At 63.8% G+C, this 55,548-nt stretch carries 57 protein-coding genes (2 of these 57 only partly in view); 13 read left to right on the forward strand and 44 right to left on the reverse strand.

Annotation, left to right across the window (positions count from 1 at the left end; translation table 11 throughout):
* A protein-coding gene (hflX, locus tag BLQ01_RS05730; protein WP_026541577.1) for a GTPase HflX crosses the window boundary here: on the reverse strand, window positions 1–1,091 show its 5' portion. 472 nt of this gene lie to the left of the window's left edge; only the first 1,091 of its 1,563 coding nucleotides appear in the window; it begins with the start codon at window positions 1,089–1,091; the stop codon falls past the left edge of the window.
* A gap of 525 nt (window positions 1,092–1,616) precedes the next feature.
* On the opposite strand from hflX, the gene BLQ01_RS05735 reads away from it, so the two are divergent.
* Window positions 1,617–2,231, forward strand: coding sequence for a class I SAM-dependent methyltransferase (locus tag BLQ01_RS05735; RefSeq protein ID WP_026547335.1), 615 nt, complete (start codon window positions 1,617–1,619; stop codon window positions 2,229–2,231).
* On the opposite strand, the gene dapF is transcribed toward BLQ01_RS05735, so the two are convergent.
* The 6 genes from dapF to BLQ01_RS05765 form a co-directional block, all read right to left on the reverse strand.
* On the reverse strand, window positions 2,212–3,180 hold the full coding sequence (dapF, locus tag BLQ01_RS05740; protein ID WP_091550562.1) for a diaminopimelate epimerase: 969 nt from the start codon (window positions 3,178–3,180) through the stop codon (window positions 2,212–2,214). The genes BLQ01_RS05735 and dapF overlap by 20 nt on opposite strands.
* 37 nt (window positions 3,181–3,217) lie before the next feature.
* On the reverse strand, window positions 3,218–4,144 hold the full coding sequence (gene miaA, locus BLQ01_RS05745; protein ID WP_091550564.1) for a tRNA (adenosine(37)-N6)-dimethylallyltransferase MiaA: 927 nt from the start codon (window positions 4,142–4,144) through the stop codon (window positions 3,218–3,220).
* A 17-nt stretch (window positions 4,145–4,161) separates the two neighbouring features.
* A complete protein-coding gene (gene miaB, locus BLQ01_RS05750; RefSeq protein WP_091550566.1) occupies window positions 4,162–5,688 on the reverse strand; it encodes a tRNA (N6-isopentenyl adenosine(37)-C2)-methylthiotransferase MiaB in 1,527 nt (508 codons plus the stop codon).
* A complete protein-coding gene (locus BLQ01_RS05755) occupies window positions 5,688–6,128 on the reverse strand; it encodes a regulatory protein RecX (protein WP_245232887.1) in 441 nt (146 codons plus the stop codon). Before BLQ01_RS05755 ends, miaB begins: the two co-directional genes overlap by 1 nt.
* A 91-nt stretch (window positions 6,129–6,219) precedes the next feature.
* Entirely contained in the window at window positions 6,220–7,260 is a 1,041-nt protein-coding gene (gene recA / locus BLQ01_RS05760; protein WP_026541571.1) for a recombinase RecA, read from the reverse strand.
* A 268-nt stretch (window positions 7,261–7,528) separates the two neighbouring features.
* Entirely contained in the window at window positions 7,529–7,726 is a 198-nt protein-coding gene (locus BLQ01_RS05765; RefSeq protein ID WP_035760968.1) for a DUF3046 domain-containing protein, read from the reverse strand.
* Between the two features lie 68 nt (window positions 7,727–7,794).
* Here BLQ01_RS05765 and BLQ01_RS05770 point away from each other — a divergent pair, with 68 nt between their 5' ends.
* A complete protein-coding gene (locus BLQ01_RS05770) occupies window positions 7,795–8,346 on the forward strand; it encodes a MarR family winged helix-turn-helix transcriptional regulator (RefSeq protein ID WP_223945076.1) in 552 nt (183 codons plus the stop codon).
* A 115-nt stretch (window positions 8,347–8,461) separates the two neighbouring features.
* Here the strand turns inward: BLQ01_RS05770 and BLQ01_RS05775 are convergent, their stop codons facing one another.
* From BLQ01_RS05775 to BLQ01_RS05810, 8 genes are all read right to left on the reverse strand, one after another.
* Window positions 8,462–8,896, reverse strand: coding sequence for a helix-turn-helix domain-containing protein (locus BLQ01_RS05775; RefSeq protein ID WP_014921288.1), 435 nt, complete (start codon window positions 8,894–8,896; stop codon window positions 8,462–8,464).
* Between the two features lie 138 nt (window positions 8,897–9,034).
* Window positions 9,035–9,547: a CinA family protein gene (locus BLQ01_RS05780; protein WP_091550569.1), complete on the reverse strand. Its 513-nt coding sequence runs from the start codon at window positions 9,545–9,547 to the stop codon at window positions 9,035–9,037.
* On the reverse strand, window positions 9,544–10,146 hold the full coding sequence (pgsA, locus tag BLQ01_RS05785; protein WP_026541567.1) for a CDP-diacylglycerol--glycerol-3-phosphate 3-phosphatidyltransferase: 603 nt from the start codon (window positions 10,144–10,146) through the stop codon (window positions 9,544–9,546). Before pgsA ends, BLQ01_RS05780 begins: the two co-directional genes overlap by 4 nt.
* A gap of 40 nt (window positions 10,147–10,186) precedes the next feature.
* Window positions 10,187–13,051, reverse strand: a complete 2,865-nt coding sequence (locus BLQ01_RS05790; RefSeq protein ID WP_091550570.1) for an FtsK/SpoIIIE family DNA translocase — start codon at window positions 13,049–13,051, stop codon at window positions 10,187–10,189.
* Window positions 13,052–13,126: 75 nt separating this feature from the next.
* Window positions 13,127–14,818, reverse strand: coding sequence for a ribonuclease J (locus tag BLQ01_RS05795; RefSeq protein ID WP_026541565.1), 1,692 nt, complete (start codon window positions 14,816–14,818; stop codon window positions 13,127–13,129).
* Window positions 14,819–14,845: 27 nt separating this feature from the next.
* A complete protein-coding gene (dapA, locus tag BLQ01_RS05800; RefSeq protein ID WP_026547329.1) occupies window positions 14,846–15,757 on the reverse strand; it encodes a 4-hydroxy-tetrahydrodipicolinate synthase in 912 nt (303 codons plus the stop codon).
* 147 nt (window positions 15,758–15,904) lie between these two features.
* Window positions 15,905–16,240: a hypothetical protein gene (locus BLQ01_RS05805; protein ID WP_091550572.1), complete on the reverse strand. Its 336-nt coding sequence runs from the start codon at window positions 16,238–16,240 to the stop codon at window positions 15,905–15,907.
* Between the two features lie 85 nt (window positions 16,241–16,325).
* Window positions 16,326–17,315, reverse strand: coding sequence for a GDSL-type esterase/lipase family protein (locus tag BLQ01_RS05810; RefSeq protein WP_091550573.1), 990 nt, complete (start codon window positions 17,313–17,315; stop codon window positions 16,326–16,328).
* A gap of 55 nt (window positions 17,316–17,370) precedes the next feature.
* Between BLQ01_RS05810 and BLQ01_RS05815 the strand changes: the two genes are divergently transcribed.
* On the forward strand, window positions 17,371–18,606 hold the full coding sequence (locus tag BLQ01_RS05815) for a heparan-alpha-glucosaminide N-acetyltransferase domain-containing protein (protein ID WP_091550575.1): 1,236 nt from the start codon (window positions 17,371–17,373) through the stop codon (window positions 18,604–18,606).
* On the opposite strand, the gene BLQ01_RS05820 is transcribed toward BLQ01_RS05815, so the two are convergent.
* From BLQ01_RS05820 to BLQ01_RS05860, 9 genes are read right to left on the reverse strand one after another with little or no spacing between them, the layout of a single operon-like run.
* Window positions 18,582–19,070: a hypothetical protein gene (locus BLQ01_RS05820; protein WP_026547326.1), complete on the reverse strand. Its 489-nt coding sequence runs from the start codon at window positions 19,068–19,070 to the stop codon at window positions 18,582–18,584. The two genes, BLQ01_RS05815 and BLQ01_RS05820, sit on opposite strands and share 25 nt — an antisense overlap.
* Before the next feature lie 4 nt (window positions 19,071–19,074).
* On the reverse strand, window positions 19,075–19,833 hold the full coding sequence (dapB, locus tag BLQ01_RS05825) for a 4-hydroxy-tetrahydrodipicolinate reductase (protein WP_026547325.1): 759 nt from the start codon (window positions 19,831–19,833) through the stop codon (window positions 19,075–19,077).
* Between the two features lie 51 nt (window positions 19,834–19,884).
* Window positions 19,885–20,340 carry a molybdenum cofactor biosynthesis protein MoaE gene (locus BLQ01_RS05830; RefSeq protein ID WP_026541559.1) on the reverse strand — a complete coding sequence of 152 codons (456 nt, stop codon included), beginning with the start codon at window positions 20,338–20,340 and terminating at the stop codon, window positions 19,885–19,887.
* On the reverse strand, window positions 20,330–20,827 hold the full coding sequence (locus tag BLQ01_RS05835; protein ID WP_091550577.1) for a MogA/MoaB family molybdenum cofactor biosynthesis protein: 498 nt from the start codon (window positions 20,825–20,827) through the stop codon (window positions 20,330–20,332). Before BLQ01_RS05835 ends, BLQ01_RS05830 begins: the two co-directional genes overlap by 11 nt.
* Window positions 20,824–21,363: a cyclic pyranopterin monophosphate synthase MoaC gene (moaC, locus tag BLQ01_RS05840; protein WP_091550578.1), complete on the reverse strand. Its 540-nt coding sequence runs from the start codon at window positions 21,361–21,363 to the stop codon at window positions 20,824–20,826. Before moaC ends, BLQ01_RS05835 begins: the two co-directional genes overlap by 4 nt.
* Window positions 21,351–22,577, reverse strand: a complete 1,227-nt coding sequence (gene glp / locus BLQ01_RS05845; RefSeq protein ID WP_091550580.1) for a molybdopterin molybdotransferase MoeA — start codon at window positions 22,575–22,577, stop codon at window positions 21,351–21,353. The genes moaC and glp overlap by 13 nt, the downstream gene beginning before the upstream one ends.
* Window positions 22,578–22,635: 58 nt before the next feature.
* Entirely contained in the window at window positions 22,636–24,372 is a 1,737-nt protein-coding gene (locus tag BLQ01_RS05850) for a molybdopterin-dependent oxidoreductase (RefSeq protein ID WP_254779248.1), read from the reverse strand.
* Window positions 24,369–25,868: a sensor histidine kinase gene (locus tag BLQ01_RS05855; RefSeq protein ID WP_254779250.1), complete on the reverse strand. Its 1,500-nt coding sequence runs from the start codon at window positions 25,866–25,868 to the stop codon at window positions 24,369–24,371. The genes BLQ01_RS05850 and BLQ01_RS05855 overlap by 4 nt, the downstream gene beginning before the upstream one ends.
* Entirely contained in the window at window positions 25,855–26,643 is a 789-nt protein-coding gene (locus tag BLQ01_RS05860; protein WP_254779252.1) for a response regulator transcription factor, read from the reverse strand. The genes BLQ01_RS05855 and BLQ01_RS05860 overlap by 14 nt, the downstream gene beginning before the upstream one ends.
* A 134-nt stretch (window positions 26,644–26,777) precedes the next feature.
* Here BLQ01_RS05860 and moaA point away from each other — a divergent pair, with 134 nt between their 5' ends.
* On the forward strand, window positions 26,778–27,917 hold the full coding sequence (gene moaA, locus BLQ01_RS05865; RefSeq protein ID WP_026547320.1) for a GTP 3',8-cyclase MoaA: 1,140 nt from the start codon (window positions 26,778–26,780) through the stop codon (window positions 27,915–27,917).
* Between the two features lie 4 nt (window positions 27,918–27,921).
* On the forward strand, window positions 27,922–28,188 hold the full coding sequence (locus BLQ01_RS05870; protein ID WP_026541553.1) for a MoaD/ThiS family protein: 267 nt from the start codon (window positions 27,922–27,924) through the stop codon (window positions 28,186–28,188).
* Between the two features lie 3 nt (window positions 28,189–28,191).
* On the opposite strand, the gene BLQ01_RS05875 is transcribed toward BLQ01_RS05870, so the two are convergent.
* From BLQ01_RS05875 to truB, 8 genes are all read right to left on the reverse strand, one after another.
* Complete coding sequence (locus tag BLQ01_RS05875; RefSeq protein WP_091550582.1) at window positions 28,192–28,653, reverse strand: DUF1579 family protein; 462 nt, start codon at window positions 28,651–28,653, stop codon at window positions 28,192–28,194.
* 78 nt (window positions 28,654–28,731) lie between these two features.
* Entirely contained in the window at window positions 28,732–30,075 is a 1,344-nt protein-coding gene (locus tag BLQ01_RS05880) for a M16 family metallopeptidase (RefSeq protein WP_026541551.1), read from the reverse strand.
* A gap of 89 nt (window positions 30,076–30,164) precedes the next feature.
* Window positions 30,165–32,417, reverse strand: a complete 2,253-nt coding sequence (locus BLQ01_RS05885; protein ID WP_091550584.1) for a polyribonucleotide nucleotidyltransferase — start codon at window positions 32,415–32,417, stop codon at window positions 30,165–30,167.
* Between the two features lie 238 nt (window positions 32,418–32,655).
* Entirely contained in the window at window positions 32,656–32,925 is a 270-nt protein-coding gene (gene rpsO, locus BLQ01_RS05890) for a 30S ribosomal protein S15 (protein ID WP_026541549.1), read from the reverse strand.
* Window positions 32,926–33,084: 159 nt separating this feature from the next.
* Window positions 33,085–34,068 carry a bifunctional riboflavin kinase/FAD synthetase gene (locus tag BLQ01_RS05895; RefSeq protein WP_026541548.1) on the reverse strand — a complete coding sequence of 328 codons (984 nt, stop codon included), beginning with the start codon at window positions 34,066–34,068 and terminating at the stop codon, window positions 33,085–33,087.
* Between the two features lie 88 nt (window positions 34,069–34,156).
* Window positions 34,157–34,603, reverse strand: coding sequence for a hypothetical protein (locus tag BLQ01_RS05900; RefSeq protein WP_091550585.1), 447 nt, complete (start codon window positions 34,601–34,603; stop codon window positions 34,157–34,159).
* Between the two features lie 2 nt (window positions 34,604–34,605).
* Entirely contained in the window at window positions 34,606–34,959 is a 354-nt protein-coding gene (locus tag BLQ01_RS05905) for a hypothetical protein (RefSeq protein ID WP_091550587.1), read from the reverse strand.
* 2 nt (window positions 34,960–34,961) lie between these two features.
* Window positions 34,962–35,891, reverse strand: coding sequence for a tRNA pseudouridine(55) synthase TruB (gene truB, locus BLQ01_RS05910; protein WP_217638352.1), 930 nt, complete (start codon window positions 35,889–35,891; stop codon window positions 34,962–34,964).
* Window positions 35,892–35,925: 34 nt separating this feature from the next.
* Here truB and BLQ01_RS05915 point away from each other — a divergent pair, with 34 nt between their 5' ends.
* Window positions 35,926–37,080 (forward strand): pyridoxal phosphate-dependent aminotransferase, encoded by a 1,155-nt coding sequence (locus BLQ01_RS05915; protein ID WP_175493359.1) that lies wholly within the window; start codon window positions 35,926–35,928, stop codon window positions 37,078–37,080.
* Between the two features lie 27 nt (window positions 37,081–37,107).
* Here BLQ01_RS05915 and BLQ01_RS05920 read toward each other — a convergent pair whose 3' ends face one another.
* The 6 genes from BLQ01_RS05920 to rimP all read right to left on the reverse strand — a co-directional run bounded on the left by BLQ01_RS05920 (window position 37,108) and on the right by rimP (window position 43,415).
* A complete protein-coding gene (locus tag BLQ01_RS05920) occupies window positions 37,108–37,590 on the reverse strand; it encodes a nucleoside deaminase (protein WP_091550593.1) in 483 nt (160 codons plus the stop codon).
* A gap of 84 nt (window positions 37,591–37,674) precedes the next feature.
* Window positions 37,675–38,178 (reverse strand): 30S ribosome-binding factor RbfA, encoded by a 504-nt coding sequence (rbfA, locus tag BLQ01_RS05925; RefSeq protein WP_091550594.1) that lies wholly within the window; start codon window positions 38,176–38,178, stop codon window positions 37,675–37,677.
* Between the two features lie 77 nt (window positions 38,179–38,255).
* A complete protein-coding gene (gene infB, locus BLQ01_RS05930) occupies window positions 38,256–41,132 on the reverse strand; it encodes a translation initiation factor IF-2 (protein WP_026541541.1) in 2,877 nt (958 codons plus the stop codon).
* Between the two features lie 152 nt (window positions 41,133–41,284).
* A complete protein-coding gene (locus BLQ01_RS05935; RefSeq protein ID WP_223945063.1) occupies window positions 41,285–41,626 on the reverse strand; it encodes a YlxR family protein in 342 nt (113 codons plus the stop codon).
* A gap of 197 nt (window positions 41,627–41,823) precedes the next feature.
* The gene (nusA, locus tag BLQ01_RS05940; protein ID WP_026541539.1) at window positions 41,824–42,804 is read right to left on the reverse strand and encodes a transcription termination factor NusA; all 981 of its coding nucleotides are present in this window, start codon (window positions 42,802–42,804) and stop codon (window positions 41,824–41,826) included.
* Complete coding sequence (gene rimP, locus BLQ01_RS05945) at window positions 42,804–43,415, reverse strand: ribosome maturation factor RimP (RefSeq protein WP_026541538.1); 612 nt, start codon at window positions 43,413–43,415, stop codon at window positions 42,804–42,806. Before rimP ends, nusA begins: the two co-directional genes overlap by 1 nt.
* Window positions 43,416–43,445: 30 nt before the next feature.
* Here rimP and BLQ01_RS05950 point away from each other — a divergent pair, with 30 nt between their 5' ends.
* From BLQ01_RS05950 to BLQ01_RS05965, 4 genes are read left to right on the forward strand one after another with little or no spacing between them, the layout of a single operon-like run.
* Window positions 43,446–44,750, forward strand: a complete 1,305-nt coding sequence (locus BLQ01_RS05950; RefSeq protein WP_091550596.1) for a ferritin-like domain-containing protein — start codon at window positions 43,446–43,448, stop codon at window positions 44,748–44,750.
* Window positions 44,751–44,801: 51 nt separating this feature from the next.
* A complete protein-coding gene (locus BLQ01_RS05955) occupies window positions 44,802–45,530 on the forward strand; it encodes a VIT1/CCC1 transporter family protein (protein ID WP_026541537.1) in 729 nt (242 codons plus the stop codon).
* A gap of 35 nt (window positions 45,531–45,565) precedes the next feature.
* The gene (locus BLQ01_RS05960; protein ID WP_091550597.1) at window positions 45,566–46,588 is read left to right on the forward strand and encodes an aminoglycoside phosphotransferase family protein; all 1,023 of its coding nucleotides are present in this window, start codon (window positions 45,566–45,568) and stop codon (window positions 46,586–46,588) included.
* Window positions 46,589–46,591: 3 nt separating this feature from the next.
* The gene (locus BLQ01_RS05965; protein ID WP_091550599.1) at window positions 46,592–47,368 is read left to right on the forward strand and encodes an aspartate dehydrogenase domain-containing protein; all 777 of its coding nucleotides are present in this window, start codon (window positions 46,592–46,594) and stop codon (window positions 47,366–47,368) included.
* 8 nt (window positions 47,369–47,376) lie between these two features.
* Here BLQ01_RS05965 and BLQ01_RS05970 read toward each other — a convergent pair whose 3' ends face one another.
* On the reverse strand, window positions 47,377–48,174 hold the full coding sequence (locus BLQ01_RS05970; RefSeq protein WP_091550601.1) for a sulfite exporter TauE/SafE family protein: 798 nt from the start codon (window positions 48,172–48,174) through the stop codon (window positions 47,377–47,379).
* Window positions 48,171–49,982 (reverse strand): proline--tRNA ligase, encoded by a 1,812-nt coding sequence (locus BLQ01_RS05975; RefSeq protein WP_091550602.1) that lies wholly within the window; start codon window positions 49,980–49,982, stop codon window positions 48,171–48,173. The genes BLQ01_RS05970 and BLQ01_RS05975 overlap by 4 nt, the downstream gene beginning before the upstream one ends.
* A gap of 464 nt (window positions 49,983–50,446) precedes the next feature.
* Between BLQ01_RS05975 and BLQ01_RS05980 the strand changes: the two genes are divergently transcribed.
* The 3 genes from BLQ01_RS05980 to BLQ01_RS05990 are packed head-to-tail and all read left to right on the forward strand — an operon-like array spanning window position 50,447 to window position 52,580.
* A complete protein-coding gene (locus tag BLQ01_RS05980) occupies window positions 50,447–51,196 on the forward strand; it encodes an ABC transporter ATP-binding protein (protein ID WP_091550604.1) in 750 nt (249 codons plus the stop codon).
* On the forward strand, window positions 51,193–51,948 hold the full coding sequence (locus BLQ01_RS05985; RefSeq protein WP_175493360.1) for an ABC transporter permease: 756 nt from the start codon (window positions 51,193–51,195) through the stop codon (window positions 51,946–51,948). The genes BLQ01_RS05980 and BLQ01_RS05985 overlap by 4 nt, the downstream gene beginning before the upstream one ends.
* The gene (locus tag BLQ01_RS05990; RefSeq protein WP_091550606.1) at window positions 51,945–52,580 is read left to right on the forward strand and encodes a TetR/AcrR family transcriptional regulator; all 636 of its coding nucleotides are present in this window, start codon (window positions 51,945–51,947) and stop codon (window positions 52,578–52,580) included. The genes BLQ01_RS05985 and BLQ01_RS05990 overlap by 4 nt, the downstream gene beginning before the upstream one ends.
* A gap of 25 nt (window positions 52,581–52,605) precedes the next feature.
* Here the strand turns inward: BLQ01_RS05990 and BLQ01_RS05995 are convergent, their stop codons facing one another.
* From BLQ01_RS05995 to BLQ01_RS06010, 4 genes are all read right to left on the reverse strand, one after another.
* Window positions 52,606–53,484, reverse strand: a complete 879-nt coding sequence (locus BLQ01_RS05995) for a GNAT family N-acetyltransferase (RefSeq protein ID WP_026547305.1) — start codon at window positions 53,482–53,484, stop codon at window positions 52,606–52,608.
* Window positions 53,447–54,613 (reverse strand): flavodoxin-dependent (E)-4-hydroxy-3-methylbut-2-enyl-diphosphate synthase, encoded by a 1,167-nt coding sequence (gene ispG / locus BLQ01_RS06000; RefSeq protein WP_011774258.1) that lies wholly within the window; start codon window positions 54,611–54,613, stop codon window positions 53,447–53,449. The genes BLQ01_RS05995 and ispG overlap by 38 nt, the downstream gene beginning before the upstream one ends.
* Window positions 54,614–54,659: 46 nt before the next feature.
* On the reverse strand, window positions 54,660–54,953 hold the full coding sequence (locus tag BLQ01_RS06005) for a YciI family protein (RefSeq protein ID WP_026541528.1): 294 nt from the start codon (window positions 54,951–54,953) through the stop codon (window positions 54,660–54,662).
* 85 nt (window positions 54,954–55,038) lie between these two features.
* On the reverse strand, window positions 55,039–55,548 hold the end of the coding sequence (locus BLQ01_RS06010; RefSeq protein WP_091550607.1) for a M50 family metallopeptidase. It continues 822 nt past the right edge of the window; only the last 510 of its 1,332 coding nucleotides appear in the window; the start codon falls outside the window, past its right edge; it ends in the stop codon at window positions 55,039–55,041.

Below are 55,548 nucleotides of genomic sequence, written 5' to 3' on the forward strand. Positions count from 1 at the left end.
AGCTGCGTGGGCAGTGAACGGACAAACCCCACGGTGTCAGCAAGCGTGTAGCCGATGCCATCCGGAGTCTGGGCCTTACGAACAGTGGGATCCAAGGTGGCGAACAGGGCGTTCTCCACCAGGACACCGGCATCAGTGAGGCGGTTCAGGAGCGAGGACTTTCCAGCGTTCGTGTAACCGGCGATCGCGACAGAAGGAACGGCATTACGACGGCGGTTGGCCCGCTTGGTCTCACGCGCCGGCTTCATGGCAGCGATTTCACGGCGAAGCTTGGCCATGCGCGTCCGGATCCTGCGGCGATCCAGTTCGATCTTGGTTTCGCCCGGACCACGTGAACCCATTCCGGCGCCGGCTCCGCCCACCTGGCCACCGGCCTGGCGGGACATCGAGTCGCCCCAACCACGCAGGCGCGGCAGGAGGTACTCGAGCTGCGCAAGCTCAACTTGGGCCTTGCCCTCACGGCTCTTGGCATGCTGGGCGAAGATGTCCAGGATCAGAGTGGTCCGGTCGACAACCTTGACTTTGACAATGTCCTCAAGCCCACGGCGCTGGGAAGGCGCCAGTTCGGTGTCAACCACGACGGTATCGGCGCCTGTGGCGGCAACGATGTCCTTCAGTTCCTGGGCCTTGCCTGACCCCAGGAAGGTGCCCGGGTCCGGCTTCATGCGCCGCTGCACCAAACCATCGAGGACTTCCGAACCGGCCGTCTCAGCCAGGGCAGCCAACTCCCGCAGGGAGTTCTCGGCATCTGCAAGAGTGCCCTCGGTCCACAAGCCGGCAAGGACAACGCGTTCCAGGCGCAACTGCCGGTATTCGACCTCGGTGACATCTTCGAGTTCCGTTGAAAGTCCCGCAGTACGGCGCAGGGCCCGGCGCTCTGCCAGGTCTTCCTGGTCACCGTCGTAGATGCTGTGTTCCTGGTCAAGGGTGGAGATGGCTTGCGCCTTGCCGAAAACCCCGCTGGCATCGTTGTCATCGGATGCCTGCGCAGGTACATCCTTGGAAAGAATCCGGTCGATCACGGCCTGGATTTGTTCAGGACTCATGTCCTGGGCGTCGGAATCGGATCCGGAGTGCTTCTGGGTGGTCATGGTCTCCTTAGACTGTTCGGCAATTCCAGAATAGTGCTGTTTGTTGTTTGATGGGGCGCTATTCGCGCTGGGCTGACGGGCTTGGGCCAAAGAGGGCCTCCTGTGCTGGCCTGCTGCCTGTGAAAGGGCAGCAGCTGCTGTGATCTGGCATGGTGGGATCCGCTCGGAGGTTCCTGGCCATCTCAAGATTGCACTGGTCAGCTGACCTGTCGAACTACCAAGAGCCGGCGGTTCAGTGGCCTGACGGAAGGGTGTGATCTTCGATGCGTCCATGGCCCCGATGGGCCAACAGACTGTGCCGTAGGAGCTGCCTGGCGGGAAGACCGTGGCTTGGCTCAATGCCAAGGACCGGCCTGCATCGCGGGCTGTGCCGTACAACGCCTGAAAATTCAGACGGGTTTCGGCCTACTGATCGAAATTACTCGAAGATCAAGAACATGCATTCAACATTATCATCCGATGTCAAATCATCCGTTGGGAGCCGCAGTTTCCCATGGCGCCGCCGGCCAACTAATCTGGCAAATTATGGAGTCTGCACACTATTTCACCGCCCAGCCAGCCGGACCGTTCACCAGGAAGCCTTTGACTGTTGAACTCGCTGGGGCCACGCGCCACCTGCAGACCTCCTCGGGCATCTTCAGCCCGGACGGAGTGGACAAGGGCACAGCGATCCTCTTCTCGGAAGTTCCGCCGCCGTCGCCGCAGGGAAACCTGTTGGACATAGGTTGCGGCTGGGGTCCCATCGCACTGACACTGGGGCTGATGGCACCGCATGCCAAAGTACATGCCGTGGACGTCAACGAACGCTGCGTCACCTTGACCAACGAGAACGCGGCAGCCCTTGGCTTGGCCAACGTAAAGGCCAGCCTGCCGCACGAGGTGGACCCCGCCGTCGAGTTCGACACCATCTGGTCCAACCCGCCCATCCGCATCGGCAAAGACGAACTCCACACCCTGCTGCTGACATGGTTGCCCCGGCTGGCCCCGGGAGGAAATGCCTGGCTGGTGGTCCAAAAGAACCTTGGCTCGGACTCCCTCCAACGATGGCTGGCCGGCGAACTGGATGCGGGCTACACAGTGACCCGCGAGAGCACGTCCAAGTCGTTCCGGATCATACGTGTCAGGAAAGCGTCCCAGTAGCCACAATGACTGCCGGACCGCTGAGCTCCACGTGCTCGCGCCCGCCGGCGCCGGGGAAGAACTTGACGTCCACGACGCCGCCGGGCACCATCACGTGCCAATCGTTTGGCGCGGTGTTACCGGCCCAGTGACGGATCGCGACGGCCGCGGCACAAGCGCCGGTACCGCAGGATTGCGTCTCCCCTACGCCGCGTTCATGGACGCGCATGGTGATGGTACCGACCCCATCCTCAACCAAGGGATCGGCCGGAACCACGAATTCAACGTTGGTACCGTTGGCAGGCTTGGGATCCACCACCGGGGCCTTGAACAATTGCGTTGCCGACAATTCTTTGAGTTCTGCCAAGGCAACCACGGTATGGGGATTGCCCATGCTGACCGAGAGGCCGGGACGTGCCACTTCCAGGCCGTCCGCGCTGACCAAGGCGTCCATGGCCTTGCTGGTGGCCTCCTGGGGGAAGATAAACTCCCATGGACCCATGTCTACGGCGTATCCGTTGGCCGTACGGACCACTTTCTTAATTCCTCCCCTGGTGCCGATGGTCACGGTTTCACCCGGACCAAGGTCAACCAGTTTCTCGGCAATGAGGAAGTGGACGAACACGCGCACGCCATTTCCGCACATCTCCGAGAGGGAACCGTCGCCGTTGCGGTAGTCCATGAACCACTCGGCGTCCGGATCCTGTTCCAGGAGGTTCCTGCCCTCGGGGAGGAACCGTGACGGCACGGCACGGATGAGGCCGTCACCACCGATGCCAATATGCCGGTCGCACAACTGCGCAACCTGTTCCGGAGTGATCTCGTGGGCGTCGCCGGGGTCGGCAATAAGGACGAAGTCGTTGCCGGTTCCGTGCCCCTTGGAAAACGGCAGCCCCGCAAGGCTGGAGGCGGTCACTGAGCCAAAGGCAGTTGCAGGCTGCGAGGCGGGAACTGCGGAGGTTTCGTCCATGGCACTAGGCTACCTGCCGCGCAGGTAGGGCCTGAAATTACGCGGGCTGCTCCCCGGCCGCAGCCACCGCCTTGCTGAGAAGTTCAGGGTCGTGCCAGTCGAACCAGGTGATGCGGGGGTCAGCCCTGAACCAGGTGAGCTGGCGCCGGGCAAACTGCCTCGTGGCAACAATGGTCTCCTCCGCAGCTGTGGCAACGTCGGCCCGGTTGTCCAAAACATTCAGGAACTGTGAGTACCCCAGTGCGCGGGAGGCTGTCTTGCCTTTCCTGAGGCCGGCAGCATCGAGCCGTTCAACCTCCTCCAGAAGACCAACCTCCACCATCCGGTGGACCCGCAACGCCAACCGCTCCCTCAGCACCTCCCTGTCCACGGACAACCCGATCTGCAGGGCCGGCTGGAAGTACTGACGCTGGGGCATGAATGAACTGAAAGGCCGTCCGGTGAGCTGGTGTACTTCAAGGGCACGGATCACACGGCGCGCATCCCCGAGACGGGCAGCCGAGACGGGATCTACGTGCTCGAGCCGGGCACGCAGCGGTGCGAGGCCGTCCGCGTCAAATTCTTCTTCCAGGGCCTTACGGACAGCGGAGTCTGTACCTGGGAACTCCAGGACGTCCAGCGCGGCCCGGACATAAAGACCCGATCCTCCCACCAGGATGGGGCGCTTTCCCCGCGAGCGGATTTCAGCGATGGCCCTCCGGCAATCCGCTTGGAAGTCCGCGACGCTTGCCTCCTGGGTTACGTCCATGATGTCCAGCAGGTGGTGGGGCACTCCCCTGCGCTCGTCCACGCTGATTTTGGCTGTCCCTATGTCCATGCCTCGGTAGAACTGTAAGGCGTCTGCGTTGATGACCTCGCCGTCCAAGGCGAGGGCAAGACCGACGCCCAGGTCCGACTTACCGGAACCAGTAGGGCCGACCACTGCTATGACGGGCAGGGAAGCATCCTCTGAGGAAACAGGCACGTGATCCGGATCCTGCGTCAGGCGCGACGGGCAGGCAACGACGGCATTCCCAATGACACGCCGGCCTTACCGGCTGCGCCGGGGGCCGGGACGCCGCAGGAGTCAGCTTGGGAACGATCCCAAGCATCACCGGCACGGGAGCGGCGCAACACGTAGTCCCCTGCCGTGGCGGGATCAGCCACGAGGTGGAAGGAAGCGGCCTCCGTAATGGTGACAGTGACGAAGTCGCCGGGACGCGGAGATTCTGCGCCGGCCGGCACGGAGAAGTGCACCAGGCGCTGGTCCTTGGAACGGCCGGACAAGCGGTGGGTTTCCCCGGCCTTGCGCCCGGACTGTGCCGTCACCAGGACCTCGACCGTCTGGCCCAACTGCTTGGCATTCTCCTCCGCGGCAATGCGGTCCTGAAGGGCCGTCAGCCTTTCGAAGCGTTCCTGGACCACGGCTTTGGGAAGCTGATCCGGCAAGTCCGCGGCCGGGGTCCCGGGCCGCTTGGAGTATTGGAAGGTGAAAGCGGAGGCGAAGCGGGATTTCTCCACAACGTCCAGGGTGGCCTGGAAGTCGTCCTCTGTTTCACCCGGGAATCCAACAATGATGTCCGTGGTGATGGCCGCATTGGGGATCAGCTCACGGACTTTGTCAAGAATGCCCAGGAACCTGCTGGAGCGGTAGGACCGGCGCATGTCCTTGAGTACTTTGTCAGAGCCGGACTGCAGCGGCATGTGCAGCTGGGGCATCACATTGGGCGTCTCGGCCATGGCTTCGATGACGTCATCGGTGAAGGCTGCCGGGTGGGGGCTGGTGAAGCGGACACGCTCCAGACCTTCGATTTCGCCGCACGCCCGCAGGAGCTTTGAAAAAGCCTGGCGGTCCCCGAACTCCACGCCGTACGAGTTCACGTTTTGGCCCAGGAGGGTCACTTCCACCGCGCCGTCGTCCACAAGGGCCTGGATCTCTGCGAGGATCTCACCCGGCCGGCGGTCCTTTTCCTTGCCGCGGAGCGAAGGCACAATGCAGAAGGTGCAGGTGTTGTTGCATCCCACAGAGATGGAAACCCAGCCTGAATACACCGAATCCCGCTTGGTGGGAAGGGTGGACGGGAAGACATCCAGGGACTCGAGGATCTCAAGTTGCGCTTCATTATTGTGCCTGGCACGGTCCAACAGTGCGGGCAGGGCCCCGACGTTGTGGGTACCGAACACGGCGTCGACCCACGGCGCCTTCTTCACGATGGTTTCGCGGTCCTTCTGTGCCAGGCAACCACCAACTGCAATCTGCATGCCGGGGTTTTCCGCCTTGACCTGCCGGAGCTGGCCGAGGTTTCCGTAGAGCTTGTTGTCCGCATTTTCCCGCACGGCACAGGTGTTGAAGACCACCACGTCGGCCAGTTCGCCCTCGGCGGGGACATAGCCTGCGTCCTCCAGGAGTCCCGCCATGCGTTCTGAATCATGAACGTTCATCTGGCAGCCGAACGTCCGGACCTGGTAGGTCCTGGGCTCAGCCGAAGGAATGGTGGCAGCTGTTGGGGAAGGAATGGTCAAACTCACTACTCAAGGGTACCGGCTTCTGCCAGCACCTCACCGACGATCCTGAATGCCATGGAGGGCGCGTAGCCCTTCCGTGCCAGCATCGACGCCAGACGGCGCGTGTACTTGTCCCGCTCCGCCCTATCGTTCAGGTCCACACCGGGCCGAAGTTTGCGTTGAACCAGTTCCCGCGCAGCCAGTTCCTCGTCCTGGTCACTGAGCTGGGACAAGGCTTCTTCAGCCGCATCCAGTTCGATTCCCTTGTCCGCCAGTTCCCGTCGAATGGCGCCCTTGGCGAGCTTCTTGCTCTGGGAACGACTGCGAACCCACATCCGGGCGAACTCAGCATCGTCAATGAGTTGGACTTCTTCGAACCGGTCCAGAACCGCCTCTGCCACATCCTCGGGCACATTGCGTTCCGCGAGCTTGCGCGAAAGCTGAAGCCGGCTCCGCGGCGCCATCGTCAACTGTCTCAAGACGATGGCGCGCGCCACGGATTCGGGATCAGGCTCGGGATCGGCGGATACGGACGATTCCGGATCCGGCCCTCTTCTAACCGTCAACGGCCTTCAGCTTTGGGGAGTCTTCTTCCGGCTTGACGCCCACGCCAAGCTTTTCCTTGATCAGGCGCTCCAGCTCCTGGGCGAGCTCCGGGTTGTCCCGCAGGAAGCGACGCGAGTTCTCCATGCCCTGGCCAAGCTGGTCGCCATCATAGGTAAACCACGAGCCGGACTTCTTGATGATTCCGTGCTCGACTCCCATGTCAATGATGCCGCCCTCACGGGAAATGCCCTGGCCGTAGATGATGTCGAACTCAGCGATCTTGAACGGCGGCGCCATCTTGTTCTTGACGATCTTTGCCTTGGTCCGGTTGCCGACGGAATCCGCACCCTCCTTCAGGGTCTGGATACGGCGAACGTCGATGCGCACGGATGCATAGAACTTCAGGGCTTTACCACCGGTGGTGGTTTCCGGGGAGCCGAAGAAGACGCCGATCTTTTCGCGAAGCTGGTTGATGAAGATGGCGGTGGTCTTGGTCTGGCTGAGCCGACCGGTGATCTTTCGCAGTGCCTGGCTCATCAGTCGTGCCTGGAGACCCACGTGGGAGTCACCCATCTCGCCTTCGATTTCCGCACGGGGCACCAGGGCTGCCACGGAGTCAATGACGATGATGTCCAGCGAGCCGGAGCCCACCAGCATGTCCATGATCTCCAAGGCCTGCTCACCGGTATCCGGCTGCGAGACCAGCAGCGCGTCCGTGTCAACACCGAGCTTGGCCGCATAATCGGGGTCCAGGGCGTGTTCGGCGTCAATGAAGGCCGCGATGCCGCCGGCACGCTGCGCATTGGCAACTGCGTGCAGGGCAACAGTGGTCTTACCCGAGGATTCAGGACCGTAGATTTCAACGACGCGGCCGCGGGGCAGGCCGCCAATGCCAAGGGCGACATCCAAGGCGATGGAGCCGGTGGGAATGATCTCGATCGGAGCGCGGGTGTCATCACCCAGGCGCATGATGGAGCCTTTGCCGAACTGCTTGTCGATCTGGGCAAGCGCTGCTTCGAGCGCCTTTTCACGATCCGGGGTTGCCGCCATGGTTCACACCTCTGATGCTTTCTCGCTGTGGAGTGGCCCGAAAGGCCGCTTTCCTGTCATGTCAGACGCTATTACGGAGCACTGACATTTTTATGAGCCGAATCCGGCTATGTGGACAACCGGGCAATCCGGAAGCTCGGAAACACGGCCTTCGGGACCAATTTTCCTCTCAAAGGAGCATATCCCCATCCGAACAGATATTCGAACAACGGTCCGGCGTGTCACCGCGTCCCGCAGCCGGATCGGCGATCCCCCGGCCCGTAAGACGTCAGCTGGAGGCAGGCTTGATGTCCCGCCCAAGCCGGCGTTCCGGGGGAACATCCTGGACTTCGCATACGGCCAACCACACCTCACGGGGGTGGTATCCGGAGGCCAACGCCTCAACTGCAGTCCTGCCACCCACACCTGCAAGTACCAAGGAACCGGCCAGGACCCGGGAATAACCGGGCCCGAATTCGTCGTCCATCAATCGCCAAAAGTCACTTGCCCTCACGGATAGAGTCTCTCACGGAGCCGGACTCTAGAATGGTTGCCATGAGCAATCCTCTCCAGAGCACGCCCGGTCAGGCCGTGTCAGGCGACGCCGTGGACGACGCCCTCCAGCAGGTGGAACACCAGCTGAGCCTGCTCTGGCGCCGCGCCCGGTCCATCTCCCACCAGCTCTCACGCCAGGTCCACCCGGACATGGAACCGGCCGCCTACGGGCTGCTGACCGTCATCCGGAGGGAAGGACCCATCAGGCTGACGGACCTGGCGACGTGCATTGGCGTTGGAAAGCCATCGGTGAGCCGCCAGATCGCCTTCCTCGAAAGCGTCGGGCTGGTCTACAAGGAAGCGGATCCCCAGGATGGGAGGGCACAATCCATCCGGCTGACCGAGAAGGGCGAGGACAAGATGCACCAGGTCCAGGATGCGCGCCGCCAAGTGTTCAGGGAACGCCTGGGCGAATGGCCGCTGGAGGATGTCCAGACACTTGCGGACTACATGGGCCGCCTCAACGCCATCTACGGCGACGGCGTGCTCAAGGACGTCACCTTGCGGGAAGCGGACAGCGCCCCGGAACCCACCGGACCTGCTGACGCCTGATCCGCATTTGTGCCGGTACCGGTAGAGAGCACCCACCGGCAAAGCCGCTTCCGGAAACAAAAAGAAGGTCCCCAGCCGTTGGCTGGAGACCTTCTCGTCAATTCTGGTGGAACGGTTACCGGGCTCCGGAGAGCATTCCCTGCGGGAAGTCGTCCGTGAGGTCAAGATCGCGGCCGTAGCGCTGGGAGAACTCCTGCGGAACGGTGTCCGGTACGGCAACTCCCTCAGCAACAGCCACACGGTCGCTGACTTCGCGGAGCATGTGGGACAACGGAACATCCAGGGCTGTGCAGATAGAGGACAGGAGCTCGGAAGAAGCCTCCTTCTGGCCGCGTTCAACTTCACTCAAGTAACCAAGTGAGACGCGTGCGCTGTGCGAAACCTCGCGGAGGGTACGGCCCTGACGCTGGCGGACATCGCGCAGTACATCACCGATCTCGTGGCGTAGTACAACCATTTTGCGCTCCTTCTGTTCGCTCTGTGCCTGATCAGCCAAGCCCACATCCTTCCAGCGGACAACGCCGTTCACGGATACGGGCTGCTTTACCATCTGTATCGCCTTGCTCCCTCGTTCTTCCGGTTTCGCTGGTGGGCGGACCGGGTTGGTTTTTACATCCTAGGCGCCCCGGCTCTTCCGAAGCGACACAATGACACAACTATTGGCAATCAGTTTTTGTTCCCGGCTACTTTACGAACGGTAACCAACCGCTTCCACCGCAGCAAGCAGACGCGCCAGGGCCGCCTCGCACGCTTGCCTGCGGACGGACTGGCGGTCCCCTGTGAAGCTGAATTCGAAGGCTTCCGTTCCGGCGTCCGTAGCGATTCCAACGAACACTGTCCCCACGGCTTTACCGTCATGGGGATCCGGTCCGGCAACACCGGTGGTGGAAACGCCAATCGTGGCATCGCAGGCCCGGCGGGCACCCTCGGCCATCGCTTCTGCGACACTCCCGTCAACAGAGCCGACGGCGGCGAGGAGTTCCTGCGGGACGTCCAGCACGCGGGCCTTGACGGAGTTTTGATACGCCACGACGCCACCTTGCAACATCCCTGAGGCACCCGGAGTATTGGCCAGGGCCGCGGCCACCATGCCGGCAGTCAGCGACTCGGCCGTGGCCACAGTTTGCTTCGCGGCGATCGCCGCGGCGACCACGGCCGTCGAGATCTCTGCTGCGCCGGGGACAGCATTGCCGGAGGTCATGCCCGGCGGCCCGCGGCGCGCAGCTTGAGGGCCTGGATGACATATTCGACGCCGGTCCACAACGTGATGGCAAGCGCCAGCATCATGACCCAGAAGGCGACGTCACCCAGCCAAGGGGCAATCGCCTTCAGCGGGAGGATGTAAAGGAATATCGCAACGGTTTGGACCACTGTCTTCAGTTTTCCACCGCGGGAAGCCGGCATGACACCGTAGCGGATCACGACGAAGCGCAGGGCGGTGATCCCCCACTCACGGACCAGGATCAGGATGGTGACCCACCACGGCAGCTCGCCCAGGATGGACAGGAGAACCAAGGCTGAGCCGATCAGCAATTTATCGGCAATGGGATCGGCGATCTTGCCGAAGTTGGTGATCAGGCCACGCGCCCTGGCGATGTCGCCGTCGAGCTTGTCCGTGTAGATTGCGACACCGAAGGCCACCACTGCTGCCCAGCGCCAAAGTCCGTACTCGCCGTTGTCGGCCAGCAGGAACCAGACGAAAAACGGTACGAGGACGATGCGGAGCATCGTGAGGATGTTGGGCAGGTTCCAGACATCGGAGCTGCTGGAAGTCGCGTTATCACCCTCGGCTGTAGTCACCCCTCTAGGCTACCGTCTTTGGGGCTGCCGCTTTTTGCCCTTAGCGCCCGGTGAGCGACCAGGCGTCTTCGCCGCCCTCGTCCTCGTCATTGGGACCGTCAGCGCCGTCATAATACTCAATGGCCTGTGTCCGATTGTCCAGGTCCGCCTGCACCAGGTCCTCCGCATAGCCGCCGACGGCGATGTTCGAGTTCGCGTTCTCGCTCAAGGCAGCCGTGTGGGCGTCGGGAGCAGCAGGCGACTCCTGGCCCTTCATCGCAGCCAGGACAGCCGCGAGATCATCGGGCTTGACCAGGACGTCACGTGCTTTGGAACCCTCGGAGGGGCCAACTACGCCGCGGGATTCGAGAAGGTCCATCAGGCGCCCGGCCTTGGCGAAGCCCACCCGCAGTTTTCGCTGCAGCATCGATGTCGAGCCGAACTGCGTAGTGACCACCAGTTCGGTGGCCTGCAGCAGGACTTCGAGGTCGTCTCCAATGTCGTCGTCGATCTGCTTCTTGGGGGCTTCAGCGGCAACGTCGTCGCGGTACACAGCCTGGAGCTGTCCCTTGACGTGCTCCACCACCTTGTGGATTTCGGATTCGGTCACCCAGGCACCCTGGACACGCATGGCCTTGGAGGCACCCATCGGCAGGAAGAGCGCATCACCTTGGCCAATGAGTTTCTCGGCGCCAGGCTGGTCCAGCACAACGCGGGAGTCCGTCACCGAAGAGGTCGCGAAGGCCATGCGGGAAGGGACGTTCGCCTTGATCAGGCCCGTCACCACGTCCACGGAGGGTCGCTGGGTGGCCAGGACCAGGTGGATACCGGCAGCGCGGGCGAGCTGGGTGATGCGGACAATCGAGTCTTCGACGTCGCGCGGGGCCACCATCATCAGGTCTGCGAGCTCGTCCACGATCACCAGCAAATACGGATAGGGCTTGATGACGCGCTTGGAGTCCACCGGCGGCACAACTTTGCCCGCACGGACTGCCTTGTTGAAATCATCAATGTGCTTGAACCCGTAGTTGGCGAGGTCGTCGTAGCGTGCGTCCATCTCCCGGACCACCCACTGCAAAGCTTCCGCGGCCTTTTTGGGGTTGGTGATGATGGGCGTGATCAGGTGCGGGACGCCCTCATAAGCGGTGAGCTCCACACGCTTGGGGTCCACCATGACCATGCGCACTTCATCCGGGGTGGCGCGCATGAGGATGGAGGTGATCATGGAGTTCACGAAGCTCGACTTACCGGCACCCGTAGCACCGGCCACCAACAGGTGGGGCATCTTGGCAAGGTTCGCCACCACGTAGCCGCCCTCAACGTCCTTGCCGACACCCATGACCATGGGGTGGTCGGTCCGGCGGGCGTTCTGGCTCCGGAGCACATCGCCCAGCGAAACCGTTTCGCGGTCAGTGTTGGGAATCTCGATACCAATGGCGGATTTACCCGGAATGGGGCTCAGTATGCGGACATCACTGGAAGCCACCGCGTAGGAAATGTTCTTGGACAGCGCCGTAACACGCTCCACCTTGGTACCGGGCGACAACTCGATCTCGTAGCGGGTCACGGTGGGGCCACGGCTGAAGCCCGTCACTGCAGCGTCCACATTGAACTGCGTCAAGGTGTCCGTCAGGGCGGCCACGACCGCGTCATTGGCCTCCGTGCGCTCCTTGGGAATGGAGCCCGGTGTCAGGTAATCCGACGCCGGCAGGGTGTAGGTGACATCCCCGGCCAGGGACAGCTGTTCCGTGCGTTGGGGAATCGGAGTTTGCGGGAGGGGTGCCCCCGCAGGCTTCGCGGGGACCTGCGCCACAGTGGGGGCGGGCACGGTCATGTCGGGGGTGATCACCGGAATGGCTTCGGTGGGGTTGTCGATTCCCGGCACGCCCCCCAGGCCCTGGGCCGCCTTGATCTTCCCGACGGCGATCTCGGCCTGGGTTGGGCGACGCACCCCCGGCGGGACCCGGGGTTCGGGCGCTGCGGGAGTTTCGTCGTCGTCGACTATTGCGTGTTCAAACGCTTCATCCCCGACGTAACCCTCAAGGCCGGCGCCGGGTTCTTCGTCCTTGCCGAAGAGGCGCATGCGCTTTTTCTTTGGCTTGGCAGGCGCGTCGTTTTCGTAAAGATAGCTGCGATCGTGGGCGTCCTTGCCAGAGTTGTCCATAAGGTCAACGCCCATAAGGTGCTCATAAGCGCCCCGGATGCGGGCGGGAATGGCTCCGAAGGGGGTTGCGGTGACGATCAGGAAGGAAACAAAGGCCAGGAGGCTGTAGAGAATGACCGGCACTGCAGCGTGGATGGCGGCCAAAGGCGCAGCGGCCAGGAATCCCAGCATGCCACCTGCGCGGCGCAGGCCATCGAATCCGTCAGCAACCGTGGGCAGGCCACCAATGACGTGGGCCAGGCCCGAACCGGCAAGGGTCATGACCATGAAGCCAATACCCACGCGGTTGTTGCCCCGGCCGTCCTGGGGCTTCCGGAACAACCTGAACGCACAGACAAAAAGCATGAAGGGCAGGAGCAGGGTCATCCAGCCGAATGTGCCGTTGACCACGCTGTAGACAACGTCCGGAAGCCAGCCCGTCAGCCCCCACCAGGCGAACGTGGCAATCGCGATGCCCAACACCAGGTTGAACAAAGCTGCGCCGTCTCGGCGGTCCGCGGGGTCCAGGTCGCTGACATCGTAGCCGATGCGCCGGACGCCGGCACCGACCACATGGCCGATCCCCTGCCAAAAACCGGAAAGCAAGCGCAAGGGCAGCGGAGCCTGGGGCTCGACGGCGGCTGCTTGCTTGGTGCGGGCAGTGCTTCCCCGACCATTCCTGGGCGCGGCTGCAGTGCTTTTGGATGCAGCTGCGCCCCGGCCTGTGCCGCCGGATTTACTGCTGGAGCTGCCTCGTGGCGTGGAGGTAGTACGGGTCGCCATAAGTGCCACGGTACCCCAAGGGGGCCTGAAATCCGCGGATTTCAGGCCCCCTTGGGTATGCATGTTGCCCGCAGGCTATGCCTCGAGGACCACCGGGATGATCATGGGGCGCCGGCGGAGCTTGCGGTTGACCCAGGTGCCAATGATCCTGCGCACCACCTGCTGCAACTGGTGATTGGTGTGGTCGGCGTGATTAAGCACGGCGTCCTCCAATGCGGCGTTGATCTTGGGAATGATCTCGTCAAAGACGGAATCGTCCTCGGCGACGCCCCGCGCATGGATTTCCGGCCCTGAGACGATCTTGCCGGTAGTGCGGTTGATGACCGTGATGATGGAAATGAAGCCTTCATCTCCGAGGATGCGGCGGTCTTTGAGGTCCGCGTCGGTGATTTCACCCACGCTGGATCCATCCACGTAAACGAATCCGACCTCCACCTGGCCAACGATGTTGGCTTTGTGGTCCTTGAGGTCAATCACCGTTCCGTTGTCGCTGAGGATAATGCCCTCGGACGGAACCCCGGACTCCAACGCGATGTTGCCGTTGGCGATGAGGTGTCGGGTTTCCCCGTGCACCGGCATGGCGTTCAGCGGCTCCAGGATGTTGTAGCAGTACAGCAACTCCCCTGCCGCTGCGTGCCCGGAGACGTGGACCTTGGCCGTGCCTTTGTGGATCACATCGGCACCGAGCTTGAGGAGTCCGTTGATGATGCGGAACACGGCGTTCTCGTTGCCGGGAATCAGGCTTGAGGCCAGGATGACGGTGTCGCCGGGTCCAACCACTACGCGGTGGTCGCCGTTGGCCATCCGTGACAGCGCAGCCATGGGCTCGCCCTGTGAACCGGTGGACATGAGGACCACGCGGTCATCGGGCATGTTGTCGATGTTCTTGATGTCCACCAGGATGTTATCCGGCACATCGAGGTACCCCAGTTTGGCGGCGATGGCCATGTTGCGGACCATGGAACGGCCGACGAAAGCGACCTTCCTGCCATGCTTTTCCGCAGCATCAAGGACCTGCTGGACCCTGTGGACGTGGGAAGAGAAGGAGGCAACGATCAGGCGCTTCTTGGCCTGTCCGAACAAGCGGTCCAGGGTAGGGCCGATTTCCTTCTCGGCCGTAGTGAACCCGGGGACGTCCGCGTTGGTGGAGTCGGCCATGAAAAGGTCCACGCCCTCCTCGCCCAACCGTGCGAAGTGGCGGAGGTCGGTGATGCGGCCGTCCAGGGGCAACTGGTCCATCTTGAAGTCGCCGGTGTGCAGGACGTTGCCGCCCTCGGTCCGGATGAAAACAGCCAAGGCGTCCGGGATGGAGTGGTTGACGGCAACGAACTCGCACTCAAACGGGCCGAACTGCTCCACCTGGCCCTCGGTGACGGTAAGGGTGTACGGCTTGATCCGGTGTTCCTGAAGCTTTGCTTCCACCAAGGCAAGGGTGAGCTGGGACCCGATCAGCGGAATGTCGGCCTTGAGGCGCAGCAGATAGGGAACAGCGCCGATGTGGTCCTCGTGGCCGTGGGTCAGCACGACGCCTACGACGTCCTGCAGCCGGTCCTCAATGTAGGAGAAATCGGGCAGGATCAGGTCCACTCCGGGCTGCGTCTCTTCGGGGAAGAGCACGCCACAGTCAACGACCAGCAGCTTGCCGTCGATTTCGAAGACGGCCATGTTGCGGCCGATCTCTCCCAGGCCACCGAGCGGAACAATCCGCAGCGTACCTTTCGGCAGTTTCGGCGGAGTAACCAGTCCGGGAAGGGCGGTTTGGGTCATATTGTGCTACTTTCCGGCGGTACCGGCCTAGACGTTGAAGTCCATTCCGGCTTCCGCCAAATCCCCGCGGATGATTTCGATCTCGGCCGCGTCCGGCTCCACGAGGGGCAAACGGACAACCGAGTTGGGCAGGACTCCCTGCCACTTGAGAATCTGCTTGGCGGCTACTGCGCCTTGGACCCGCGTCATGGTTGCGCGAATGACGGGTTCCAGTTCAAAGTTGATGGCCCTCGCAGTGGCGAGGTCGCTGGCGTTCACGGCGTCGATCAGTTCACGGAAGCGACGCGTGGCCACGTGGGTGGTGACGCCCACCAGGCCGACGGCGCCGAGCGCCATCCACTGGAGGGTCAATCCGTCATCACCGGAATAGAAGACCAGGTCGGTCTCAGCCATGACCCGGGTGGCAGCGGCAAAATCTGCCTTGGCGTCCTTGACCGCCACGATGTTCCGGTGCTTGGCCAGGCCGATCATGGTCTCAGGAGCAATCGCAATGGAGGAGCGGCCCGGGATGTCGTAGAGCATGACGGGCAGATCCGTTGAGGATGCAATCGTCTCGAAGTGCGCCCGGACACCTGCCTGGCTGGGCTTGTTGTAGTAGGGCGTGACGATCAGGAGTCCGTCAACGCCGACTTCAGCGGCACGCTGGGAGAGGTGGACCGAGTGCGCGGTGTCGTTGGTGCCGGTTCCGGCGATGATGGCGGCTTTGCCACCGACGGCTTCTTTGACCGCCCGGAACATGCCCACGTTTTCGTCATCCGTGAGCGTTGAGGTCTCTCCTGTCGTGCCGGTGACAACGAGGCCATCGCAACCATCCTGGACCAGCTTCTCTGCGAGCGCGGCGGCTTGATCGTAGTCCACCTTGCCGTCCTCGGTGAACGGGGTGACCATGGCGGTCAGGAGGGTACCAAGGGCGGGAGTGTGGGCGCGCAAGTCAGACATAGGAAAAACGTTACCCTGTCACGGGCTCGTTACAAGAATGGGTCCCGCGTGATGGTCCTCATGCACCGGCCGCGGTTCTGGCGTCATGGGCGGCGACACCGTCCCCTCGTGGCCGCTCCCCCGCCGCCGGGCAGCAAAACTTCGCGGCTATGCCGGCCCACTTGTCCGCGCAGGTTGCTCAGCGCAATACTGCGCCACGGCCCGCTCCTTGAGGTGTTCGGCCCAGGTCACCAGCCGCTGGGAAGCGCGAACGTACTCGAACAGTTCCAGCGGCGTCAGGGAATCCAGGTCCGCCTCGGATAGCCGCCGGGCAAGTTCAGCCCCTGGCGGCTGCTCGGCCAACACTGTTCCTTCGCGGCGCCACTGGGTGTCTTCGGGGGGTTCGCCGGCCACGAGTTGCCTGAACAGGAAGTCGACGACACCGGGGCTCATCGCTTTCATGGGCCCGGCGAGACCTTCGGGTGGCGTGGGAACATCGTTCATCCTGCCATGCTATTCGAACATATATTCGAAGACAAGAGCCGGGTCCGTTCCGGCCACGCCGGCCGCAGACCTTCCAGATGCCCGGTCAGCCGTGCGCGTTGGCGACAGCCGCCAGCTGTGGGCCCAGCCTGTCAGCCATGAGCCGGTAGCCGGCATTGTTGGGATGCAAGGTATCGGGCATCAGCACCGCAGCCTCCGCCGGGGTGAACACCCCTTCGCCATCCAGCAAGTGAGTGCGCGTATCCCCCCGCTCGCGGACTAACCGCACCACATCTGCCACGGCCTTCCTGTAGTCCGCGAGCGTCCACCCAACGGCATTGGGCGCCTCCTCGCGGGGAAGGGAAAGGACCGGAGAGATGACCGCGATAGCCACCTCCGGGTGTGCCCGCCGGATAGCGCTGAGGAAGCCCAATACCTGGCTCGCGAAGGTCCGGCCAGAGAACGCGGCCACGTTGTAGGTGTTGATTCCCAGGCATAAGGAGATGAAGTCTGCCGGCAGCTGGCAAATGGTGCTCTCCGCCGCCGGGTCCAGTTGGCATTCACCGCCGAAACCCAAGGACTGTAATTGCCAGCCGTATTGCCTGGCCACCACAGCAGGCCACGACTCTGATGGACCATCGGCCTGCCTGCATTGGGTGATGGAGCTGCCGTAGGTGATCCATCGTTTGCCGGATCCCCCGGCAACGTGAACGTCTTCGCCGTTCAGCGACACCTCCAGCACCCTGAGGAAACCATACTGTGGCAGCCAAAGCTGAACAGTTGATTGCTGCGGCATGGAGCCAAGATCGAGGTCATGACTGACACGGCCGGCGCCCGACACGCGATGCCGGAGGACGCCGTTCACCAGGACGTCGAAAGGCGATCCGTCCTCGGGGCCTTCGGCTTCGATGACCAGGTGCCCGGACGTTGCTGTCCAGGTTGCGTGGATCCCGGCGCACATCCTGGCGCGCTCCTCAAGGCCGTCCGTGGCCGGCGGCATGAACAGGTCGCCGTCAAGGCGCCGGAACTGCTGCCAGCCGTCGGAATCGATCATGATGGTGAATGCTCCAGCCCACTGGGCGTTGACGGATTCCATGGCATGGGACTCTACCGCCGGAACGGCTCACAGTTGGCTATGAGACCATCGCAGCATGACTTCCCAAGAGACTGCCCCTCCGCGGAAAGCGCGCGACGGCGGCCAGGTCTCCTCCCGGCTCACAGGGATCGACGCCGCCAGGGGTGCAGCGTTGCTGGGCATGATGTCCACGCACCTCCTGCCGACGTTCGGACCCGCCCCATCGTGGGACCCCACGTTCGTGGGGTTGGTGTTTTCGGGGCGGTCATCTGCCTTGTTCGCGGTCCTCGCCGGAATCGGACTGGCGTTGAGTACCGGCAAGCAGGAGCCACGCCAAGCGGGCGAACTCCGCGCGGCCAGGGGTGGGGTCGCCATGCGGGCGCTGGTGATCGCCGTCGTCGGGCTTGCCCTGGGTGGGCTGGATGTCAACATCGCAGTGATCCTGGTGCACTACGCCGTACTTTTCCTCTGCATCCTTCCGTTCCTTGGGCTGAGGTTGAAGGCACTGTCTTTCTGGGCGTTGGGATGGGTCCTTTTATCCCCAGTGGTGGCCTACTTGCTCCGGCCCCTGCTGCTGGAGACCACTCCGCCCTTGCAACTGGGCCACAATCCCGGCACGGAGGACCTGGGGACGCCCGGCCAACTCCTTGCCGATATCTTCTTCACTGGCTACTACCCGGTTTTCCAGTGGATTTCCTACCTGCTGATAGGCCTGGTCATCGGACGCCTGGCGCTGACCAGGACCAAAGTGCAATTGTTGCTGCTGGCCGGCGGAGTGGCAGTAGCCGCTGCGGCCAAAGTGGTCGGATTCCTGGCGATGGAAGCCTGGGGCGGCCGCGCCGCCCTGGAGAAGCTCCCCGGCACCCGCGGTTACCCCTTGGACAGCATGCTGCAGGTAAACCTGACGGGGCTGGATCAAACGGGTTCATGGTGGTGGCTGGCCACGGCATCCCCCCATGCCGGTACCACGCTGGACCTTTTGCACACCAGCGGAACAGCGGCCGCGGTGGTGGCTTTCTTCCTGCTGCTGGCTGCCGCCGCGGAAAACCTCAAGGTCAATATCCTCATGGTGCTCAGTGGACCGGGAGCCATGACGCTGAGCCTCTATTCCGCCCATGTATGGGTGGTTTCCGGGTTCACCAACAAGCCGTTGCCCGCCGGGTGGACGGAAGAGGGCATGTACTGGACCCAGGCGCTTTGCGCAGTGGTGATCGGTGCGTGTTTCGCCTTGCTCCGGCGTCGTGGGCCTTTGGAATGGGTGGCCCACCAGGCGTCAAGGCTCGGCAGCTACCGGCCCGCAGCGGTGGGCTGAGACCGGAACAGCTTCACGGCGTCGCGCATTGATGCCCGGGCGCGCTTACGGTCCCCCGAGGCGTCATAGGCGCAACTCAACCGGAACCAGGAACGCCAGTCTTCCGGCGCGGCTTCGGCCTCGGCACGGTACTTTTCAAATTCGGCATCCGCGGCGGCCCGGACAATCCGACCTCCCGGTGTGCGCGGCAACGTGTCCTCGGGCAAGCCGCCTTCGGCTTCCAGGACCTTGGCCATTTGTTCGGTTCGCGCACCAAAGAGCAGTTCGCGGATGAGGGCCCACGCCCCGACGATCGGCAGCACAAGGTAGGCCGCTCCTATGCCCTTCGCTATCAGGTTGGGGTCACCGAGCAGGAGGAACGAGCGCTGCACGGAGACCACCAGGTACAGGACCAGCAGGAGGGTGATGGCGCCAACCCAGATTTTGGTGCGGTTCTTCTTCAACGAAGTCCAGAAATTTCCCATGAACCTAAAGTCCCAGCTCCAAATAACCATCAAGGCCAACAGTGAGGCCGGGGTTCGCTGCAACTTTGCGCAGCCCCAGCAGGACACCGGGCATGAATGAAGCCCGGTCAAAGGAGTCGTGACGCAACGTCAGTTGCTCACCAGGGCCGCCAAACAGGACTTCCTGGTGGGCTACCAAACCCCGGAGCCTGACGCTGTGGACACGGACGCCCTCCACATCACAGCCCCTGGCCCCGTCCAAGGACGTCTCGGTGGCGTCCGGGCTTGCCGGCACCCCGGCTTCCCGACGGGCCTCCGAGATCAGCTGCGCTGTGCGAACGGCCGTGCCGGAGGGAGCATCCACCTTGTTCGGGTGGTGCAGTTCGATGATTTCAACGGACTCGAAATACTGGGACGCCTTGGCGGCAAACGCAGAAGCCAGCACGGAGCCCAGGGCAAAGTTGGGGGCGATCAGGACGCCGGTGCCCGGCTTCTGTTCCAATAATGCGCGAAGGGAGTCCAGCTTGTCCGCGTTCCAGCCGGTAGTGCCCACAACGGCGTGCATCCCGTGCTCGACGGCGAACCGGACGTTGGCCTCGGTAGTATCCGGAACGGTGAGGTCAACAACATACTGCGCACCGGCGTCGAGCAGGGTTTCCAGGGAATCGCCGCGGCCCAGGGCGGCTACGAGCTTCATGTCATCAGCTGCTTCCACAGCTTTAACGGCTTCACTTCCCATGCGCCCGTTGGCGCCCAGCACTGCAACAGCAAGTTGTTCGGTCATGCCGTTAACCCTACCGCCGGGCCGGGGCCCGGCAGGAACCGTGACCCGGGGCTACTCTCCCGCGCCAACCCACTCAACGGTGCCATCGGAAAAGAACTGTTCCTTCCAGATGGGCACCTGTGCCTTGACCCTGTCCACCAGCTCGGCACAGACGGCAAACGCCTGCCCCCGGTGCGCCGCTGCGACGGCACACACCAGTGCCGGGTCGCCTATCTGGAGCATTCCGATGCGGTGTGCCGCCCAGATCCGAACCGGTTGATCGGCTTCGCCTGAGTGTTCGGCCACCAGCTGTGCCACGACGTCGGACATGACCTGGTGCGCAGTGGGATGGGCGCTGTAACTGAGCCGGTCCACCGCCTTGCCGGAATCGTGGTTCCGCACCACACCACTGAAGCTGACTACCGCACCGGCGGTGTCCGATTCAACAGCCGCGATGGCTTGGTCAACTGAGATTGGTTCGGCGCTGAGGACAGCGCTGACTACTTCGAAGTCTGTTTCAGTGCCCATGGCTGCCTTCCAGTTGTTCGCATAAGTGCCCAAGGACCGGGTCCAGGACGGCAAGCCCATCCATAACCCCTTTCGGGGATCCCGGCAGGTTGATGATGAACGTCTTCCCCGCGGCTCCCGCGTGGCCACGGCTCAGCATGGCCATGGGGGTTTTCGCAGCACCCGCGCGCCGGATTCCTTCCATGATGCCCGGTATTTCCCGGTCCAGGAGCGGAAGCGTCATTTCCGGTGTCATGTCATCCGGGCTGAGTCCTGTTCCGCCGCTGGTGATGACGACGGCGGGGTCCTGGGTCAGGAGCGCCCTCAGGGCAGCGCCCACGGGTTCTCCGTCCGGAACCACCATGGTGGGAAAGGTTTGGAACCCATGTTCATTGAGCCAGTCCAGGATAATGGGCCCGGTCTCGTCCGCGTAGATTCCGGCTGCGGCGCGGGTGGAGGCGATCACGACGCCGGCCTTCCGGACACTGTTCGGTTCACAAGCGCTCATTCGCCGGCCTCCTGGAGAGGTTCCCCGGAAACGTCCCAGTCGCCGCTCTTGCCACCGCTTTTGGCGAGCACGCGGATGTCGGTCAGCACTGCGTGCTTATCCACGGCTTTGATCATGTCGTAGACACTCAGGGCCGCCACCGACGCCGCTGTCAGGGCCTCCATTTCGACGCCGGTGACGCCCTTGGTCTTGACGGTAGCCAGAATGTTCACTGCGTCAGCACCGAGGTCGAAATCCACCGTTACCTTGGAAATCGGCAACGGGTGGCACAACGGGATCAGCTCCGGAGTCTTCTTCGCCGCCATGATTCCTGCCACCCGGGCCACGGCGAGCGCGTCACCTTTGGGCAACTCGCCGGCACCAAGGAGCGCCATCACTTGCCCGCTGGTGCGGACCGTTGCCGTTGCGGTGGCCTGGCGGGTGGTAACTGCCTTCGCCGACACATCAACCATTTGTGCGGTGCCGTCCTGCCGGAGGTGCGTCAGCCCGCCGTCGTGCTCTGTTCTTGTCCCGGGAGTTTCATTCACAGCATCCATACTTCCACTTCGGCTCCTGCGTTGAGTTCCGTGACGGCGGCGGGTATGTGGATCAACGCATTGGCGCGGGCCAAGGCATGCACCAGATGGGACCCGGCCCCACCTTCCATGTGGACCGTGCCATCGCCGGCCACCGATCCGCGCCGGACCTGGTGCTTGCCTTCGGGCGAGGTCAGCGGCGCAGCCAGGCGCGCCGCCTGGACGGTCCTGGGGGCCGGCGTCCCCATGACCTCCGACAATGCCGGCCGGAGGAACATTTCGAAAGAGACGAGGCAGCTGACCGGATTCCCGGGAAAACCAAGGAAGGGAACGCCGTTGAAGGTTCCCAGGCCCTGCGGCCCGCCCGGCTGCATGGCAACGGGGACGAAATCAACAGGCTGGCCCACCATGGCCTGTCGCACCACCTCGTAGGCTCCTTTGCTCACTCCCCCGGTAGTGACAATGATGTCCACAGCAGTCTCCGCCTCGCCGGTGTGATGTTGAAGGACCGACAGAAGGCTGGAGGGATGGTCATCTGAAATACCGGAACGGACAACCTCCAGGCCGGCTTGGCGCATGGAGGCCTCCAGCAGCGTGCCGTTGGAGTCGAAGATCTTCCCGGCAGTCAGCGCCTCCCCCGGTTCCACCACCTCATCCCCGGTGGTCACCAGGAGGACCCGCAGAGGTTCGGGAACCTCGACCGTTGCCAGGCCCAGGGCCGCCAACAGGCCAAGCTGGGCCGGTCCCAGCAGGGTGCCGGCAGCCAAGGCAAGTGCGCCGTGTTCGATGTCGCTGCCACTGTTCCGCACATAGGTACCGGGCGACACGGCGGGAAGCTCCACGACGGCATCCGTGTCGCTTGGCTCGGGAAAGGACGCGGGGCTGGCCTTTTCGACAGGCACGACGGCGTCTGCCCCGTCAGGAATCATTGCTCCGGTCATGATGGGGGCGGCAAAGCCGGGCTTCAGGGCCGCCGGCGCCGCACCGGCCGGGACAGGAGCCGCTACGCGGAGTTCCGCGCCCTGTCCGGGAATGTCCTGCGAGCGAACGGCAAAGCCGTCCATCTGGGAGTTGTCGAACGGCGGAAGGGACAGGGGCGCGAAGAGGTCCGCGGCGAGCGGCTTTCCCAGGGCTTCGAGCAATGGCACCCGGCAGGTGCCCTTGGCGGCGGCGACGCCTGCCAGCAATTCCACCACTGCCTGGCGATGGTTTGCGACTGATCTGGGCACGGACAACCTCCTGTAGTGACATCCCTGCTACCGGGAATTCTCCGGACCTACCCAGACTAGGGCCTCATCCCACCTTGACGTTGATGGTGTGGTAGCCCGTGGCGCCGTCGGGAGCCACGGGGGCTTTGTCCTCGGTCTGCGGTTGGCCCGTGGAGTCGGTGGCCCGCACTTGTACCTCGTAGTCGCCGGGAGAGAGTTCAACGCCCAGTTGCCACTGGTACCAGGTGTCGGTTGAAATCCCGCCGGCCAGTGTGGCCTGCTTCCAGGGCCCACGGTTGAGCCGAAGCTCCACCCGGCTGACTCCCCGGTGCTGGGCCCAGGCCACGCCTCCAAACTGCACCGTTCCTGCTTGGACAGTCCTTCCGCTGCGGGGAACATCGATGCGGGACTGCGTTTTGATGGGACCCCGATCACTCCAGCCGCGGGGAGTCCAGTAGGCGGTATCGTCGGCGAAGCGTGTGACTTTCAGTTCGGTCAGCCACTTGGTGGCCGAAACGAATCCGTAGAGTCCGGGGACGATCATGCGCACAGGGAAGCCGTGTTCCAAGGGAAGCGGCTCGCCGTTCATGCCCACGGCGAGCATTGCATCACGGTTGTCCGTCAACGCCTCCAAAGGGGTGCTCGCTGTCCAGCCGTCGTTGCTGGTGCTCAGCACCATGTCCGCGCCCGCCTTGGGCCGGGCCATGGCGAGAAGCTCCCTGACCGGCCAGCCCAACCAGAGTGCGTTGCCGATCAGGTCTCCACCTACGTTGTTGGACACGCAGGCGATGGTGATGTGACGCTCCGTCATGGGTTTGGAGAGAAGCGTGGCGAAATCAAGTTCGACCTCGTTTTCCACCATCCCGGTGACCTTGAGCTTCCAGGCAGGCGGGTCGATGGCAGGGACGGTCAGTGCAGTGTCAATCCTGTAGAAATCGGCGTTGGGGGTCACCAGCGGGCTGATACCGTCCACCGACAGCGAGGCGCCGGCGGGTATTGCCTGGGCCGGCGTTGTGGGCTCCGGCAGGGTCATGGACTCCCGGAAACCTGACGCCACGGTGGTTGCGCGGGTGAGGACGGCGGTAACGGTTCCGGCCACGGCGGCCGCAAGGGAGGTTCCGGCGAGGGCATTAAGGAAGCTGCGCCGCGCCAGCGGCGCGGGATCGTCACCCTGGCGCGCCGGTGCAGCACCGGGAGGGATCCAGGTGGCGAGCCGGCGGACGAGTGCCCGCAACAGCAGCATGGTAACGATCGCCGCGACGATAGGGGCCAGGGCCGCTTGCGGGCCCGCCTGGGCACGGGTAACGACGGCGGTCAGGCCGGCCGCCCCGGCAACCCCGGCCATCGCCAAACCCCAGCCAGTACGGCGGCGTTCCAGGACACCTGCCAGTGCTGCCAGGAGCCCTGCGACGATTCCAATCGAGGCGATCAATACGATTTTGTCCGCTGTGCCGAACAACTGTACAGCGAGGTCCTTGACCCCCGGAGGGACGGCGTCGATCACTGCACCGCCCAAGGCAGTGACCGGAGAAACCAAGGGACTCAGCAGGCCAGCTGTCAGCTCGCCCGCAGCGATCCCGGCGCCGCCGGCCGCGATGCCGGACGCCGCAGCCCACAGGCGTGGATTGGGCCGGGCCCGCGGCGACTTCTGTGCTTGGGGTCCGGACGGGACTGCGGTGTCCCGGGTCCCTGCGGTGTCCCGGGTCGCTGCGCGTCCCTGTGTGCCTGTGGTTTCCGGCGTGCCCGAGGTCTCAGGGGTCGCCGCGCGTCCCTGCCCGTCCTCCCACTGGCCTGGCTTGTCGATACTGCTGGGCGTGGTCATGCGTCGCCTCCTGGGCGTTGCTCTGTTGAAGTCCCGGTCGAAACCGGGAGGGAAGATGGCGGAACCTCCCGCGCCGGAAGGAATGCGGCCGGACCCTGGTCAGCTTGAAGCCGGTCAGCTTGAGATGGAACAGCTTGAAGCGGCACAGCTTGAGATGGAACAGCTTGAAGCGCGTCTTGAAGCGCGTCAGCCTGAGGTGCAACAGCCGGATTCGAACCCGAGGCGGGAGGGGCTGCTGTGAGCGGCCCCTCCGCGAGCGGGCCTGCGGGAAGGGGGCCTGCGGGAAGGGGGCCTGCGGGAAGGGACAGCGCAAACCGGCAACCGCCGTCGACGTTCTCTACGGTGACCGATCCCCCGTGCGCCTTGACGATGCCGGCCACCATGCTCAGTCCGATGCCCGCGCCACTGTAGCTGCCTTGCAGCCCCTCAGCAGCTCCACGGGCGGGATCTTTCTGCCAACCCGTCTCGAACAGGTGGGGCAGGTCCTCGGCAGGAATGCCCCCGCACTGATCCTGTACCGCAACCACTGCCCGCCAGTCGTTCTCCGTGCCTTCCCGGGCCGTGCTGTCCTCTCCGACGATGTCACTTCCAACGCTGCCCCTTCCGACGCTGACGTGGACTTCGGTGCCCGGGCGGCTGTAGGTGATGGCGTTGAGCAGGATGTTCCGAACGGCCCTGGCCAGGCTTGGTCCGTCGGCGACTGCCATGCACTCCCGGTCCCCGCCGCCGTCGAGCGTGATGCCGCGTTGGGCGGCCAAGGGCGCAAGATCGGAGAGTGCATCACTGACGAGGTCGTAAAGGTCCAGGGGTTCTGCACGAAGGCGCAGGGTGCCGGCCTGGATCTTGGACAACTCGAGGAGGTCGTTGACCATGGCGGTCATCTGCTCGGTCTGGCCGATGATTTTCCGGTAATAGCCAGGGACATCTGACGCCATGCCGTCTTCCAGTGCCTCCGTCATGGCACGCATGCTGGCCAGCGGGGTCCGGAGGTCATGCGAAATCCACGACACAAGCTCCCGCCGGGCAGTCTCAATGGCGGCTTCGCGTTCGCGTGACTCGGCGAGGCGCCGGCTGCTGGCTTCGAGCTCCTGGGCAAGTTCGGCAAGTTCGGACGTCATGGCCGGAGCGCTTCCCCGCCCCTCTCCTGCATGGTCAAGGGTTTCTCCACGGCCCAGCCGCCGCGCAGCATCCACCAACCGGGCCGCATTCCGGGACACGCCGGCGCCCAACATCAGGGACAGTGCTACAGCTACGGCTGAGGCCATGGCAAGGATGTACCACATGACTTCCAGGTCCCTCGCGGAGATGAACATGGCATTGAAAGCGCTGACCATGCCGGCTACCAGGACTGCCACTGTAGCCACCACCACCAGGCAGATCTGCGCCAGGACAGATGCCCGCCGCAGCAGGCGCAGGCTGAGCAAGGTGGCTGCGCCGATGAGGACGGCCCAGAACAGCACCCACGCCAGGATGGTCCAGAGCTCACTGCCCTCCATGGCCCTCCTCCCCTGTATCGGTAGGGCCGGCAAGTATGTCGGAGCTGCCCGCAACCTGGCCGGCGCCGGAATCGAAACGGTAACCCACGCCCCAGACGGTCTTGAGCAGTTCCGGTTTGGTGGGGTTGGCTTCAATCTTTTCCCGAAGACGGCGCACGTGCACGGTAACGGTCGAGAGGTCGCCGAAGTCCCAGCCCCACACGGCTTTGATGAGTTCCTCCCGGCTGAAAACCTGGTTGGGACGCCGCATCAGGAAAGCCAGGAGATCAAATTCACGGACTGTCAACGCCAGCAGAACTCCATGGTGCGTGACCGTCCGGGAGGCGGGATCCAGTTCGAGCCCAGCACCTTCCACCGGCGGTTCCGGCGTGAACTCCTTGATGCTTCGCCGGAGCACCGATTTCACCCTCAGGACCAGTTCCCGTGGCGAGAAGGGCTTGGTGACATAGTCATCGGCCCCCATCTCCAAGCCCAGGATCCTGTCATCTTCGGTCCCCAAAGCCGTGACCATGATGACCGGTACGCTCATGGTTCGGCGGAGCCGCCGGCACACTTCAACGCCGTCCAGTCCAGGCAACATCCGGTCCAGGATCACGAGGTCGGGCTGGCGCTCGGCTGCCAGTTCCAGTGCGGTGAACCCATCACCGGCCATATCCACTTGGAAGCCCGCTTGAAGCAGGTAATCGCGGACCACATCGGCGATGGTCTGTTCGTCTTCGACCAGGAGGATGCGGCGATTCCCTGGTTCCGTTGATGATGCCGTAGGTGTGGTCACGCTTTCAGCATAGGTTTGCCGGCCGCGCACAGCACCCGATCCGGGGTTCCGCGGCGCAAGTGTATGGAATCCGTAAGAACTGTATGACTGTAATCGGTGTCACTGAACCCGCCACGGTGGCGTAGCCTGAATTTATGAGTGTTCAGCTGGGAATGCCGGTGCCCCCTCCGGCAGGCGCCGCCGGCAGCAAGGAAAGTGGCGTCCCCGTACCGCCGCCGCGGCCAGCGGGAACGCCTGCGGGCCTGTGGGACCGATATGGCCGGCGGGCTACCGATATGCGCCTGTCCCTGACGGACAAATGCAACCTGCGCTGCACCTACTGCATGCCGGCCGAGGGACTGGAATGGCTCTCCAAACAGGCCGTGATGACCAGGGACGAGATCGTCAGGATCGTCCGCATCGGTGTTGACTCTCTGGGCGTTCGCGAACTCCGGCTCACCGGCGGCGAGCCCTTGGTCCGCGCTGACTTGGTGGACATTATTTCCGGAATCCGCACCGATCATCCGGACCTTCCCATCTCCATGACCACCAACGGCGTTGGGCTGGACAAAAAAGCGGCGGCGCTGAAGGCTGCAGGCCTGACCAGGATCAACGTCTCGCTCGACTCCTTGCACGAGGAAACCTTTACCCAACTCACGCGCCGGCCCTTCCTGGATCGCGTCCTGGCCGGTGTCGACGCCGCTTGGGCAGCCGGCTTGGGGCCGGTCAAGTTGAACGCAGTGCTGATGCGCGGAATCAACGACGCCGAATCACCGGACCTGCTGGCCTGGGCGTTGGACCGCGGCTATGAGCTCCGTTTCATTGAACAAATGCCCTTGGACGCCGATCACGGATGGACGCGTCGCAATATGATCACGGCCGCGGAAATCCGCGAACTGGTTTCCCGCGACTTCGTGCTGGGCCGGGACCCCCGGGAACGGGACGGCGCACCCGCCGAGCGATTCGAAGTACGACGCCGGGACACGGCGTCGGGTGAAGCCACCGGTCCGGTACTTGGTACAGTCGGCATCATCGCCTCAGTCACCGAACCTTTCTGCGCCGACTGCCGCCGCACCCGCATCACCGCCGAGGGCAAGATCATGAGCTGCCTCTTCTCCCGCGAGGAATTCGACCTCCTGGCATTGCTCCGTGGCGGGGCCACGGATCAGCAACTGGCGGAACGTTGGCAGGACGCGATGTGGGTCAAGCCCAAAGCCCACGGCATGGACCACACTGGTCTCGGCGCAGCGGACTTTGTCCAGCCGGACCGCAGCATGAGCGCAATCGGAGGCTGAATCCTTGCTTGTCCGTTACTTCGCTGCCGCACGCGCGGCCGCAGGGGTCGAAGAAGAAGTGCACCTCCTCCCGGAAGGCACCAGCCTGGAAGCGCTCCTGGAAGCCGCCCTCGCCGTCGAACGTCCGCTGCCCCCGGAAGGGACTCCCCCGCTGGAGCGCATCGTGGCCCGGAGCAGTTTCCTCCGCAATGAGGTGGCGGTGCGGGACCGTTCAGCACCACTGGGAGCCCAGGATGTCATCGACGTCCTGCCGCCCTTCGCGGGCGGTTAAGGCTCAAGCTTTCCTGAAGACGCTCTTGAGCAACGGGCTGAAATCAGCTGTTCCTTCAAGCCTGAGATCGGCCGTGTGCACCAGAACCCCGTCCTCAACCCGGAAAGTGTGCCTGGCCACGCCGTCGGCAGTCCTCCGGTCCAGGGTCAGGATCCCTTCGTGCCAGGCCCCCCGGACGGGGCTGGCGGGCGATCTCCCCAGGCTGTCCACGTAGTACCAGAGGGTATCCCCGTGGTCCAGGTCAACGGTGAACATGCCATGCCCTTCAAAATGCGTGCCGTCCGGTTCCCGGTGCCGGTAGCTCTGGACGACTGCATACCCGCCGGCGGCCTTGGTGAAAACCACCTCTGCTTCCACGGTCCGGGCACTCCGCCACGGCGAGGCTGCAACTTCGGTGATGCCGCGCCAGTGACCGAGGAAGTCATGCAGCAACTCCGCAGCTTGGCCGCTTGGGGGCTGGTTCATCGCCTCTCCTACGTAGTCAGGGCAGCATCATCACTATGTGATCATGCTGCCCTGCTGACAGTGGGTGAGTCCAGAGATTCAGAGGCCGAAGGTCTCGGTTTCCTCGAAAGGACCTACCACCGTGATGGTCCGGGGCGCCGCTGCGAGTTCGCGGGCCAGTTCCTGGACTTCCTCAACGGTGACAGCCTGGATCCGGGCAAGGGTTTCGTCAATGTCCTGGAACTCTCCGGAAACCAACTCTGCCCGGCCCAGCCGCGACATCCGGGACCCCGTGTCCTCAAGGGCCAGGACAATTCCACCGCTGAGCTGTCCCACAGCCTTGCGGAGTTCCTCCTCCGTGATGCCCTCCTTGGCAAGTTTCTCCAACTCCACACCCAGGAGGTCCAGCACTTGTCGGACCTTGGACGGCGTGCAACCCGCGTACATGCCAAAATACCCGGCGTCTGCGTAGGCGGCAGTGAAGGAATAGGTGGAGTACACCAGGCCGCGCTTTTCACGGATTTCCTGGAACAGCCGGGAAGACATGCCGCCACCCAGGACGGCGTTAAGCACGCTCATGACGAACCGGCGGTCATCGGTAGCCACGATAGTCGGGCAACCCATAATGATGTTGGCTTGCTCCACGGGACGTTTGACCACGTGGAGGCCCGAGGTTCCGCTGATGACAGCGCGTTCGGTTCCCCTGCGGTTCACCGGGGCAGCTTGGGGATCGAGCGTCCATCCCGCGGCAGTGAGGGCGTCAAGGACGAGGTCGCAGACCACGTCATGGTCGAGCCCACCGGCTGCGGTGATGACAAGTTCCTCCGGACGGTAGTAGCGCTGGTAGTGCGCCCAGACCGAATCCCTGGCCACAGCTTTGATGGCGTCCGGCGTTCCACCGATGGGTCGGGCCAGCGGGTGTTTGCCGAGGACAGCTTCGACGAATTTCTCGTGCGCAACATCCGTGGGGTCATCGCTGTCCATGGCGATTTCCTCCAGGATGACGTCGCGCTCCTGCTCCAGTTCAGCTGGATCCAGGACCGCTCCGGTGATCATGTCGGCAATGACGTCGATGGCCATGGGGAGATCGGTATCCAGGACCCTGGCGAAGTAGCACGTGCTTTCCTTCGCAGTGGCGGCGTTCGACTCCCCACCTACCTCGTCAAAAGCCGAGGCGATCTCCAAGGCGGTGCGTCGCTTGGTGCCTTTGAACAGCAAGTGCTCAAGGAAGTGGGTGGAACCGTGCTGGCCCTCCGCTTCATCGCGTGAACCCACTGCCACCCAGAACCCTATGGTGGCCGACCGTTGGCCGGGCATTGCCTCGGTCAGGACGCGCACTCCGCCGGGGAGGACCGAGCGCCGAACGACGGAACCGCCCTCGGCACCATGGATCAATTCGCCACCGGGAAGGGTTTGCTCCAGCGGCAGGGGTACGACAGTCATCAAGGCCTTTCAGGTTTTCAAGTTAAGGCCGGAAGGGCCGGTGGAGCTTTTTCAAGCCCACCGGCCCCGCCGGGTGTACTGCTTACAGACTACTCTGCGGACTCTTCAGCGGCCTCGGCCGGAGCGTCCTCAGAAGCTGCGCCTTCGTCCTCGGCAACAACCGGGGAGAGGGAAAGCTTGCCGCGGTCATCGATCTTGGTGATCTCGACCTGGACCTTCTGGCCCACGGAGACGACGTCATCAACGTTGTCCACGCGCTTGCCGTTTGCCAGCTTGCGGAGCTCGGAGATGTGCAGCAGGCCGTCCTTGCCCGGGGTGAGGGAGACGAAAGCGCCGAAGGTGGTGGTCTTGACGACCGTACCCAGGTAGCGCTCACCGATTTCCGGCACCTGCGGGTTGGCGATGGCGTTGATGGCGGAACGTGCTGCATCGGCAGACGGACCGTTGGTAGCGCCGATGTAGACCGTGCCGTCATCTTCGATGGAGATGTCCGCGCCCGTGTCTTCCTGGATCTGGTTGATCATCTTGCCCTTGGGGCCAATGACCTCGCCGATCTTGTCAACGGGGATCTTGACGGCGATGACGCGCGGAGCGAACTCGGAAAGCTCATCCGGGGTGTCGATCGCAGCGTTGATGACCTCGAGGATGTGCAGGCGGGCTTCGCGGGCCTGCTTCAGTGCTGCTGCCAGCACGGAAGCGGGGATGCCGTCGAGCTTGGTGTCCAGCTGGATGGCCGTGACGAACTCGGACGTACCGGCAACCTTGAAGTCCATGTCGCCGAAAGCGTCTTCGGCGCCGAGGATGTCGGTCAACGCTGCGTAGCGGGTCTGGCCGTCAACCTGGTCGGAAACCAGGCCCATGGCGATACCGGCAACTGCTGCCTTCAGCGGAACACCAGCGTTGAGCATGGAAAGGGTCGAAGCACAGACCGAGCCCATGGACGTGGAGCCGTTGGAGCTGAGGGCCTCGGATACCTGGCGGATGGCGTAAGGGAACTCTTCACGCGTCGGCAGAACCGGAACCAGGGCGCGCTCTGCAAGGGCACCGTGGCCGATTTCGCGGCGCTTCGGGGAACCGACGCGGCCGGTCTCACCGGTGGAGTACGGCGGGAAGTTGTAGTTGTGCATGTAGCGCTTGCGCGTTACCGGCGACAACGAGTCGATCTGCTGCTCCATCTTGAGCATGTTCAGCGTGGTGACACCCATGATCTGGGTCTCGCCGCGCTCGAAGATCGCGGAACCGTGAACGCGGGGCAGAACCTCTACCTCGGCGGTCAGCTGGCGGATGTCCGTCAGGCCACGGCCGTCGATGCGGATCTGGTCCTTGAGGATGCGCTGGCGCACAACCTGCTTGGTGACCGAGCGGAAAGCTGCGGACAGCTCCTTCTCGCGGCCTTCGAAGGTACCGGCAAGTGCGCCCAGGACTTCGTCCTTGAGCTCGTCGGAGGCGTTGTCGCGCTCCTGCTTGTCAGCGATCTGGAAGACAGCAGCCAGCTTGTCGGCGGCAGCGGCTTCAACAGCGGCGTAGACGTCGTCCTGGTAGTCCAGGAAGACCGGGAACTCAACCGTGGGCTTGGCGGCGCGTGCAGCCAGGTCCGCCTGTGCTTCGCAGAGTGCCTTGATGAACGGCTTTGCAGCCTCGAGGCCCTCGGAAACAACCTCTTCGGTAGGAGCGGTGGCGCCCTGTTCCTTGATGAGGTTCCAGGAGTTGTCCGTAGCTTCGGCTTCAACCATCATGATGGCGACGTCGTCGCCCGTGATGCGGCCGGCAACGACCATGTTGAAGACGGCGTTCTCGAGCTGGGAGTGCTTCGGGAAAGCAACCCACTGTGAACCCTGTTCGTCGGCGATGAGGGCAACGCGGACGCCACCGATCGGGCCGGAGAACGGAAGGCCGGAAAGCTGCGTGGACATCGAGGACGCGTTGATCGCGACGACGTCGTAGAGCTCGTCGGGGTTGATCGCCAGGACGGTGACGACGATCTGGACCTCGTTGCGCAGGCCCTTGACGAATGCGGGGCGCAGCGGACGGTCCATCAGGCGGCAAGCGAGGATGGCTTCGGTGGACGGGCGGCCTTCGCGGCGGAAGAACGAGCCCGGGATGCGGCCGGCAGCGTACATACGCTCTTCGACGTCAACCGTCAGCGGGAAGAAGTCGAAACCTTCGCGCGGCTGCTTGCCTGCGGTGGTTGCCGAAAGCAGCGCGGTGTCTTCGTCGATGTAGACCATCGAAGCGCCGGCTGCCTGCTTGGCAAGGCGGCCGGTTTCGAAGCGAATGACGCGCTTGCCGAAACGGCCGTTGTCGATAATGGCTTCGGAGAACTGGATTTCGGGACCCTCCATAGAGAGTCACCTCCGTTTCTGTTAGCGGAAGTCCGCCGCATCAACCCAGGCCTCTTCTTTTTTCCTGGCCTGTACGACACCCGGTCATCGATCGAGATCCACGGGCCAACCGTCAACGGTTGCTCCCGGGAATCACTACCGAGGACCGCGAATGCGCGATGCGGTTGATTCCTGTTTTTAGTTGTTGGTGAAGAAGGCGGCCCGTTCCGTGAGGGACCGGGCCGCCCCTAAAGTCAGACTAGCGACGCAGGCCGAGACGCTCGATGAGCGCACGGTAGCGGGCGATGTCGGTGTTCTTCAGGTAGGTAAGCATGCGCTTGCGACGACCAACCATGGCCAGCAGACCGCGCTGGGTGTGGAAGTCGTGCTTGTGCTCCTTCATGTGCTCAGTCAGATCCTTGATCCGCTGGGTCAGGACTGCAACCTGCACCTCGGGCGAACCGGTGTCGCCTTCAGAGGTTGCGTATTCCTTGATGATGGACTGCTTTACAGCGGCTTCAAGTGCCACGTGAACTCCTAGAGTTGTGCCGTGCCTCCCGGTGCAGCGCCTCGCTGACGGGTTGCCCTTGTGGCGTCGCCGCACACAAAAACAGGTCCAGCCGCCACGGACTGCAGCCGGATCCACTCATTAGTTTACCGGCAGGCCGGCAGTGTTGTCGAAATGCCCTTAGCCACGGCCAAGGAGCTCATGGGCCTGGGCCACATCCAGGCACATTTGCTCAACCAATGCCTCTGGCCCTGTGTACGCCACCATGCCCCGCAAGCGCTGGGTGAATTCAACGGCGACGGTTTGGCCGTAGAGGTTGAAGTCCTCCACTTTTTCCTCGGGCCGGTCGATCACGTGGGCTTCGACCTGACGGCTGACGCCATCGAACGTGGGGTTGGAACCCACGGATATGGCCGCCGGCCACCGCGTCCCGGACTGGTCGATCAGCCAGCCGGCATAGATTCCGTCCGCAGGAACGTATCCCGTGGAGTCGTGGGAGAGGTTGGCGGTGGGAAATCCGAGGTCGCGGCCGCGGGCAGCGCCGTGGACTACCTCCCCGCGCATGCGGTGGGGCCTGCCCAACACTGCTGCTGCGGTTACGACGTCACCTTCAGACAACGCCTCCCGCACCCAGGTTGAGGAACAGCGGCGGTCGGCATCGCCGTCGTCGTGTACCGGGGAGCCGCCTGCACCATACTCATTGACTACCTGGACGCTGAACCCGAGCCGGCCTCCCAGCTCCTGCATGGTTACGACGTCACCGGCATTGCCTGCTCCGAAGCGGAGATCGTGCCCCACCACGAGATGCGCGGCGTGGAGTCCTTCGACCAAGACCTCCTGGACAAACTCCAGTGGCGTCATTGCCGCAAGGTCGAGGGTGTACTTCATGACCAACACCGCATCCACGCCGGTATCGCCGAGGGCCTCAAGTTTGTCCTGGAGCCCCATGATGAGTTCCGGGGCAGATTCGGGCCTGTGCACTTGCGCGGGGTGGGGATCGAACGTCACCGCTACCGAGGGAATGTTGTGCCGCTTTGCCGTATCGGTCAACTGCGACAGAACGTGCTGGTGGCCACGATGGACGCCGTCAAAGTTCCCGATGGTAACGACAGTAGGTCCGAAGTCCTTGGGGACTTCGGTGGGATCGTTCCAGATGTGGACCATCAACCTCGCCTTTTACTGCAGATGTTCATTGCGCCCGGCAACCTCCCGGCGCCGGAACATTCTAAGGTTACCCGCTGGGGTGTTTGACTCAGGACGGCCGGCGCTTGTTCAGCCACAGAAGGCCCAGGATCGGCAGCACCAGCGGGACGAAGCCATAACCGCGGCCAAAGAGGGACCAAACAGTGTCGTGGGGGAAAGCGACGGGATCAAAGAGGCTGATGGCGCCCACCACCAGCACTCCCACAAGTTCCGTAAGGACAGCGGCGACGGAGACCTTGAACCAGGTGCGGCCGGGCTTGGCCAGCGAAATGGTGGCGATGATATACACGACGGCGGCGAACGCCGACAGAATATGCGCCAACGGAGCTTCGGCAAACTTGGTGGCGATCTGGTAGCCGGCACGAGCCGTAGCGGAGAGCGCGAACACCGCGTACACAGCGATCAGCAGGCGGCCAGGTCCGGTGTTCCTGGTGTCCTTCTGCTGCGGGTTTGCCGGGTTGGTCTCGGTTCCAGTCACGTTGCGTTCTTCCTTCAAGGTCAGTACCAGATCTGGTTCATGCGGGCGCCCATGACGAGCACGGTTACTCCCACGGCGGCCAGGACGAAGTTGCTCCAGCGTGTTCGTTCCAGGATGGCCCAGTAGACAGCACCCAAGGGAATCATCAGGGCGGTCGCGAGGTAGCCCCAGAACTCCCAGGCCTCACCGGCAATCTGCTCGCCTGTGGCTACCCGGACTATCGACCCCACCAAATAGACCAGGAGGACCAATTCGACGGCGAGCACGGAGTAGATGGTGGGATCGTTCGGGGCCTTCTTCATCAGGCCCGCTACAAGGCACATGATGGTGGACACCAATCCGACGATCAGGATGGCATAGAAGTATCCGTCCATGGTTACTCCGCCTTCCCTGCACCCGAGCCGGTTCCAGGAGCGAAGACCAGCACGGGTTTGGCGAAGCTTCCGGTATCAGCCAGCAGCGCTACCAACTCCCCCGAGGGCGCAAACGCCGCCGCAGGGTTCACGGCCGTTGCCGCCTCCGGCGTTCCGGCTCCAGGTCCGGCAGCAATACGGCGGCCAAAGGAAATTTCCGTGGTTTCTTCCTCGGTCAGTTCCCGGTTGGGCATGAGGGCCCGCGCCGCCTGGGACATCTCCAGGACGTTCAGTTCCTCTGCCAGTTCTTCCAAGGTGCGGGCCTGGTCCAGCGTGTACGGACCCACCTGCGTCCTGCGCAAGGCGGTGAGATGGCCGCCGACACCCAGGTCATTGCCGAGGTCGCGGGCCAAGGCCCTGATGTACGTACCGGAAGAACACTCCACGGTGACATCGACGTCTACTACCCTGCCGCCGTCGACCCTTTCCACCGAGTGGACTTCGAAGCGATGGATGGTGACCGGGCGGGCTGCAAGCTTTACTTCCTCACCGGACCGGACGCGGGCATAGGAGCGTTCGCCGTTGACTTTGATGGCACTGACGCTGCTGGGAACCTGCTGGATGGGGCCGGTCAATGCGGCCACGCCCGCAGCGATGCCATCATCGGTGACATCTGCCGCGCTCCGGCTTTCGGTGACCTCGCCTTCGGCGTCATCGGTGATGGTGGTTTCGCCCAGCCTGATGGTGGCAGTGTAGGTCTTGGACGTGCCCACGATGTAGGTCAACAGGCGCGTGGCCTTGTTGATGCCAAGTACCAGGACACCGGTAGCCATGGGATCCAGGGTTCCCGCATGCCCCACTTTCCGGGTACCAGCCAGCCGCCGCATCCGGCCAACCACATCGTGGCTGGTCCATCCCTGCGGTTTGTCAACGATTACCAGTCCAGAAAGCACGCTTACCAGTATATGGGTGGCTAGGATGGCTCCCATGCCTGAGCTTGCCCCGCACGTCCGCGACGTCCCCGTGAACCAGATCCGCGAGATCACCGAAGCCGCCTGGTCCACCCCCGGAGCGATCGTCCTCAGTATTGGAGAACCGGGCTTTGCACTCCCCCGGCACGTTTTGGACGCCGGCATTGCCTGCCTGGACAGGGACGAGACCAATTACACACCGAACGCCGGAATTCCCGCACTCCGCGCAGCCTTCGCAGCCCGCTTCCGGGAGCAGCAAGGCGTGGACATCGGTCCGGAGCGGGTCTATGTGGTCGATGGCGCCCAGCAGGGCCTGCACTTCGCCATGAGCCTTCTCCTCGCTCCCGGGGACGAGATCCTCATCCCTAATCCCGGCTACCCCACGTTCGCCATGACCAGCCGCCTCCTGCACGCCGTGCCGGTGGAGTACCCGCTGTATCCACAGAATGACTTCCAGCCACACATCGAGGACATTGAAGCCCTCATTACGCCACGGACGCGCGTCATCATGCTGAACTCTCCGTCCAATCCCCTGGGCGCGGTCATCAGCGAAGAGACCACGCGCCAGCTGGTGGAGCTGGCTGTCCGGCACGACCTCTGGATCATTTCGGACGAGTGCTATGAAGCCTTCACCTTCGATGTCCCGCATGTCAGTCCTGCCCGTTTTGACAGCGACATCACCGGCGAAGCCCGCGTTTTCACTTCCTTGACGCTGTCCAAGACGTACGGCCTGACAGGCCTGCGGATCGGGGCGTTGGTCTGCCCGCCCGGGCTGGAGCAGAAGATGAACAACGTCATGGAGTCGATCGTCTCCTGCGTGGCTTCGCCCTCCCAGTACGCCGCCTTGGCTGCGCTCACTGGTCCCCAGGATTACGTTTCCCACGCACGCGACCATTACCGGAGCAACCGCGATGCAGCCTCCGCTGTGCTCTCAGCCAAGGGAATCCCGTTTCTGGGAGCACAGGGGGCGTTTTATTTGTGGGCAGACGTCTCCCACGTCAGTGGCGGCGACGTCAGGACCTGGGTACGTGCCTTCCTCGCGGAATCAGGCGTGTCTTTCGCGCCGGGAACGGCGTTCGGCTCCATCGGTGAAGGGTGGATCCGCATCGCCCTCTGCGGCGGGCAACAGGACCTGCTCGACGGCGTCAGCCGGCTCCCGCGCAGGGTCTAGTTTCCGGTGGGTTCAGGGCACCGGGGCTCAGTACGCTGTTCGGCGGGAGTGGTTCAGCCAGGCGTCGAAGGGGTCACCTGACGCTGGCAACTCCGCGTGCTCTACCGGCAGCAGCCCAGGCCTGGTGCCGGCGAAGTATTCATAGAACACAGCGTCATCGAAACCTGCCCGTGCGGCACCATGCCTGTCCGCGGCGAAGTAGACATGGCCGATCCTGGCCCAGAGAGTGGCGGACAAGCACAGAGGGCAAGGCTCGCAGCTGGCGTAGAGAACAGACCCCGTGAGGTCGAACCGCTGCGTTGCAGCCGCTGCCCGGCGGATCGCCACGACTTCGGCGTGGGCGGTGGGGTCGTGATCGCGGGTAACCCGGTTGACCCCCTCATGGACGGTGCCGTCCGCGGTGACCACGACGGCGCCGAAAGGACCACCGCCGTCGGCGACGTTCTTCACCGCCAGCCTGATTGCGCGGTTCAGGTATTCATCACGTTGCTGAGCACTGTGCGCCGACATGCTCCGATCCTAACGAGTTTTAAGACAACAGATGCCCCCAAGAAGTCTTCTTGGGGGCATCGGCTGCACAAAAACCCTAAGGCTTTAGCGGTTGGCGTCTTCGTCGAGTTCTTTGTCGCCGGAGAGATCAGTGTCCTCTTCGTCGAAATCGTCCTCATCGATGTCCTCAGGGGCGTCGCCCTTGTAGGGGTCGGCCTCGCCGGCGTGCTTGGCGCTGGCAGCGAGTGCCGCCACCTCGGCGTCGCGACGCTTGGCTTCGCGGAGCAACTCCTCAAGGTTCGAGGCGTTGACCGGAATCTGGTCCGCTACAAACTCAAGCGTCGGCGTCAGCCGGACGGTGATGTTGCGGCCGACTTCCTGCCGAAGCACACCCTTTGCCTTCTCCAAGGCGCGGGCAGCATCAGCCTGGGCTACCTCATCACCGAAGACGGTGTAGTAGATGGTGGCATGCTGAAGGTCATTGGTGACGCGGGCGTCGGTGACCGTGATGGACTCGACGCGCGGGTCCTTGACCCTGCGACCGAGGGCCTCAGCGACGACGACCTTAATCCGCTGTGCCAGTTTGGCAGCGCGTGCGGGATCAGCCATGACTTCCTCCTGGAAAGTAGAAACGGGGACGGAACGGGTCCGCCGGGGCTACCCGACGGACCCGCTCCAAACGGAACCTAGACGCGCGGCTTCTCGCGCATTTCGAAGGTCTCGATGATGTCGCCTTCAGTGATGTCGTTGAAGGAGCCAAGACCGATACCACACTCGAAGTCGGTACGGACTTCGGTGGCGTCATCCTTGAAGCGCTTGAGCGTCTCAACGGTGAGGTTGTCACCGATGACCTTGCCGTCGCGGCTGACACGTGCCTTGGTGTTACGGCGGATGATGCCCGTGCGGACGATCGAGCCTGCGATGTTGCCGAACTTGGAAGAACGGAAGACTTCGCGGACCTCGGCAGTACCGAGCTGGACTTCTTCGTATTCCGGCTTGAGCATGCCCTTGAGAGCCATCTCAATGTCATCGATTGCTGCGTAGATGACCGAGTAGAAGCGCATGTCCACGCCTTCACGGTCAGCAAGTTCAGCAACACGCTCGGCCGGCTTGACGTTGAAGCCGATGATGATGGCGTTGTCCACCGTTGCCAGGTTGACGTCGTTCTGCGTAATGGCACCCACACCGCGGTGGATGACACGGAGCTGAACGTCGTCGTCTCCGACGTCGATCTTGAGCAAGGCGTCTTCGAGGGCTTCCACGGCACCGGACACGTCACCCTTGAGGATGAGGTTGAGGGTATCGATCTTGCCTTCGGCAACGGCCTGGTCGAAGTCTTCCAGGCTGATGCGCTTGCGACGCTTGGCCAGTGCGGCGTTGCGGTCGGCAGCTTCACGCTTCTCAGCGATCTGGCGGGCCGTACGCTCGTCCGGGGTCACCAGGAAGGTGTCACCTGCACGCGGCACGTTGGACAGGCCGAGGACCTGGACCGGGCGGGACGGCAGCGCGACATCGAGTGCCTCGCCGTTCTCGTCGAACATGGCGCGGACGCGGCCGTGAGCCGTACCGGCCACGATCGTGTCGCCCACAGCCAGGGTTCCGGACTGGACCAGGACGGTAGCAACAGCACCGCGGCCCTTGTCCAGGTTCGCTTCGATGGCAATGCCTCGAGCGTCCTTGTCCGGGTTGGCGCGCAGATCCAGTGCGGCATCGGCCGTCAGCAGGACAGCGTCGATCAGTTCGTCGATGTTGAGGTTCTGGCGTGCAGAGACCTCAACGAACATGGTGTCGCCACCGTATTCTTCCGGAACCAGTCCGTACTCGGTCAGCTGGCCCTTGACCTTGTCAGGGTTGGCGCCTTCCTTGTCGATCTTGTTCACTGCGACGACGATCGGCACGTTTGCTGCCTGGGCGTGGTTGAGTGCTTCCACCGTCTGCGGCATAACGCCGTCGTCGGCTGCGACAACCAGGATCGCAATATCGGTGACCTTGGCACCACGTGCACGCATGGCCGTGAAGGCCTCGTGACCGGGGGTGTCAATGAAGGTGATGTCGCGGGCCGTGCCCTCGTGGACGTGGCTGATCTGGTAAGCACCGATGTGCTGGGTGATACCACCGTGCTCGCCGGCCACAACGTTCGAGTTGCGGATGGCGTCCAGCAGGCGGGTCTTACCGTGGTCGACGTGGCCCATGACGGTGACAACCGGTGCGCGGGCCTCAAGGACGTCGTCGCCTTCGGCGTCGAGTTCGTCCTGGATGTTGATGTCGAACTGGTCCAGCAGCTCGCGCTCTTCGTCCTCGGGGGAAACAACCTGGAGCTTGTAGCCGAGTTCGGCGCCAAGCAGGCCAAAGGTGTCCTCATCCAAGGACTGGGTAGCCGTCGCCATTTCACCAAGGTGGAACAGCACGGTCACCAGCGAAGCCGGGTTCGCGTCAATCTTCTCGGCGAAGTCCGTGATGGACGAGCCACGACGCAGGCGGATGATGGTCTCGCCATCGCCGCGGGGTACTGATACGCCGCCCAGCGACGGAGCACTCATCTGCTCCAGTTCCTGGCGCTTTGCACGCTTCGACTTGCGCTGCTTGCCACGACCGGCGCCGCCCTTGCCGAAGGCACCCTGGGTGCCACCGCGACCGCGGCCACCCTTGCCGAAGCCACCGCCGGCGGGAGCACCGCCACCGGTACCTGCACCAGGTGCGCCACCGGGACGACCGGGTCCGCCACCGGGACGGCCTGCGCCACCCGGACGGCCTGCGCCACCGGGAGCCGGACGCTCAGTGCGGTTGGGCATCATGCCCGGGGTAGGACGGTTTCCAGCACCGGGACCACCGGCGGGACGCGGTGCGCCCGGACGGGGTGCGCCGGGACGCGGTGCGCCCGGACGGGGGCCGCCTGTACCTGCTGCGGGACGGGGTCCGCCTGCGCCGGCCGCGGGACGCGGACCACCGGGACGTTCACCGTCGTTGCGGCGTTCGCCGCGGGGCATGCCCTGCGACGGAGCGAAGGGGTTGTTGCCCGGACGCGGCGGACGATCTCCGTCGCCGCCACGGCCGCGGGGCATGCCCTGCGAGGTAGCAAACGGGTTGTTGCCCGGACGGGGACCGCCGGGACGCGGAGCCTGGCCACCTTGACGTGCCGGAGCCGGGGTCTCTGCCTTGGGGGCAGGACGGGCGCCGGGCTTGGCCGAAACCGGAGTGGACGCCGCGGGAGCAGCAGGTGCCGCCGGAGCCGAAGCTGCGGGGGCCGCAGGTGCTGCCGGAGCGGGAGCTGCCGGAGCCGGGGCTGCAGGTGCGGGGGCCGGAGCCTTCGGCGCTGCGGGACCCGGAGCCGGAGCTGCCGGACGGGATGCTGCGGGACGGTTGGCCGCCGGAGCGGCTGCGGGGGCGGCGGCCTTGGCGGCACCGGCACCCGGGTAGGCGTCGCGAAGCTTCTTCACGACGGGGGCCTCGATGGTTGACGAGGCGGAGCGAACGAATTCGCCCAATTCCTGCAGTTTGGTTACTGCATCTTTGGAAGTGATACCGAGCTCTTTGGCGAGCTCATGTACGCGGACCTTGGCCACATTTCTCCTGTCTCGGTCCGCACCGAGCCAGGCACGAACCGTCTACTTCTTACTGCGGGCCTTCGCCGCTTGCGCGATTGAAAGGCCCATTGCAGAGCGCAACAAAGTTGTCATCGTTACGCACTCATCGCTGGGAACTCATCGGGTTTCCATCAGTTTTCTGACCCGCTTTCAGGTTTGGACGGTTTTCCCGTGGTGGCCTGGGCCTCCACAAGTGGCGTGCCGCGCATCAGGTAACGTTCGACGGCGTCCGTTTCGGCAGCGCCCGCAAGGGCCCTTCCGAAAGCACGCCGCTTGATCGCCAATGCCAAGCACTTTTCGCTGGGGTGCAGCCAAGCACCCCTGCCAGCCATCCGGCGTCGTTCATCCACCAGGACAGCGGACGAACCGCTGCCTTGGGCGACGAGCCGGACAAGCTCGGACCGGGAGCCTTGCTTCCGGCATCCGATGCACGTACGAACAGGCCCGTGGCCGTGTTCAAGCAGTTCAGCCACGACGTGTCCAACCTGCCTTACGTTACTGGCGCCCGGCTTGCCCCATTGCTGCACATGCAGCTGGGGCACGCCAAAGCGCGCGGATACCGGAGGTAAGCCCGGTTCCATCTATTCTAGCCCCCAGCCGCCGGTCTCCCGAAACCAAGGGCACCGCAAGCGCGGCGCGGAACCGGCGGCATCAGCCGCCGGCCAGGGCGCTAGTCGACCTTTACCGGAGCGGCGTCGGAGATGATGTCGATGCGCCAGCCGGTCAGCTTTGCCGCGAGCCGGGCGTTCTGGCCTTCCTTGCCGATGGCCAGTGAAAGCTGGTAATCGGGAACCACTACACGGGCCGAGCGGGTTGCCTCGTCAGTGATAGTGACCGAATTCACCCGTGAGGGCGACAACGAGTTGGCAATAAAGGTTGCGGGGTCGTCACTGAAGTCAACGATGTCGATCTTTTCGTCATTCAGTTCAGTCATGACGGCCCGGACCCGCGAACCCATTTCGCCGATGCATGCACCCTTGGCGTTGATGCCGGGCGCATTGGCCTTGACCGCGATCTTTGTACGGTGGCCGGCTTCACGTGCCAGGGCAACGATCTCCACGGAGTGGTCGGCGATTTCCGGAACTTCCATTTCGAACAACTTGCGGACCAGCCCGGGGTGCGAGCGGGAAAGCGTGATGGAAGGACCCTTGGCACCGCGGTGGACATCCACCACGAAGGCACGCAGGCGGCTTCCGTGGAGGTACTTCTCTCCGGGGACCTGCTCGGGCGGCGGCAGCAGTGCCTCCACCGATCCGAGGTTGACCTGGATCATGTGCGGGTTGTTGCCCTGCTGGATCATGCCGGCCACGAGCTCGCCTTCACGTCCCTTGAACTCGCCTAGCACGTTGTCGTCCTCCACGTCGCGAAGACGCTGGAGGATGATCTGGCGTGCCGTGCTGGCCGCGATGCGGCCAAACCCGGCCGGGGTGTCCTCGAACTCGCCGATGGGCTCGCCGTCGTCGTCGATCTCAGTGGCCCAGATGGTCACGTGGCCGCTCTTGCGGTCCAACTCCGCGCGCGCCTTCTCGAAGGCGCCGGGCGTCTTGTGGTACGCCACCAGCAAAGCTTGCTCGATGGTGGGAATCAGGAGATCCAGCGGGATTTCACGCTCACGCTCCAGGAGTCTCAGTGCGCTCATGTCAATATCCATTAGGCCTCCTCAGAAGGTCCGTTGTGCTCGTCTTCCAGCGCAGCCTCGTGGAGGTGGCTGAATTCAATCTCGACTTTTCCTTGGCGGATCCTGTCGAAAGGAATAGTGATGGGGTCGCCCTGCTTGGGCTTCATGCCCTTCTTGACTTCATGCTCAGGGATCAGCGTCACGCCGTCGTCCTCCACGGAGGCGATGCGTCCCAGCAGGTTCTCCCCCTGGATCACGTTGACCCGGACCATGCGTCCGCGGGCCCGGTGCCAGTGCCGCGGTTCGGTCAGCGGGCGGCTGACGCCCGGAGAAGAAACCTCGAGGTCATACGGGCGTCCGTCATCGTGGGGATCGTTGTCCAGGATGTCGGACAGTCCGCGCGAGACCTCTGCAATGGCGTCAAGGCTGACACCGCCGGTTTGTTCCTGCGGCAAGTCCACGACGACGTGGACAGTGCGGTGGGAACCGGCAACGTGGATGGAAACATCCTCGAGGTAGAGCCTGCTGGCAAGGACAGCCGGTTCAAGCAGGGCTTTGAGCCTGCTTTCTTCCGGGTTGTGGATGGTGGCCGTTGAGTTCGATTCAGAACGGTGTGTTGAAGTCGTGGCTTCCGAGTCACTCACGTTGCCCGCCGCCTCCCGATAGATGTTGTTGTGACTACTAGCCTAACGATTTTCCCGGGAACATGGTGCACGGACTTCGCCGCCCACGTGACACCATGGTCTGTTGTGAATGGGGAGACAAGCGAAAAACGACGAACACCGCCCTGGGGCCGGGTGCTGCTTATTGCCCTGGTGGCGTTGCTCGTGGCAGGGACCGGAATCGTGCTTATTCCGCGTGATTCCGGCACTCCCCCGGTGGTTCCCATCTCTGAAACGGCCCGAGCCAGAGCTTTGGAGGACACCCTGCGGCTTCGTGAAACCGCGGCCGCGTTGCCTCCACAAGGCGCTCCGGATGCGTCGCGGGCGGCCCTCGCGGACGCTGTGACATTGCTGACAACCCAGGCTCAGGCCCTCCTGGTGGTCCCGGAAGCCACTCCCACCGGACCTCCTGTTTCACCGCAGGCCACAGCCGGTTCCAGCACCCGTGCCGCCTTCATTGCCGAGCTGGGCGCCAGCGGCACGCAGCGCCTGGCCGATGCCCGCGAGTCCGACGGCGGCATCGCGCGGCTTCTCGCCGCCGTCGGATCCGCACAAGTGCTGGAAGCTGAAAAGCTGGCCGGCGCTTGGGAATTGCCGGTCCCCACGCCACCGGCATCGCAAACCCCTGCAGCAACACCGCCTGCAGCAACACCGCCCCCAGCCACACCGCCCGCCGCGTCCTGCCCCTCGGCAAGCCCAACACCGGAGCCGGAGTCCGCTACTACAGATACAGCCCTGGCAGCCACAGTCCGCATGCACCAGGAAGCCGTCTACGCCTACCAGGTGGCCCTGAAACGGCTGGACGCCGCAGCCGCCCGCACCGCCGTCAAAGCCCTTGCAGACCACGAAGTGTTGCTCCAGCAAGTGGAGGCGCTGACCCGCGCCAACTGCGGGGACGTACCAGCCACCGAAGCCGGCTACAGGCTTCCGGGACAGTTCACCAAGGACCCCGCCAGCGCGTTGGCAGCGTTGGAAACCTCGGCGCTTCCGGTGCTTGGCGACCTCGTTGCACTCTCCACGGCTGAAACCCGTACATGGGCCGTGGACGGGCTCCTGGCCGCTGCCCGCAGGAGCCTGGGATGGGGCGCGGATGTTCCGGCCTTGCCCGGGCTGGCGCTCGACGCCGGGGACTTGCCGCCGCTGCCCGCGCCCGGTCCGGCGTCGGGTCCGGCTTCCAGCACCAGCACGGCTGGCACCACCACCGCCGGCACCAACACGCCCAGCACCAGCACGCCCGCCACCAGCACGCCCAGCACCACCACGCCCGGCACCAACACGCCCGGCACCAGTAAGGACGTTCCCAGCCGGGCCGGATAGGCCAGCCTATCCATGCTGGCCAACGTCCTCCCCCGGTGCTTGGCTTGGAGCATGGCTTCCACCGACACCGCCACCGTGCACGAGAACGAACCCCACCGGGATGACCTGGCGCACCGGTTGAACTGGTTGCGGGCCGGGGTCCTGGGCGCCAATGACGGGATCGTGTCCGTTGCCGCGATCGTGGTAGGCGTGGCCGGCGCCTCCACCAACACCGGCAACATCCTTGCCGCCGGCGCTGCCGGCCTGGTGGGCGGTGCCATTTCCATGGCTTTGGGTGAATACGTCTCAGTCAGCAGCCAGAGTGATACCCAGAAGGCCCTGATCGAGAAGGAACGCAGGGAACTGGCCGAGCAGCCCGAGGACGAACTCAACGAGCTGGCCGCCATCTACGAATCCAAGGGGCTCAGTGCGAAGACAGCACGGACGGTAGCCGAAGAACTGACTGAACACGACGCCCTGGCCGCCCACCTTTCGGCGGAATTGAACATCCACCAGGACGACATCGTGAGTCCATGGAACGCGGCTTTGGCTTCTGCGGTGGCGTTCACGTTGGGAGCCATACTGCCACTGCTGGCCATCCTCCTGCCCCCGCCGGAGTTGCGGGTGCCGCTGACATTTGCGGCCGTACTGCTGGCGTTGGCGATCACAGGAGTAGTCGGCGCATGGATTGGTGGCGCTCCCCGGTTCCGTGCGGCCTTCCGGGTGGTGCTTGGCGGCGCCCTTGCCCTGGCTGCCACGTTCTCCATTGGAACCCTCTTGGGCGCCAGCGGCGTTTTCTAGGGTCCGCGGCCAGCCCGCAGAGTTAGGCTGATCGCGTGACCCTTCACGCGATCATTCCGATTCCGGGCGACCTCCACGCCCGGTACAACCGCGACTCCGCGGGGCGTGACTGGCTGGCCAGCCTTCCGGGGCTCGTCGCCGGCGCCTTGGACCGGTGGAATCTCTCAGTAGACCTCGCACCCGGCTCCGAACCCTGGAACGGCCATGGGGCCTTGGTGGTTCCTGTCCTTCGGGACGGCGTGCCGCTGGCCCTGAAGATCGCGTTCCCGCATGACGAGGCACAGGTGGAACGCCACGCCCTGGCGCTCTGGGATGGCCACGGCGCAGTGGACCTGGTGGCAGCAGATGCGTCCAGTTGCTCCCTGCTCCTTGAACGGCTGGACGCCTCCGGCTGGCTCCAGGACGCTCCCATGGACCACGCGCGGGACGCCTGGAGCGCGGTCATGAGACAACTCTCCATCCAACCCGACGAACGCCTTGAATGGCGGGCGTTTGACCATGTGGCCGCAACAGCCGAGCGGTGGACCGATGAGCTGCCGGCGGAATGGGAACGCCTGGACCGTCCCTTCCCACGATGGCTCCTTGAAGCTGCCTTGGAAGTGTGCCAGACCCGCGGCGCCGTGGGTCGTCGTTCCGGCACGGATGTGCTGGTCCACACTGATCTTCACTTCATGAACATCCTTGCTGTCCCCGCGGAAAACCGGGCATCGCGTGGCGATTACCTGGCCATAGATCCGCAGCCACAGATCGGCGAGGCCGAGTTCGCCGTCGCACCGGTTCTGTGGAACCGGATCCAGGACCTCTCCCGCACCGCTCCGCAAGAGGCTTTGAGGGAGCGCTGCCACGACTTCAGCGTCGCTGCCGGGCTGGATCCGGAGGCCGCCCGGCAGTGGAGTGTTGCCCGGGAGGTGGAGAACGCCCTCGGATATGCGTCCAGCCCGCGCCACTTCGGAGACCTTGCCCGTTCCCTGTGGGTCGCAAGTACTCTCACCGGCAAAACCCTCGGCGACCTCCCCAAGCCCCATGATCTCCCTGATCCCGGCGCCTCCGCGGACTAGGCCATGGCACTTGGAGTTGCACTGATCGGATCCGGGGCCATCGGCTCGCGCATCGCCGAACTGCTAGACGCCGGGACCGCCCCTGGCGTCAGCCTCACCGGAGTGGTTCCCCACGGCGATGCAGGTACCGGCTTCAGTTTCGCCGACGCTCTGGAGTCCGCTGATGTGGTGGTCGAATGCGCAGGCGTCGCCGCAGTTGCCGAGTTCGGACCACGCGCCATCAGGGCCGGCAAAGACCTGCTGGTAACTTCGATCGGTGCATTATGCGAACCCGTGCTGCGTACCACCCTGCTGGAGGGAGGTCCCGGCCGGACTTTCCTCACCACCGGCGCCCTGGGCGGACTGGACGCCATCACGGCCGCCCGCGCAGGAGGAACCATCCACCGCATCACCTTGGAATCGCGGAAACTTCCCGCAGCCTTGGTGCAGCCCTGGATGGACGGCGGGACCAAGGAACGGCTCCTTGGAACTACCGGCCCATTGGAGCTTCTGCGGGGCGGACCGGCCGAACTGATCAAGGCCTTCCCCAAATCCACCAATGTGGTCTCCGCGCTCGCCCTGGCAGCAGGCAGCTGGGACGTGGTGGAGGCGGTCCTCATTGCGGATCCTGCCGCACACCGGACCGCCCACCATGTGGTTGCCGAAACCAGCCTGGGTACGTTCGATATCTGCGTCACCAACGAGGCATCCCCCGGCAACCCGGCGTCGAGCGCCTTGGTTCCCCACGCCGTCGTCCGCGGTTTGAAGTCGCTGGCCAACGCCAGCGGAACATTTATCTGACGCGGGAATCAGGCGGCGAAGTTCTCATTCCAGACGTCCATGCCGAGCTTGATGATCAACGCCGCCACGACGATCAGGAACACAACGCGCACAAAACCGCTGCCCCGGGCTACGGCGGTGCGGGCGCCAAGATAGCCACCTGCCATGTTGGCAAGGCCCAGGACAAGCCCCACGCCCCATAGCAAAGAGCCGTGGGGAAGAAAGAAGATCAGCGCGCCGGCGTTGGTGGCCATATTGACGATCTTGGCCTTGGCACTGGCTTCGAGGAAGGCGTAGCCCATGGCCGAAACCAGGGCGATCACCAGGAAAGAGCCGGTGCCGGGGCCAATGAGGCCGTCGTAGAAGCCAATTACGGCACCGATGAGGCAGGCTACGACGTAGTGCTTATGGCCGTCGTGCCTGAGGGCAGTCAGCTCACCGGCACTGGGTCGCAATGCTGTGAAAACGGCGACGGCGATCAATGCCACCACGATGATGGGCTTGAACACGCTGGCCGGCAGCGATGCAGCCAGGATGGCTCCGCCGAAGCTTCCCGCCAACGCGATGACCGCCATGGGCACAGCCGTCTTGAGGTCCGGTCCCACACGCCGGTAGTACGTCGCGGCGCTGGTAGTGGTGCCGAAAATCGACCCCATCTTATTGGTGGCCAAAGCCTGAACCGGCGTGATGCCTGGAACCAGCAGCAGGGCGGGGAGCTGAATCAGTCCCCCGCCCCCTACCACGGCATCCACCCAGCCGGCGGCGAATCCAGCCACCACAATCAGGATGAGAGTGGTGAGCTGGATTGATTCGAAGCCGGAAATCACCGGTTTCGTACGGCGTTGACCACGTAATCCACGGCCTTGTCCACCGCGATGTTCTCCGCTTCGCCGCTGCGGCGGTCCTTGACTTCCACAACACCGTCCACCAGTCCCCGGCCAACGGCCAGGATGGTGGGCACGCCAACGAGTTCGGCGTCGCCGAACTTCACGCCGGGAGAGACCTTGGGACGGTCATCGAAAATGACATCCAGGCCGGCAGCTTCGAGCTCGGCGGAGAGCTTTTCAGCGGCGTCGAAGATCTCATCCCCACGGCCGACGGCCACCACATGGACGTCTGCCGGAGCCACGGAGCGCGGCCACACCAGACCCCGGTCGTCGTGGTTGGCTTCAGCCAAGGCGGCCACGGCACGGGTGACACCGACGCCGTAGGAACCCATGGTGACTACCTGCTGCTTGCCGTTCTGGTCCAACACCTTCAAGTCCAGCGCGGCGGCATACTTGCGGCCAAGCTGGAAGATGTGGCCCATTTCGATGCCGCGGGCGGTCTCCAGCGGACCGGATCCGTCCGGGGCGGGGTCACCGGCACGGACTTCGGTACTCTCGATGACGCCGTCCCAGGTGAAGTCGCGTCCGGCGACAAGCCCGAAGACGTGCTTGCCATCAGCGTTGGCACCGGTGATCCAGCTGGTACCGGAAACCACGCGGGGGTCCACCAGGAACAACACCTTCGAGGTACCTTCCAGGCCAAGGACGGGCTCGTCCAGGGACAGTCCGGGGCCGATGTAGCCCTTGACCAGCCACGGCAGCCTCTTGAGGTCCTCTTCGTTGGCAGCTTCAAGGCCGATTTCACCGGCAACGGGCAGGTGGGAGCCAATGTTGGCTTCCACGCGTTTGAGGTCCACCCCGCGGTCACCGGGAACGCCGATCACTACGATCTGGCGCTCACCCGTGGGAAGCGTCACGGCAAGGACAACGTTCTTAAGCGTGTCGGCGGCAGTCCAGGCGCCGGCGTCGGACCCGCTGCGGGGAGCCAACTGGTTGGCAGCCTCCACCAAGGTATCGATGGTCGGCGTGTTCGGAGTGTCCAGTACTTCGGCGGCCGGAGCGTTGCTGAAGTCGATCTCCTGGGGAACCACGGTGGTCACGGCCTCGACGTTGGCGTAGTAACCCCCGGCAGAGCGCACGAACGTGTCCTCGCCGATCTCGGTGGGGAACAGGAACTCTTCGCTCTTGGATCCACCCATGGCGCCTGCGGTGGCGGCTACGGGGATGACTTCCAGGCCGAGGCGGGCGAAGATCTTCAGGTACGCGCCGCGGTGGGCGGCGTAGCTTGCATCCAGGCCGGCGTCGTCGATGTCGAACGAGTAGGAGTCCTTCATGATGAACTCGCGGCCGCGGAGGAGCCCTGCCCGCGGGCGGGCTTCATCGCGGTACTTGTTCTGGATCTGGTAAAGGCTCAGCGGCAGATCCTTGTACGAGGAGTACAGGTCCTTCACCAGGAGCGTGAACATTTCCTCGTGCGTCGGCGCCAGGAGGTAATCAGCGCCCTTGCGGTCCTGGAGACGGAAAAGGCCTTCGCCGTACTCGGTCCAGCGGTTGGTGGCTTCGTAGGGCTCACGGGGCAGCAGCGCCGGGAAGTGGACCTCCTGGGCACCAATGGCGGCCATTTCCTGGCGGATGATCTCTTCGACCTTCCGCAGGACGCTCAGTCCCAGCGGCAGCCACGTGTAAATGCCGGGAGCGGCGCGGCGGATGTAGCCGGCACGGACCAGGAGCTTGTGGCTGGCGACCTCGGCGTCAACGGGATCTTCACGCAGGGTGCGCAGGAATAACTGGGAAAGGCGAAGGACCACGGGTACGTATCCGTTTCTATGGCAGATGTGGCAAAAACAACTGTCTACTAATCTACCGGCTGCCCACACACAGAAGAGCCACGCCCTCGCATGTGGAAGCCCCTGGCCGCGACGGGCTGGTCATCCTGCGATGGCGTGGCTCAACGGCCGGCCGGCCGCAGACTCTGTCCTGGGACTAGATCGCCGTTCCCTCCAGCGGAACGGGATCAACTGCGGCTGGGAAGCATGGGTCACTGCCGAGCTCACGGGCGGCTTGGGCGCCAAGGACGCCCGTCAAGGTCATGTTCATGAGTCCCCCTCTGCCACCCGCACCCCAACGACACGGCTTGGGTAGAACCTATGTGATCGCGGACACATTTTCAAGGATGCGGCCATCCGGTCGAGCCACCATTGACTGGCCCCGGGCAGCGGATTTACCGTTAATTCATCAGTTGGTGAATTTCTGGAGCCTACGGGAGGCCCGCATGCCGCCGCTTACGACAGCCATCACTGCCAGTGGCCTCCACGTCTCGCGTGGGCGGACCCCCATTCTCCACGGCCTCGACTTCTCGGTCGGATCCGGACGGATCACGGGCCTGCTCGGCCCCTCCGGCAGCGGCAAAACCACCCTGATGCGGGCCATCGTCGGTGTGCAAAAGACGACGCGCGGTACCCTGTCGGTCCTCGGGCTGCCTGCCGGCAGTCCCGCGCTCAGGCACGACGTCGGATACGTCACCCAGGGTGCCAGCGTCTATGCGGACCTGAGCGTCGAAGCCAATGTCCGGTACTTCGGCGCCATGCACAACGCAACAGCGGCGGATGCTGCCGGGGCGATTGCCGCCGTCGGGCTCACATCCCTGGCGCGGCGCAAGGCCGCGGACCTCTCGGGCGGGCAGTTCAGCCGCGTATCCCTCGCCTGCGCACTGGTGGCACATCCCCGGCTGTTGATCCTGGACGAGCCCACGGTGGGCCTTGATCCCGTATTGCGGGCCGAACTTTGGGAGCGCTTCGCGGCAATGGCGGCCTCCGGTACAACGTTGGTCGTCTCCAGCCATGTCATGGAAGAAGCCTCACATTGCTCCTCACTGCTCCTGCTGCGCGAGGGCTTGCTCCTGGCCCAACTCACTCCCGCTGAACTGGCTGAACGCGGCCACAACAGCGATCTGGAACGGGCATTCCTGACCATCATCAAAGCCGCTGACCGCGGCCAGGAAGAAAGTCCGGTGGCCTCATGAACCCCCGCATAACCTTTGCCACGGCCGCCCGCGTCCTTGGACAGCTGCGGCACGATCACCGCAGCGTCGCCCTCATCCTCGTGGTCCCCGCGCTGTTGCTCGCAGCCGTCTACTTCCTCTTCGAAAACGAAAACCTGCCACCGGGGTTTCCACGCACCTTCGACCGCGTGGGGCTGATGATGCTCGCCATCTTTCCGTTCGTGGTGATGTTCCTGGTCACCTCCATCACCATGCTCCGCGAACGGACCTCCGGAACGTTGGAGAGGCTGCTGACCACTCCCATCCACAAGGCCGACCTCCTCTTCGGCTATGCAGTTGCCTTCTCCATCATGGCCGCGCTGCAGTCCGTCGTGGCAACGGCTGTGGCTTACTGGATCTTCAACCTCGACATCAAGGGGAGTCCGGGATTCGTGGTGTTGATCGCCGTCATCAACGCCGTGCTCGGCGTAGCCCTGGGCCTGCTGTGTTCGGCCTTTGCCCGCACCGAGTTCCAAGCAGTGCAGTTCATGCCCGTAGTAGTGGTCCCGCAGATCCTGCTCTGCGGCTTGTTCGTAGCCCGTGAGGACATGAACCAGGTCCTGGAACGGATCTCAGGGGTCCTGCCGCTGACGTTTTCCGTAGACGCGCTAAAGGAAATTGCCGGTAACACCGAAGCGACTGCGGCGATGTGGCAAGACGCCGCGGTGATGGGCGGGATCGTGGTGGGTGTCCTCGTCCTGGCCTCGTTGACGTTGCGCAGGCAGACCCGATGAACCTGCCCCACGCACGGCGGGGGCGCCGAAGCGCCGGTGACCACTCAAGGGAGGGCATCCTTGCTGCGGCGCGGAAGTTGTTCGCCGAGCAAGGATTCGATGGGACCAGCCTCCGTCAGGTGGCCCGTGAAGCATCGGTTGACCCGGCCATGGTGCACCACTTTTTCGGCGGTAAAGACGAGCTTTTTGCCGCCTGCGTAGAATTGCCCGCCGACCCGGCCGAGGTGCTGGCCGACGTCGAAACCATGGACCCTGCGGCGAGGGCCGAGGCAATTGCCAGGGCGGTGCTCCGGCTGTGGGAAAGCCCCGCACAGCACGGATTGGTCGCTTTCGTCCGTGGAACCATCGGCTCGACGTCGAAGACCGCATTGCTGCGCGGAATGGTGGAGCGGACAATATTGTCGCGCATCATGGCCGGCATGCCGGGACCGTCCGCGGAATTGCGGCTGCGGGGGAATCTGGTGGCCACGCAGGTTGTGGGGCTCATGCTGGTCCGTTACGTAATACGGCTCGAACCCTTGGCCTCCGCCGATCCCGAGGACGTGGTGCGCTTGGTGGCACCCACCCTCCAGCGCTACCTCACCGGTCCCTTGGACTCCTCCACAAGGCTATGCAGAGGTGGGGACGGCTGATGTGAGTGGGCAGAGGGCGGACGCCTCAGAAAAGGACAGTGGCGAAAGTGCCCACTTGCTCGAAGCCCACCCGCTCATAGGTGGCGCGGGCCTTGGCGTTGTAGTCGTTGACGTACAGGCTCGTCACGGGGGCAAAAGTCTTGGAAAGATTCACGACGGCGGCCATGTAACCGGAGCTCTGGCCGTGTCCACGTAATTCGGGATTCATCCACACACCCTGTACCTGCGTGACATCGGCTGTGACGGCGCCGAGTTCAGCTTTGAAGACCACAGTTCCGTGAGCATCAATGTGCACCAGGGAATGCCCTTGGCGGATCAATCCGGCAACCCGCCTGCTGTAGAACTCCTGGCCACCGAGGAAGGGAGAATAGCCAACTTCTTCCTCGAACATCGCGGCGCACGCCGGCAGGATACGGTCGAAGTCCTCCATGGTGCCAAATGCCAGGTCCGGATTGGCACCGATCGCCGGCCGTCCCGACATGGTCAGGAGCGGCTGGCATGCACGGATCTCGTGGGCAGAGTGGCCCAATTGTTCGAAACGTGAATAAAGCGCGAGCACGGTGTCTGCGGGGCCGAAAATGGAAGCGTACCGGCGACCGGTTTGGTGGGCAGCGGTCGCTGCATAACCTGCCAGGGCGGGATCCAACTGGACGGGAACCAGGTTGGCTCCGGCCCAGCAGGCGCCCAAGAGCGTTTGGTCGTCAAACACACCAAAAATACTGGCACCGCCACTGGTGGGCGCAGCCGTTCCCGTGCTGTCCAAATGGGCAAGGATGAACACGTTGGCTACTACGTCTTCGCTTGCCAGCGCGCGAAGAGCCAGGGTGTCGGCATTGCCGAGCACCCTGACTCCCAAGCCGTTCTCGTTACGAGACGCTAACCACGGGGCTACCCTTGACAGCATCTTCGCCATCGGCCTCCCCCATCTCTTCGGCGATGCGCATGGCCTCTTCGATCAGTGTCTCAACAATTTCGCTCTCAGGCACAGTCTTAATGACTTCACCCTTCACGAAAATCTGGCCCTTGCCGTTTCCGGAGGCCACACCGAGGTCTGCTTCACGGGCCTCACCGGGCCCATTGACGACGCAGCCCATGACGGCCACGCGGAGCGGAATCTCCATGCCTTCCAGTCCGGCCGTCACCTGTTCCGCCAGCGTGTACACATCAACCTGCGCACGGCCACAGGACGGGCAGGAGACAATTTCCAGCTTGCGGGGGCGGAGGTTGAGCGACTGCAGGATCTGGTTGCCCACCTTGATCTCCTCCACCGGCGGCGCCGACAGGGAAACACGAATAGTGTCACCGATCCCCCGGGACAGGAGGGCACCGAAAGCCGTTGCGGACTTAATGGTTCCCTGGAACGCCGGCCCGGCCTCGGTCACGCCGAGGTGCAAGGGCCAGTCGCCCTTCTCAGCCAGCATTTCGTAGGCAGCCACCATGATGACGGGGTCATTGTGCTTGACGGAGATCTTGAAGTCGTGGAAACCGTGCTCTTCGAACAAGGAAGCTTCCCAGACAGCGGACTCCACCAGCGCTTCCGGCGTTGCCTTGCCGTACTTCTTCATGATGCCCGGCTCCAGGGAGCCGGCGTTGACGCCAATACGGATGGAGGTGCCGTGGTCCCGGGCTGCTGCCGCAATTTCCTTGACCTGGTCATCGAACTTGCGGATGTTGCCCGGGTTCACCCGAACAGCAGCGCATCCGGCCTCAATGGCGGCAAAGACGTACTTCGGCTGGAAGTGGATGTCCGCGATCACGGGGATCTGGGACTTCCGGGCGATGATGGGCAGCGCCTCAGCATCATCCGCCGAAGGGCACGCCACGCGCACAATATCGCACCCTGATGCCGTCAGTTCGGCAATCTGCTGAAGGGTGGCATTGATGTCCGTGGTGGGCGTGGTGGTCATGGACTGAACACTGATGGGTGAGTCAGAACCAACTCCGACGGACCCAACCTTGATCTGCCGTGTCTTACGACGTGGGGCAAGGACGGGGGGTGGGGCTGCTGGCATTCCCAGGCTGACCGAGGTCACGTGGACTCCTTGGGTTGGGGTGGATCGTAATGGTGGTAGCGGCCTGTCAGGACGCGTGGGCAGCCAGGACGCCGATGATGGGGGACCACTCGGTGCTGCGGATGCCGGCAATCACGCCTGCTTCGGCAAACGGATCCTGCTTGAGGAGATCGTTGAGGCCGGCCTCGTCCACTGACTTGAAGATCAGGAGGGCGCCGGCGCCGTCACCGTAGGGGCCACTGGCCAGCAACGTGCCTTCCTCGGCCAGTTCAGCGAGCCAGGCGCGGTGCGCGGGGCGGGCTTCGTCGCGCAGTGCGCCTGAATCGGCAACATATACGTACTCAACAGCGAAAACAGTCATGGTGCTAGCCTATCCCGCCTGCTCTGCAGGAATTGTTCACAGCCCTGCCGATAATGTTCACAGCCCCCTCGAAAATGCTCACAGCTTAGCCAAAGATATTCACGGGCTTCACGATGTCCGCATAGATTAGCAGCGCGCCCATGGCCATCAGCAGCGCGGCTACGACGTAGGTCAACGGCAACAGTTTCGCGATGTCGAATGAGCCTGGATCCGGCTTGCCCCTCAGCCTGGCGACCTGGCGCCGTGCACCTTCATACAACGCCCCGGCTACATGGCCGCCGTCAAGGGGAAGCAACGGGATGAGGTTGAAGATGGCCAACGCGAAGTTGAGCCCAGCAAGCAAGCCGACCAAGGTACCAATGCGTGCCTGCATCGGAACTTGCTCCATGGCCGCAACTTCTCCTGCCACGCGGCCAACGCCTACCACGCTGATGGGTCCGTTGGGGTCCCTGGGCTCCTCACTGAAGGCAGCCTTTGCTACCCCGACAACCCGGGCCGGCAGGTTGAAGATCACACCGGAGATTTGTTTGATGTTCTCCCCCGCCATGGGAAGAACGGCCGACCCCGGTTGCGGCACCAGGGCGCTTTGGGCTCC

Source organism: Arthrobacter sp. UNCCL28 (assembly GCF_900102805.1).
Taxonomy (GTDB): Bacteria; Actinomycetota; Actinomycetes; order Actinomycetales; family Micrococcaceae; genus Arthrobacter; species Arthrobacter nicotinovorans_A.

What these genes read in the sequence shown, in the direction of transcription:
- BLQ01_RS05735 (WP_026547335.1), top strand. Translation starts at nt 1,617, where the DNA reads ATGGAGTCTGCACACTATTTCACCGCCCAGCCAGCCGGACCGTTCACC.
- dapF (WP_091550562.1), bottom strand. Translation starts at nt 3,180, where the DNA reads ATGGACGAAACCTCCGCAGTTCCCGCCTCGCAGCCTGCAACTGCCTTT.
- BLQ01_RS05755 (WP_245232887.1), bottom strand. Translation starts at nt 6,128, where the DNA reads ATGGCGCCGCGGAGCCGGCTTCAGCTTTCGCGCAAGCTCGCGGAACGC.
- recA (WP_026541571.1), bottom strand. Translation starts at nt 7,260, where the DNA reads ATGGCGGCAACCCCGGATCGTGAAAAGGCGCTCGAAGCAGCGCTTGCC.
- BLQ01_RS05765 (WP_035760968.1), bottom strand. Translation starts at nt 7,726, where the DNA reads ATGGACGACGAATTCGGGCCCGGTTATTCCCGGGTCCTGGCCGGTTCC.
- BLQ01_RS05770 (WP_223945076.1), top strand. Translation starts at nt 7,795, where the DNA reads ATGAGCAATCCTCTCCAGAGCACGCCCGGTCAGGCCGTGTCAGGCGAC.
- BLQ01_RS05775 (WP_014921288.1), bottom strand. Translation starts at nt 8,896, where the DNA reads ATGGTAAAGCAGCCCGTATCCGTGAACGGCGTTGTCCGCTGGAAGGAT.
- BLQ01_RS05780 (WP_091550569.1), bottom strand. Translation starts at nt 9,547, where the DNA reads ATGACCTCCGGCAATGCTGTCCCCGGCGCAGCAGAGATCTCGACGGCC.
- BLQ01_RS05790 (WP_091550570.1), bottom strand. Translation starts at nt 13,051, where the DNA reads ATGGCGACCCGTACTACCTCCACGCCACGAGGCAGCTCCAGCAGTAAA.
- BLQ01_RS05795 (WP_026541565.1), bottom strand. Translation starts at nt 14,818, where the DNA reads ATGACCCAAACCGCCCTTCCCGGACTGGTTACTCCGCCGAAACTGCCG.
- dapA (WP_026547329.1), bottom strand. Translation starts at nt 15,757, where the DNA reads ATGTCTGACTTGCGCGCCCACACTCCCGCCCTTGGTACCCTCCTGACC.
- BLQ01_RS05805 (WP_091550572.1), bottom strand. Translation starts at nt 16,240, where the DNA reads ATGAACGATGTTCCCACGCCACCCGAAGGTCTCGCCGGGCCCATGAAA.
- BLQ01_RS05810 (WP_091550573.1), bottom strand. Translation starts at nt 17,315, where the DNA reads ATGGAATCCGTCAACGCCCAGTGGGCTGGAGCATTCACCATCATGATC.
- BLQ01_RS05815 (WP_091550575.1), top strand. Translation starts at nt 17,371, where the DNA reads ATGACTTCCCAAGAGACTGCCCCTCCGCGGAAAGCGCGCGACGGCGGC.
- BLQ01_RS05820 (WP_026547326.1), bottom strand. Translation starts at nt 19,070, where the DNA reads ATGGGAAATTTCTGGACTTCGTTGAAGAAGAACCGCACCAAAATCTGG.
- dapB (WP_026547325.1), bottom strand. Translation starts at nt 19,833, where the DNA reads ATGACCGAACAACTTGCTGTTGCAGTGCTGGGCGCCAACGGGCGCATG.
- BLQ01_RS05830 (WP_026541559.1), bottom strand. Translation starts at nt 20,340, where the DNA reads ATGGGCACTGAAACAGACTTCGAAGTAGTCAGCGCTGTCCTCAGCGCC.
- BLQ01_RS05835 (WP_091550577.1), bottom strand. Translation starts at nt 20,827, where the DNA reads ATGAGCGCTTGTGAACCGAACAGTGTCCGGAAGGCCGGCGTCGTGATC.
- moaC (WP_091550578.1), bottom strand. Translation starts at nt 21,363, where the DNA reads ATGGATGCTGTGAATGAAACTCCCGGGACAAGAACAGAGCACGACGGC.
- BLQ01_RS05850 (WP_254779248.1), bottom strand. Translation starts at nt 24,372, where the DNA reads ATGACCACGCCCAGCAGTATCGACAAGCCAGGCCAGTGGGAGGACGGG.
- BLQ01_RS05855 (WP_254779250.1), bottom strand. Translation starts at nt 25,868, where the DNA reads ATGGAGGGCAGTGAGCTCTGGACCATCCTGGCGTGGGTGCTGTTCTGG.
- moaA (WP_026547320.1), top strand. Translation starts at nt 26,778, where the DNA reads ATGAGTGTTCAGCTGGGAATGCCGGTGCCCCCTCCGGCAGGCGCCGCC.
- BLQ01_RS05875 (WP_091550582.1), bottom strand. Translation starts at nt 28,653, where the DNA reads ATGAACCAGCCCCCAAGCGGCCAAGCTGCGGAGTTGCTGCATGACTTC.
- BLQ01_RS05880 (WP_026541551.1), bottom strand. Translation starts at nt 30,075, where the DNA reads ATGACTGTCGTACCCCTGCCGCTGGAGCAAACCCTTCCCGGTGGCGAA.
- BLQ01_RS05885 (WP_091550584.1), bottom strand. Translation starts at nt 32,417, where the DNA reads ATGGAGGGTCCCGAAATCCAGTTCTCCGAAGCCATTATCGACAACGGC.
- BLQ01_RS05895 (WP_026541548.1), bottom strand. Translation starts at nt 34,068, where the DNA reads ATGGTCCACATCTGGAACGATCCCACCGAAGTCCCCAAGGACTTCGGA.
- BLQ01_RS05905 (WP_091550587.1), bottom strand. Translation starts at nt 34,959, where the DNA reads ATGGACGGATACTTCTATGCCATCCTGATCGTCGGATTGGTGTCCACC.
- BLQ01_RS05915 (WP_175493359.1), top strand. Translation starts at nt 35,926, where the DNA reads ATGCCTGAGCTTGCCCCGCACGTCCGCGACGTCCCCGTGAACCAGATC.
- BLQ01_RS05920 (WP_091550593.1), bottom strand. Translation starts at nt 37,590, where the DNA reads ATGTCGGCGCACAGTGCTCAGCAACGTGATGAATACCTGAACCGCGCA.
- rbfA (WP_091550594.1), bottom strand. Translation starts at nt 38,178, where the DNA reads ATGGCTGATCCCGCACGCGCTGCCAAACTGGCACAGCGGATTAAGGTC.
- nusA (WP_026541539.1), bottom strand. Translation starts at nt 42,804, where the DNA reads ATGGATATTGACATGAGCGCACTGAGACTCCTGGAGCGTGAGCGTGAA.
- BLQ01_RS05955 (WP_026541537.1), top strand. Translation starts at nt 44,802, where the DNA reads ATGGCTTCCACCGACACCGCCACCGTGCACGAGAACGAACCCCACCGG.
- BLQ01_RS05965 (WP_091550599.1), top strand. Translation starts at nt 46,592, where the DNA reads ATGGCACTTGGAGTTGCACTGATCGGATCCGGGGCCATCGGCTCGCGC.
- BLQ01_RS05980 (WP_091550604.1), top strand. Translation starts at nt 50,447, where the DNA reads ATGCCGCCGCTTACGACAGCCATCACTGCCAGTGGCCTCCACGTCTCG.
- BLQ01_RS05985 (WP_175493360.1), top strand. Translation starts at nt 51,193, where the DNA reads ATGAACCCCCGCATAACCTTTGCCACGGCCGCCCGCGTCCTTGGACAG.
- BLQ01_RS05990 (WP_091550606.1), top strand. Translation starts at nt 51,945, where the DNA reads ATGAACCTGCCCCACGCACGGCGGGGGCGCCGAAGCGCCGGTGACCAC.
- BLQ01_RS05995 (WP_026547305.1), bottom strand. Translation starts at nt 53,484, where the DNA reads ATGCTGTCAAGGGTAGCCCCGTGGTTAGCGTCTCGTAACGAGAACGGC.
- BLQ01_RS06005 (WP_026541528.1), bottom strand. Translation starts at nt 54,953, where the DNA reads ATGACTGTTTTCGCTGTTGAGTACGTATATGTTGCCGATTCAGGCGCA.